The sequence below is a fragment of the Pseudonocardia humida genome, from assembly GCF_023898865.1.
Taxonomy (GTDB): Bacteria; Actinomycetota; Actinomycetes; order Mycobacteriales; family Pseudonocardiaceae; genus Pseudonocardia; species Pseudonocardia humida.
This window is the reverse complement of record NZ_JAGSOV010000015.1, coordinates 1-55548: the sequence shown is the minus strand read 5'-3', so window position 1 is coordinate 55548 and position 55548 is coordinate 1. Positions and strand designations below refer to the sequence as shown.

60 protein-coding genes and 1 pseudogene (1 of these 61 only partly in view) are annotated in these 55548 nt (G+C 74.6%); 36 read left to right on the top strand and 25 right to left on the bottom strand.

Annotated features, from left to right (window positions below; translation table 11 throughout):
* The 6 genes from KDL28_RS06965 to KDL28_RS06940 all read left to right on the top strand — a co-directional run.
* Positions 1-534, top strand: the 3' portion of a protein-coding gene (locus KDL28_RS06965; protein WP_252436422.1) for an FAD binding domain-containing protein. The gene continues 342 nt to the left of window position 1, outside the view; only the last 534 of its 876 coding nucleotides appear in the window; its start codon lies off the left edge, out of view; its stop codon occupies positions 532-534.
* 2 nt (positions 535-536) lie between these two features.
* Positions 537-1031, top strand: coding sequence for a (2Fe-2S)-binding protein (locus KDL28_RS06960; protein ID WP_252436420.1), 495 nt, complete (start codon positions 537-539; stop codon positions 1029-1031).
* Between the two features lie 83 nt (positions 1032-1114).
* On the top strand, positions 1115-3454 hold the full coding sequence (locus tag KDL28_RS06955; protein WP_252436652.1) for an aerobic carbon-monoxide dehydrogenase large subunit: 2340 nt from the start codon (positions 1115-1117) through the stop codon (positions 3452-3454).
* Positions 3455-3461: 7 nt separating this feature from the next.
* Positions 3462-4586, top strand: coding sequence for an XdhC family protein (locus KDL28_RS06950; RefSeq protein ID WP_308215939.1), 1125 nt, complete (start codon positions 3462-3464; stop codon positions 4584-4586).
* Positions 4583-5464: an AAA family ATPase gene (locus KDL28_RS06945; RefSeq protein ID WP_252436419.1), complete on the top strand. Its 882-nt coding sequence runs from the start codon at positions 4583-4585 to the stop codon at positions 5462-5464. The genes KDL28_RS06950 and KDL28_RS06945 overlap by 4 nt, the downstream gene beginning before the upstream one ends.
* A 106-nt stretch (positions 5465-5570) precedes the next feature.
* Positions 5571-6749, top strand: coding sequence for a vWA domain-containing protein (locus KDL28_RS06940; protein ID WP_252436417.1), 1179 nt, complete (start codon positions 5571-5573; stop codon positions 6747-6749).
* A gap of 99 nt (positions 6750-6848) precedes the next feature.
* Here KDL28_RS06940 and KDL28_RS06935 read toward each other — a convergent pair whose 3' ends face one another.
* The 6 genes from KDL28_RS06935 to KDL28_RS06910 form a co-directional block, all read right to left on the bottom strand.
* Positions 6849-7031 (bottom strand): hypothetical protein, encoded by a 183-nt coding sequence (locus KDL28_RS06935; protein ID WP_252436416.1) that lies wholly within the window; start codon positions 7029-7031, stop codon positions 6849-6851.
* A gap of 58 nt (positions 7032-7089) precedes the next feature.
* Entirely contained in the window at positions 7090-7296 is a 207-nt protein-coding gene (locus KDL28_RS06930; RefSeq protein ID WP_252436414.1) for a hypothetical protein, read from the bottom strand.
* A 156-nt stretch (positions 7297-7452) separates the two neighbouring features.
* On the bottom strand, positions 7453-7755 hold the full coding sequence (locus KDL28_RS06925; RefSeq protein WP_252436412.1) for a hypothetical protein: 303 nt from the start codon (positions 7753-7755) through the stop codon (positions 7453-7455).
* 61 nt (positions 7756-7816) lie between these two features.
* The gene (locus KDL28_RS06920; protein WP_252436411.1) at positions 7817-7990 is read right to left on the bottom strand and encodes a hypothetical protein; all 174 of its coding nucleotides are present in this window, start codon (positions 7988-7990) and stop codon (positions 7817-7819) included.
* Positions 7991-8297: 307 nt separating this feature from the next.
* A complete protein-coding gene (locus KDL28_RS06915) occupies positions 8298-8537 on the bottom strand; it encodes an acyl-CoA carboxylase epsilon subunit (RefSeq protein ID WP_252436409.1) in 240 nt (79 codons plus the stop codon).
* Between the two features lie 24 nt (positions 8538-8561).
* Positions 8562-10205, bottom strand: coding sequence for an acyl-CoA carboxylase subunit beta (locus KDL28_RS06910; protein ID WP_252436408.1), 1644 nt, complete (start codon positions 10203-10205; stop codon positions 8562-8564).
* A 200-nt stretch (positions 10206-10405) separates the two neighbouring features.
* Between KDL28_RS06910 and KDL28_RS06905 the strand changes: the two genes are divergently transcribed.
* The 4 genes from KDL28_RS06905 to KDL28_RS06890 all read left to right on the top strand — a co-directional run bounded on the left by KDL28_RS06905 (position 10406) and on the right by KDL28_RS06890 (position 13936).
* Positions 10406-11224 carry a biotin--[acetyl-CoA-carboxylase] ligase gene (locus tag KDL28_RS06905; protein WP_252436406.1) on the top strand — a complete coding sequence of 273 codons (819 nt, stop codon included), beginning with the start codon at positions 10406-10408 and terminating at the stop codon, positions 11222-11224.
* Between the two features lie 29 nt (positions 11225-11253).
* Complete coding sequence (locus KDL28_RS06900; RefSeq protein ID WP_252436405.1) at positions 11254-11739, top strand: PH domain-containing protein; 486 nt, start codon at positions 11254-11256, stop codon at positions 11737-11739.
* The gene (locus tag KDL28_RS06895) at positions 11729-12685 is read left to right on the top strand and encodes a hydroxymethylglutaryl-CoA lyase (RefSeq protein WP_252436404.1); all 957 of its coding nucleotides are present in this window, start codon (positions 11729-11731) and stop codon (positions 12683-12685) included. The genes KDL28_RS06900 and KDL28_RS06895 overlap by 11 nt, the downstream gene beginning before the upstream one ends.
* A 78-nt stretch (positions 12686-12763) precedes the next feature.
* Positions 12764-13936, top strand: a complete 1173-nt coding sequence (locus KDL28_RS06890; protein ID WP_252436402.1) for an LLM class flavin-dependent oxidoreductase — start codon at positions 12764-12766, stop codon at positions 13934-13936.
* Between the two features lie 200 nt (positions 13937-14136).
* On the opposite strand, the gene KDL28_RS06885 is transcribed toward KDL28_RS06890, so the two are convergent.
* Positions 14137-14598: a MaoC family dehydratase gene (locus tag KDL28_RS06885; protein WP_252436401.1), complete on the bottom strand. Its 462-nt coding sequence runs from the start codon at positions 14596-14598 to the stop codon at positions 14137-14139.
* Positions 14599-14758: 160 nt separating this feature from the next.
* Positions 14759-15568 (bottom strand): histidinol-phosphatase, encoded by an 810-nt coding sequence (gene hisN / locus KDL28_RS06880; protein WP_252436399.1) that lies wholly within the window; start codon positions 15566-15568, stop codon positions 14759-14761.
* 45 nt (positions 15569-15613) lie between these two features.
* On the opposite strand from hisN, the gene KDL28_RS06875 reads away from it, so the two are divergent.
* Both KDL28_RS06875 and KDL28_RS06870 read left to right on the top strand, forming a co-directional pair.
* Positions 15614-16270 (top strand): response regulator transcription factor, encoded by a 657-nt coding sequence (locus KDL28_RS06875; RefSeq protein ID WP_252436398.1) that lies wholly within the window; start codon positions 15614-15616, stop codon positions 16268-16270.
* Positions 16271-16276: 6 nt separating this feature from the next.
* A complete protein-coding gene (locus KDL28_RS06870) occupies positions 16277-17548 on the top strand; it encodes an ATP-binding protein (RefSeq protein WP_252436396.1) in 1272 nt (423 codons plus the stop codon).
* A gap of 3 nt (positions 17549-17551) precedes the next feature.
* Here the strand turns inward: KDL28_RS06870 and KDL28_RS06865 are convergent, their stop codons facing one another.
* On the bottom strand, positions 17552-18076 hold the full coding sequence (locus tag KDL28_RS06865; RefSeq protein ID WP_252436395.1) for a GtrA family protein: 525 nt from the start codon (positions 18074-18076) through the stop codon (positions 17552-17554).
* 63 nt (positions 18077-18139) lie between these two features.
* On the opposite strand from KDL28_RS06865, the gene KDL28_RS06860 reads away from it, so the two are divergent.
* Positions 18140-19342: a 5-(carboxyamino)imidazole ribonucleotide synthase gene (locus KDL28_RS06860; RefSeq protein ID WP_252436631.1), complete on the top strand. Its 1203-nt coding sequence runs from the start codon at positions 18140-18142 to the stop codon at positions 19340-19342.
* A gap of 19 nt (positions 19343-19361) precedes the next feature.
* On the top strand, positions 19362-19847 hold the full coding sequence (gene purE / locus KDL28_RS06855; protein WP_252436629.1) for a 5-(carboxyamino)imidazole ribonucleotide mutase: 486 nt from the start codon (positions 19362-19364) through the stop codon (positions 19845-19847).
* A 267-nt stretch (positions 19848-20114) separates the two neighbouring features.
* On the opposite strand, the gene KDL28_RS06850 is transcribed toward purE, so the two are convergent.
* Positions 20115-20987: a LysR family transcriptional regulator gene (locus KDL28_RS06850; protein ID WP_252436393.1), complete on the bottom strand. Its 873-nt coding sequence runs from the start codon at positions 20985-20987 to the stop codon at positions 20115-20117.
* Between the two features lie 78 nt (positions 20988-21065).
* Here KDL28_RS06850 and KDL28_RS06845 point away from each other — a divergent pair, with 78 nt between their 5' ends.
* A complete protein-coding gene (locus KDL28_RS06845; protein ID WP_252436391.1) occupies positions 21066-21968 on the top strand; it encodes an EamA family transporter in 903 nt (300 codons plus the stop codon).
* Between the two features lie 36 nt (positions 21969-22004).
* Here KDL28_RS06845 and KDL28_RS06840 read toward each other — a convergent pair whose 3' ends face one another.
* Entirely contained in the window at positions 22005-22709 is a 705-nt protein-coding gene (locus KDL28_RS06840; RefSeq protein WP_252436390.1) for a TetR family transcriptional regulator, read from the bottom strand.
* Between the two features lie 59 nt (positions 22710-22768).
* Between KDL28_RS06840 and KDL28_RS06835 the strand changes: the two genes are divergently transcribed.
* Complete coding sequence (locus KDL28_RS06835; protein ID WP_252436388.1) at positions 22769-23926, top strand: acyl-CoA dehydrogenase; 1158 nt, start codon at positions 22769-22771, stop codon at positions 23924-23926.
* A gap of 136 nt (positions 23927-24062) precedes the next feature.
* On the opposite strand, the gene KDL28_RS06830 is transcribed toward KDL28_RS06835, so the two are convergent.
* The 3 genes from KDL28_RS06830 to KDL28_RS41370 all read right to left on the bottom strand — a co-directional run bounded on the left by KDL28_RS06830 (position 24063) and on the right by KDL28_RS41370 (position 27659).
* Positions 24063-25040: a methyltransferase gene (locus KDL28_RS06830; protein ID WP_252436627.1), complete on the bottom strand. Its 978-nt coding sequence runs from the start codon at positions 25038-25040 to the stop codon at positions 24063-24065.
* Positions 25041-25124: 84 nt separating this feature from the next.
* On the bottom strand, positions 25125-27167 hold the full coding sequence (locus KDL28_RS06825) for a serine/threonine-protein kinase (protein WP_252436387.1): 2043 nt from the start codon (positions 27165-27167) through the stop codon (positions 25125-25127).
* 270 nt (positions 27168-27437) lie between these two features.
* Positions 27438-27659, bottom strand: coding sequence for a hypothetical protein (locus KDL28_RS41370; RefSeq protein WP_308215938.1), 222 nt, complete (start codon positions 27657-27659; stop codon positions 27438-27440).
* Between KDL28_RS41370 and KDL28_RS42065 the strand changes: the two are divergent.
* Positions 27592-28104, top strand: a pseudogene (locus tag KDL28_RS42065) (toll/interleukin-1 receptor domain-containing protein); the annotation flags it as partial. The gene KDL28_RS41370 and the pseudogene KDL28_RS42065 sit on opposite strands and share 68 nt — an antisense overlap.
* Positions 28105-28231: 127 nt before the next feature.
* Positions 28232-28462 carry a hypothetical protein gene (locus KDL28_RS06810; RefSeq protein ID WP_252436661.1) on the top strand — a complete coding sequence of 77 codons (231 nt, stop codon included), beginning with the start codon at positions 28232-28234 and terminating at the stop codon, positions 28460-28462.
* Between the two features lie 24 nt (positions 28463-28486).
* Here KDL28_RS06810 and KDL28_RS06805 read toward each other — a convergent pair whose 3' ends face one another.
* Positions 28487-29206 carry a TIGR03089 family protein gene (locus KDL28_RS06805; RefSeq protein ID WP_252436386.1) on the bottom strand — a complete coding sequence of 240 codons (720 nt, stop codon included), beginning with the start codon at positions 29204-29206 and terminating at the stop codon, positions 28487-28489.
* A gap of 25 nt (positions 29207-29231) precedes the next feature.
* Complete coding sequence (locus KDL28_RS06800; RefSeq protein WP_252436384.1) at positions 29232-30707, bottom strand: LCP family protein; 1476 nt, start codon at positions 30705-30707, stop codon at positions 29232-29234.
* A 310-nt stretch (positions 30708-31017) separates the two neighbouring features.
* On the opposite strand from KDL28_RS06800, the gene KDL28_RS06795 reads away from it, so the two are divergent.
* Both KDL28_RS06795 and KDL28_RS06790 read left to right on the top strand, forming a co-directional pair.
* Positions 31018-31857, top strand: a complete 840-nt coding sequence (locus KDL28_RS06795; protein WP_252436382.1) for a glycosyltransferase — start codon at positions 31018-31020, stop codon at positions 31855-31857.
* 52 nt (positions 31858-31909) lie between these two features.
* On the top strand, positions 31910-32875 hold the full coding sequence (locus KDL28_RS06790; RefSeq protein WP_252436381.1) for a tetratricopeptide repeat protein: 966 nt from the start codon (positions 31910-31912) through the stop codon (positions 32873-32875).
* A 110-nt stretch (positions 32876-32985) separates the two neighbouring features.
* On the opposite strand, the gene KDL28_RS06785 is transcribed toward KDL28_RS06790, so the two are convergent.
* Genes KDL28_RS06785 through KDL28_RS06770 form a run of 4 tightly spaced genes read right to left on the bottom strand, consistent with a single transcriptional unit; the run spans position 32986 to position 36956 of the window.
* Complete coding sequence (locus tag KDL28_RS06785; protein ID WP_252436380.1) at positions 32986-34071, bottom strand: ABC transporter ATP-binding protein; 1086 nt, start codon at positions 34069-34071, stop codon at positions 32986-32988.
* Entirely contained in the window at positions 34068-34898 is an 831-nt protein-coding gene (locus KDL28_RS06780; protein WP_252436378.1) for an ABC transporter permease, read from the bottom strand. The genes KDL28_RS06785 and KDL28_RS06780 overlap by 4 nt, the downstream gene beginning before the upstream one ends.
* Entirely contained in the window at positions 34886-35806 is a 921-nt protein-coding gene (locus KDL28_RS06775; protein WP_252436377.1) for an ABC transporter permease, read from the bottom strand. Before KDL28_RS06775 ends, KDL28_RS06780 begins: the two co-directional genes overlap by 13 nt.
* A gap of 7 nt (positions 35807-35813) precedes the next feature.
* On the bottom strand, positions 35814-36956 hold the full coding sequence (locus tag KDL28_RS06770) for an ABC transporter substrate-binding protein (protein ID WP_252436375.1): 1143 nt from the start codon (positions 36954-36956) through the stop codon (positions 35814-35816).
* Between the two features lie 198 nt (positions 36957-37154).
* Here KDL28_RS06770 and KDL28_RS06765 point away from each other — a divergent pair, with 198 nt between their 5' ends.
* Genes KDL28_RS06765 through KDL28_RS06755 form a run of 3 tightly spaced genes read left to right on the top strand, consistent with a single transcriptional unit; the run spans position 37155 to position 39955 of the window.
* Complete coding sequence (locus KDL28_RS06765; RefSeq protein WP_252436373.1) at positions 37155-37913, top strand: glycosyltransferase family 2 protein; 759 nt, start codon at positions 37155-37157, stop codon at positions 37911-37913.
* A 26-nt stretch (positions 37914-37939) separates the two neighbouring features.
* Complete coding sequence (gene manB, locus KDL28_RS06760) at positions 37940-39010, top strand: mannose-1-phosphate guanylyltransferase (protein ID WP_252436372.1); 1071 nt, start codon at positions 37940-37942, stop codon at positions 39008-39010.
* A gap of 18 nt (positions 39011-39028) precedes the next feature.
* Complete coding sequence (locus KDL28_RS06755; RefSeq protein ID WP_252436371.1) at positions 39029-39955, top strand: DNA-3-methyladenine glycosylase family protein; 927 nt, start codon at positions 39029-39031, stop codon at positions 39953-39955.
* Positions 39956-39959: 4 nt separating this feature from the next.
* Here the strand turns inward: KDL28_RS06755 and KDL28_RS06750 are convergent, their stop codons facing one another.
* Complete coding sequence (locus tag KDL28_RS06750; protein WP_252436369.1) at positions 39960-40319, bottom strand: hypothetical protein; 360 nt, start codon at positions 40317-40319, stop codon at positions 39960-39962.
* Positions 40320-40595: 276 nt separating this feature from the next.
* On the bottom strand, positions 40596-40883 hold the full coding sequence (locus KDL28_RS06745; protein WP_252436368.1) for a hypothetical protein: 288 nt from the start codon (positions 40881-40883) through the stop codon (positions 40596-40598).
* 436 nt (positions 40884-41319) lie between these two features.
* Between KDL28_RS06745 and cofD the strand changes: the two genes are divergently transcribed.
* From cofD to KDL28_RS06730, 3 genes are read left to right on the top strand one after another with little or no spacing between them, the layout of a single operon-like run.
* Positions 41320-42303 (top strand): 2-phospho-L-lactate transferase, encoded by a 984-nt coding sequence (cofD, locus tag KDL28_RS06740; protein WP_252436366.1) that lies wholly within the window; start codon positions 41320-41322, stop codon positions 42301-42303.
* Positions 42296-43693 carry a coenzyme F420-0:L-glutamate ligase gene (locus tag KDL28_RS06735; protein ID WP_372496902.1) on the top strand — a complete coding sequence of 466 codons (1398 nt, stop codon included), beginning with the start codon at positions 42296-42298 and terminating at the stop codon, positions 43691-43693. The genes cofD and KDL28_RS06735 overlap by 8 nt, the downstream gene beginning before the upstream one ends.
* Positions 43687-44247 carry an NUDIX hydrolase gene (locus KDL28_RS06730; protein WP_252436365.1) on the top strand — a complete coding sequence of 187 codons (561 nt, stop codon included), beginning with the start codon at positions 43687-43689 and terminating at the stop codon, positions 44245-44247. The genes KDL28_RS06735 and KDL28_RS06730 overlap by 7 nt, the downstream gene beginning before the upstream one ends.
* Here KDL28_RS06730 and KDL28_RS06725 read toward each other — a convergent pair.
* A complete protein-coding gene (locus tag KDL28_RS06725) occupies positions 44220-44942 on the bottom strand; it encodes a site-2 protease family protein (protein ID WP_252436364.1) in 723 nt (240 codons plus the stop codon). The two genes, KDL28_RS06730 and KDL28_RS06725, sit on opposite strands and share 28 nt — an antisense overlap.
* Positions 44943-45473: 531 nt before the next feature.
* Here KDL28_RS06725 and KDL28_RS06720 point away from each other — a divergent pair.
* Positions 45474-45728, top strand: a complete 255-nt coding sequence (locus KDL28_RS06720; RefSeq protein WP_252436624.1) for a WhiB family transcriptional regulator — start codon at positions 45474-45476, stop codon at positions 45726-45728.
* Positions 45729-45822: 94 nt separating this feature from the next.
* Here the strand turns inward: KDL28_RS06720 and KDL28_RS06715 are convergent, their stop codons facing one another.
* Positions 45823-46302, bottom strand: a complete 480-nt coding sequence (locus tag KDL28_RS06715; protein WP_252436363.1) for a metallopeptidase family protein — start codon at positions 46300-46302, stop codon at positions 45823-45825.
* A gap of 88 nt (positions 46303-46390) precedes the next feature.
* Between KDL28_RS06715 and KDL28_RS06710 the strand changes: the two genes are divergently transcribed.
* From KDL28_RS06710 to KDL28_RS06680, 7 genes are all read left to right on the top strand, one after another.
* Positions 46391-46747 carry a DUF3499 domain-containing protein gene (locus KDL28_RS06710; protein ID WP_252436361.1) on the top strand — a complete coding sequence of 119 codons (357 nt, stop codon included), beginning with the start codon at positions 46391-46393 and terminating at the stop codon, positions 46745-46747.
* A gap of 59 nt (positions 46748-46806) precedes the next feature.
* Positions 46807-48174 (top strand): phosphomannomutase/phosphoglucomutase, encoded by a 1368-nt coding sequence (locus KDL28_RS06705; RefSeq protein ID WP_252436360.1) that lies wholly within the window; start codon positions 46807-46809, stop codon positions 48172-48174.
* Between the two features lie 92 nt (positions 48175-48266).
* Positions 48267-48488: a Trm112 family protein gene (locus KDL28_RS06700; protein ID WP_252436359.1), complete on the top strand. Its 222-nt coding sequence runs from the start codon at positions 48267-48269 to the stop codon at positions 48486-48488.
* Complete coding sequence (locus KDL28_RS06695) at positions 48488-49585, top strand: SIS domain-containing protein (RefSeq protein WP_252436358.1); 1098 nt, start codon at positions 48488-48490, stop codon at positions 49583-49585. The genes KDL28_RS06700 and KDL28_RS06695 overlap by 1 nt, the downstream gene beginning before the upstream one ends.
* 50 nt (positions 49586-49635) lie before the next feature.
* On the top strand, positions 49636-50856 hold the full coding sequence (gene manA / locus KDL28_RS06690) for a mannose-6-phosphate isomerase, class I (protein WP_252436357.1): 1221 nt from the start codon (positions 49636-49638) through the stop codon (positions 50854-50856).
* Between the two features lie 91 nt (positions 50857-50947).
* On the top strand, positions 50948-51685 hold the full coding sequence (locus KDL28_RS06685; protein ID WP_252436622.1) for an SDR family NAD(P)-dependent oxidoreductase: 738 nt from the start codon (positions 50948-50950) through the stop codon (positions 51683-51685).
* A gap of 78 nt (positions 51686-51763) precedes the next feature.
* Entirely contained in the window at positions 51764-52687 is a 924-nt protein-coding gene (locus tag KDL28_RS06680; RefSeq protein ID WP_252436356.1) for a cation diffusion facilitator family transporter, read from the top strand.
* A 105-nt stretch (positions 52688-52792) separates the two neighbouring features.
* Here the strand turns inward: KDL28_RS06680 and KDL28_RS06675 are convergent, their stop codons facing one another.
* Positions 52793-54283: an amino acid permease gene (locus KDL28_RS06675; RefSeq protein WP_252436354.1), complete on the bottom strand. Its 1491-nt coding sequence runs from the start codon at positions 54281-54283 to the stop codon at positions 52793-52795.
* A 104-nt stretch (positions 54284-54387) separates the two neighbouring features.
* On the opposite strand from KDL28_RS06675, the gene KDL28_RS06670 reads away from it, so the two are divergent.
* Together KDL28_RS06670 and KDL28_RS06665 are read left to right on the top strand one after the other, a co-directional pair.
* Positions 54388-54723, top strand: coding sequence for an ArsR/SmtB family transcription factor (locus tag KDL28_RS06670; protein WP_252436353.1), 336 nt, complete (start codon positions 54388-54390; stop codon positions 54721-54723).
* Complete coding sequence (locus tag KDL28_RS06665) at positions 54720-55481, top strand: SRPBCC family protein (protein ID WP_252436352.1); 762 nt, start codon at positions 54720-54722, stop codon at positions 55479-55481. Before KDL28_RS06670 ends, KDL28_RS06665 begins: the two co-directional genes overlap by 4 nt.
* Positions 55482-55548 lie beyond the last annotated feature (67 nt).

The window sequence follows — 55548 nt, the reverse complement described above, 5'->3', positions numbered from 1 at the left end:
GGGTCGCTGTGCCAGGCCGACCCGTCCGAGGACCTGTCCGCGGCGTTCACCGCGCTGCACGCCGTCGCGGTGATCGAGGGCGAGTCCGGCCGGCGCGAGGTGCCGGCGCGGGAGTTCCACACCGGGCCCTACCAGACGGTCGTCGGCGACGCGGAGATCCTCGTCGAGGTCCGGGTCCCGATCCGCACGGGCAGCGGCAGCGCCTACGAGAAGGTCGAGCGCCGCGTCGGCGACTGGGCGGTCGCGGCCGGTGGGGCGGCGCTGTGGCTGGACGGCGACACCGTCGGCGAGGTCGGCATCGGGCTGACCGCGGTCGGCGCCGCGCACTTCTGCGCCCCGCAGGCCGAGGACTTCCTGCGCGGCGGCCCGGCCACCGAGGAGCGGTTCGCCGAGGCGGGCCGGATCGCCGCCGAGCACGTGCGGCCCACCGCCGACCAGCGCGGACCCGAGGACTACAAGCGCCACCTCGCCGGCGAGCTCACCACCAGGGCACTGCGCCGCGCCGCGGCCCGCGCCCGCGGATCGGAGGCCTGAGCATGCAGATCACCGTCACCGTCAACGGCGCCGCCCACACCCGCGAGGTCGAGCCCCGGCTGCTGCTGGTGCACTTCCTGCGCGACGAGCTGCGGCTCACCGGCACCCACTGGGGCTGCGACACCTCCAACTGCGGGGTGTGCGTGGTCCAGCTCGACGGGCAGCCGGTCAAGTCGTGCACCGTGCTGGCCGTCATGGCCGACGGGCGCGAGGTGCGCACCGTCGAGGGACTGGCCGGCGCGGCCGGGCTCGACCCGGTCCAGCAGGGCTTCAGCGACAAGCACGGCCTGCAGTGCGGGTTCTGCACGCCCGGGATGATGATGACCTGCCGCGCGCTGCTCGACCGCAACCCCGACCCGTCCGACACCGAGATCCGTGTCGCGATCTCCGGCCAGATCTGCCGGTGCACCGGCTACGAGAACATCGTCCGCTCCGTGCGGGCCGCCGCCGAGATGGAGCGCGCCGCGCGCGTCGAGGTCGAGGAGGTCCAGGCATGACCACCACCGACACCACCGGCGTCGACGCCCCGGGCACCGCCCCCACCGAGGTCGCCCCGACCCAGGTCTGCGCGTCCACGCCCATGGGCTACGGCTCGATGCGGCGCAAGGAGGACGCCCGGTTCATCCGCGGCCAGGGCCGCTACCTCGACGACATCGCGCTGCCCGGGATGCTGCACGGGGCGATCCTGCGCAGCCCGTTCGCGCACGCACGCATCGTCTCGATCGACACCAGCGCCGCCGAGGCGCACCCCAAGGTCAAGGCCGTGATCACCGGCGAGACGCTGGCCGGGCTCGGGCTGGCCTGGATGCCGACGCTCAGCCACGACGTGCAGGCCGTGCTGGCCACCGACAAGGTGCGCTTCCAGGGCCAGGAGGTGGCGTTCGTCGTCGCCGAGGACCGCTACGCCGCGCGCGACGCGCTCGGCCTGATCGAGGTCGACTACGAGCCCCTCGACGCCGTCATCGACGCGCGCACCGCGCTCGACGAGGGCGCCCCGGTCATCCGCGACGACCTCGACGGCCGCACCGACAACCACATCTTCGACTGGGAGGCCGGCGACGCCGCGGCCACCGACGACGTCTTCGCGCGCGCCGACGTCGTCGCCGAGTGCGACATGCTCTACCCGCGGGTGCACCCGGCGCCGATGGAGACCTGCGGCTCGATCGCCAGCATGGACCCGGTGACCGGCAAGCTCGTCGTCTACACCACGACGCAGGCCCCGCACGCCCACCGCACGGTGTACGCGCTGGTCGCGGGCCTGCCCGAGCACAAGATCCAGATCATCGCGCCGGACATCGGCGGCGGGTTCGGCAACAAGGTCGGCATCTACCCCGGCTACGTGTGCGCGGTCGTCGGCACGATCGTCACCGGCGTGCCGGTGAAGTGGGTGGAGGACCGCTCGGAGAACCTGATGGCGACCTCGTTCGCCCGCGACTACCACATGCGCGGCGAGATCGCGTCGACGAAGGACGGGAAGCTGCTCGGGGTGCGGGTGAAGGTGCTCGCCGACCACGGCGCCTTCAACGGCACCGCGCAGCCGTCCAAGATGCCGGCCGGGCTGTTCCACGTGTTCAGCGGCTCCTACGACATCGCCGCCGCGCACTGCCAGGTCACCGGCGTCTACACCAACAAGGCGCCCGGCGGGGTGGCCTACGCCTGCTCGTTCCGGATCACCGAGGCCGTGTACCTGATCGAACGGCTGGTCGACGTGCTGGCCCGCGACCAGGGCTGGGACCCGGCCGAGCTGCGGATGAAGAACCTGGTCCAGCCCGAGCAGTTCCCGTACACCACGGCGCTGGGCTGGGAGTACGACTCCGGCGACTACCCGAGGACCCTGCAGAAGGCCCTCGACATCGCCGGCTACGCCGAGCTGCGCCGCGAGCAGGCCGAGAAGCGCGAGCGCGGCGAGCTGATGGGGATCGGGATCTCGTTCTTCACCGAGGCCGTCGGCGCCGGGCCGCGCAAGACCATGGACATCCTCGGCCTGGGCATGGCCGACGGCGCCGAGCTGCGGGTGCACCCCACCGGCAAGGCGGTGCTGCGGCTGTCCTGCATGAGCCAGGGCCAGGGCCACTCCACGACCTTCGCCCAGATCGTGGCGCAGGAGCTGGGCATCTCCCCCGACGACATCGAGGTCGTCCAGGGCGACACCGACCAGACCCCGTTCGGGCTGGGCACCTACGCGTCGCGGTCCACCCCGGTGTCCGGGGCCGCCACCGTGATGGTGGCCCGCAAGGTCCGGGAGCGGGCGAAGATCGTCGCCGCGGCGATGCTGGAGGTCTCGCCGGACGACCTGGAGTGGGAGAAGGGCCGCTTCCAGGTGGCCGGCGACCCGTCGGCGTCCGCGGCGATCGCCGACATCGCCATGGCCGCCCACTCCGACCTGGAGCTGCCCGACGGTGTCGAGGGCCACCTGGACGCCACCTGCGTCTACAACCCGCCCAACCTGACCTACCCGTGCGGGGCCTACATCTGCGTCGTCGACGTGGACGCGGGCACCGGGCAGGTGAAGGTGCGCCGGTTCATCGCCGTCGACGACTGCGGGGTGCGGATCAACCCGATGATCGTCGAGGGGCAGGTGCACGGCGGCCTCGCCGACGGCGTCGGCATGGCGCTGATGCAGCTCATGGCGTTCGACTCCGACGGCAACCACCTCGGCGCGTCGTTCATGGACTACCTGCTGCCCACCGCGATGGAGTGCCCGTCGTGGGAGCTGGGGGAGACCGTCACTCCCTCGCCGCACCACCCGATCGGGGCCAAGGGCGTCGGGGAGTCGGCCACCGTGGGGTCGCCGCCCGCGGTGGTGAACGCGGTGCTCGACGCCATCGGCGTCCGGCACGCCGACATGCCGCTCACCCCGGCGCACGTGTGGCGGGCGATGCGGGGCGACCCGATCCGCACCGACCTGGCCATCGACTGACGGGCGGATGACGATGGCCGACGGCAGGTTGCTCGACCGGGCCAGCCGGCTGCGCACGGGCCGCACGCCGTTCGTGCTGGCCACGGTGGTCCGCGCGGAGCGGCCCACCAGCGCCCGTCCGGGCGACCAGGCGCTGGTGCTGGCCGACGGCACGATCGAGGGCTTCGTCGGGGGCTCCTGCGCGGAGTCGACGACCCGCGCCGAGTCGCTGCGCGTGCTGACCTCCGGGGAGGCCGGCCTCCTGCGGATCACCCCGGGCGGCGCGGGCTCGACGCCCGCGGCACCCGGGGTGCGGGTGGTGGACAACCCGTGCCTGTCCGGCGGGGCGCTGGAGATCTTCCTGGAGCCGGTGCTGCCGCCCGCCCTGGTGCTGGTCTGCGGGCGGTCGCCGGTGGCGCGGGCACTGGTGCGCCTCGGCGGGGCGCTCGACCACGACGTCCGGGTGGTCGACGACCCGGCGGCGCCGCTGCCCGCCGACACCGCCGCCGTCGGGGGGGGGGCGCGCCGCCCCCCCCCCGGGGGGGTGGGGTCCCCCCCGCCTGCCGCCGGCGGGGCCGACCCCGCCGCCGTCGTCGTGGCCTCGCACGGCCACGACGAGGAGGAGGTGCTGGCCGCCGCGCTGGCCGCGGGCGTGCCCTACATCGCCCTGGTCGCCAGCCCCGCCCGCGCCGCCGGGGTGCTCGGCGCGGTGGCGGCCCGCGGGGCGGCCGACGTCGAGCGGGTGCACGCCCCGGCCGGGCTCGACATCGGCGCCCGCACGCCGAACGAGATCGCCGTGTCGATCTACGCGCAGATCGTGGCCGCCCGCTCCACCGACCCCCTCCCGCAGGTTCGGGAAGGCCACCTTCATGAACCTCGGGTTCAGGAAGGCCACCTTCAGGTCCACACAGGCCAGGAAGGCCACCTTCCTGACCCGCCGGTTCAGCAAGGTGGCCTTCCTGAACCGGGCGGGCCGCTACCCGGGGCGATGCCGCGGCCGCGGCAGGCGCCGGCGGTCGACCCGGTGTGCGGGATGGAGGTAGTGGCGGCCGAGCCGACGCCGTCGGTCGCTGTCGGCGACCGGTCGGTGTGGTTCTGCGGGTCCGGCTGCCGCGACGCCTACCTGGCCGACCCGGACCGGTACCCGAGGTGACCGGACTCCCCGCCGACGTCGACGCCCTGCGCGCCGGCCTCGACGCCACCGGCTACCTGACCGACGACTCCCTGGCCACCGCCCTGTTCCTGGCGGTGCGGATGGGCCAGCCGATCCTGCTGGAGGGCGAGCCCGGCGTCGGCAAGACCCAGGCGGCCAAGGCGCTGGCCGACCTGCTCGACACCCCGCTGCTGCGGCTGCAGTGCTACGAGGGCATCACCGCCGCCGAGGCGCTCTACGAGTGGAACTACCCGCGCCAGCTGCTGTCGATCCGGCTCGCCGAGTCGCGCGGCGAGCAGCTGCGCGACACCGACCTGTTCACCGCCGAGCACCTGCTGGCCCGCCCGTTGCTCGCCGCGATCGACCACCCCGGCCCCCGGCCCGCGGTGCTGCTCATCGACGAGATCGACCGGGCCGACGACGAGTTCGAGGCGTTCCTGTTCGAGCTGCTCGCCGAGTCCGCGGTCACGATCCCGGAGCTGGGGACGCGGCGGGCGATCGTGCCGCCCGTCGCGGTGCTCACCTCCAACCGCACCCGCGACCTGCACGACGCCCTCAAGCGCCGCTGCCTCTACCACTGGATCGGCTACCCCGACCCCGACCGCGTCGCCGAGATCGTCCGGCGCCGGGTGCCGGGGGCGGCGCAGTGGCTGGCCGGTCGGGTGGCCGGGGCGGTGCAGCGGCTGCGCGGCCTCGACCTGCTCAAGCCCCCCGGCGTGGCCGAAGCGATCAGCTGGACCACGGCGCTGCACGTGCTCGGCGTGGCGGAGCTGGACGCCGCCGCCGCCGAACGCACGCTCGGCACGGTGCTCAAGTACGACGAGGACGCGGTGACGGCCCGGGAGCGCGGCCTGGACGCCCTCGTCGCACCCCGATGACCCACCCCACCCATCCCAGCACCGCGCCTCGCGCCCGCCGCTTGCCCCCGTTCCTGAACCAGGAGCGGGGGGACGGGGCGGCGGGGACGTGGGGGTGAGGGTGGGCATGGGGGCGGACCTGCCGGGGGTGGCGGCGGGGTTCGTGGACCGGTGCCGGGCCGCGGGGCTGCCGGTGGGCCCGGACGGGGCGCAGCGGTTCGCGGGGGCGGTGGTGGCGGTGGCGCCGGGGACGGCGGCGCGGCTGCTGTCGTGCGCGCGGGCCACGCTCGTCTCGGACCCGGCGCAGCTGCCCCTGCTCGACGCGGTGTTCGCCGAGGTCTTCGGCGGCCTCACCGACGACGTCCGGCGCGGCGACCCGACCGCGCCGCCGACCGAGGACGGGAAGCCGGACGACGGGGCAGGCCCGGGGCGCCGGGTCGGGGGTGCGGCCGGGGGTGGGGCGCCCCGGGGCGCCCCGGGCGGTCGCGGGAAGGGGCCGGCGCGGGAGGTCGGGATGCCGGTGGCGGCGTCGGGCGCCGAGCGGCTGGCCGACCGCGACTTCGACGCCCTCGGTCCCGACGAGCTCGCGCTGCTCGCAGTGGCGATGCGCCGGTTCCGGCTGGCGACGCCGCCGCGGCGGTCGCGGCGGACCCGCCGGGCCGCCCACGGGCAGCACGTCGACCTGCGGCGGACACTGCGGGCGGCGCGGCGCACGGGCGGGGATCCGGTGCGGCTGGCCCGCCGGGCGCGGCGGAGCGTCCCGCGGCGGCTGGTCGTGCTGTGCGACATCTCGGGGTCGATGGAGCCGTGGGCCCGGGCGCTGCTGCAGCTGCTCTACTGCGCCACGGGGGCGCAGCGCGCGGAGGTGTTCACGTTCGCCACCCGGCTCACCCGGTTGACCAGGGTGATGGCCCGCACCAGTCCGGCGGTGGCGCTGGAGCGCGCGGCCCGGCTGGCGCCGGACTGGTCGGGCGGGACCAGGATCGGGGAGGCGCTCGGGCGCTTCCTCGACCTGCACGGCGGGGGCATGGCCCGCGGCGCGGTGGTCCTGGTCGTCAGCGACGGCTGGGAGACCGGCGACCCCGCCGAGCTCGCCCGCCAGATGGCCCGGCTGCGCAGGCGGGCGCACCGGATCGTGTGGGCGAACCCCCGCACCAGGCACGCCGGATACCGCCCGCTGGTGGGCGGGATGGCGGCGGCGTGGCCGTACTGCGACGCGGTCGTCAGCGCGCACCGCCTGGATGCGCTCGACGAGTTGGTGGCCGCATTGCGCGGGGCCGGTCGCGATTCGCGCCCGGCGGGGTGATCGGCACCGTTTCCGACCGGGTCCGGAGCCCTCCGGACCGGCCGCACCACGGCGCCCGTGCGGACGGCGCGGCGCGCGGCGGACTGAGGATCGTGCAGGTCAGGGGGTGCCGGCGGGGCGGAACGGCCGACCGGTCGGCCGCAACCGCAGGTGGGAGCGCGCGGACCGCAGCTCCGTGCGCGAGCGGCGGGTGCGGCTGTGCCGCATTTCCGCCACGACCGCGTACAGAATCGTGCCCACGACGATGGCCGCAACCAGGCCGAACAGCAGCACCTCGCTCATGGATAGCGTATTCCCGCAATCCCGCCGAACTATTCCGTGACGCCGCGTCGGCGGCTGGTCACGGCCGGTCTCTGAATCGTGGTGCGGTGGGGTCGGGGGCGTCCGCCGGGCCCGGCTCGGGCCGCGCCGGGCCGCGCCTGCGGTGCCGGCCGCCCCCGCCCACCCAGTGCAGGGCGCGGGCCACGACCATCGCCACCAGCAACGGGCTCAGCGCGACCAGGAACACGCCGGCCACCGAGAGTGCCGTCGAGAGCGCTGCGGCCATCTCGTCCCCTCCCCGTCCCGGCGCACGACCGGGATCCCGCGCGGGTGCGCGGCGTCGGTGCCTGCGTGCTTCGAGCCGCCGGGTGCCGCGGCAGATACGGACCGCCGCTCCGGGGACGCGAACGGCCCGGTGGTCGCGACCACCGGGCCGTTCGGATCAGCAGCCGCCCCCGCCCCCGCCTCCGCCGCCTCCGCCGTCGCCACCGCCGCCGGAGAAGCCGCCGCCGAAGGAGCCGCCGCCGGAGTCGCCGGACCAGCCGTGGCCGTCGCCGCCCCACCCGCCGCCCGACGAACCGCCGTGGTGGTGGGAGTGGTGCCCGCCGGGGGCGCCACCCAGGAATCCGCCGTAGGAGGAGCCGTTGCGGAGCCCGCCGTTTCCGCGGTACCGCTCGCGGCGGGCCATCGCGATCCCGGACACGGCGACCAGTGCGATCAGCGTGATCACCACGATCATTCCCATTGCTTCCATCGTTTCCCCCCGGTTCGAGACGTCGTGGATGCTGCTTTCCGGGCCGCGCGGTTCAGTCGCCGCGGCCGGCCGGCAGGAGCTCCGGCCCGTCGTTCTTCAGGGTCGTCCCGCGCAGGTCCCAGCGGGAACGGCGCATCCGGTTGTGGCGGATCTCCGCCACCGTCGCGTACAGCACCGCCGCGATGATGATGGCCGGAATGGCCACGATGAGGAAAACGATGTTCATGACATTCCCCCGTTCCGTCTTTCCTTGCTCCGATGTCCTGTGCTGCCGAGTATTGCGTGGATCACAGTGCGGTAGCCAGGATCTTGGGAAGGACTTGAGGAAACGGGCGGCCTACAGCTCGACGCCGTCGCGCCCGTCCTCGTCCACGTCCGCCCGGCCGACGGCCACGGCGAGCACGACGAGCAGCAGGAGCCCCAGTTGCACGGTCAGGAGGAGGTCTGCGCTGCTCATGACGTCGAGTGTGGCCCCGGTCACGTCGGGGGCGCCAGCGGGTTGAGGGTGACTTGAGGTCGCCTTGCGGCTGTGGTCAGCGAGGCCAGGTGGAGGTGCGCCAGGCGTTCGGGCCCACCGCGAGCGGTGCGCGCAGCCGGGCGGCGGGGTCGGCCCACGTGCTCGCCGGCCCGGCGGGCGCCGCCCGGTCGTCGCCCGCCGAGGCCGCCACCGCGGCCAGCACCGCCGTCAGCGCGGCCACCTCGACGTCGTCGGGCTCCCCGCGAACCACCCGGAACAGCGCGCGGCGCTCCTGCGGGGACGGATCCTCACTCATCGCGCCTCCTCGGTGGGGTCGTGGTCAGAGCGGGATGTTGCCGTGCTTGCGGGCCGGGGCCTGGTCGCGCTTGGTCGCCAGCAGGCGCAGCGCCCGGCCGAGCTGGCCGCGGGTGTGCGAGGGCGGGATGACGCCGTCGATGTAGCCGCGGTCGGCCGCGATGTAGGGGTTGGCCAGCGTGTCCTCGTACTCCTGCTGGAGCTGGGCGCGCTTCTCGGCGAGCTCGTCGCCGGCCAGCCCGGCCAGCTCCTTGCGGTAGAGGATGCTCACCGCGCCCGCTGCCCCGGTGACCGCGATCTGCGCCGTCGGCCAGGCCAGGTTGACGTCGGCGCCCAGGTGCTTGGAGCCCATGACGTCGTAGGCGCCGCCGTAGGCCTTGCGGGTGATGACGGTGAGCTTCGGGACGGTGGCCTCGGCGTAGGCGTAGATCAGCTTGGCGCCGCGCCGGATGATCCCGTTCCACTCCTGCTCGGTGCCCGGCAGGAAGCCCGGCACGTCGACGAACGTCACCACCGGCACGTTGAACGCGTCGCAGGTGCGCACGAACCGGGCGGCCTTCTCCGAGGCGTCGATGTCGAGGCAGCCGGCGAACTGGGTGGGCTGGTTGGCCACGATCCCGACCGACCGGCCCTCGATGCGCCCGAACCCGACCACGATGTTCGGCGCGAACAGCTCGTGCACCTCCAGGAACTCGCCCTCGTCGAGCACCCGCTCGATCACCCCGCGGATGTCGTAGGGGGTGTTCGGGGAGTCCGGGACGATCGTGTCGAGCTCGAGGTCGGTGTCGGTGAGCGAGTCGGCGATGGTGCCGGCCACCGGCTCCGGCGCCGGGAACGACGGCGGCTCGGTGAGGTTGTTCGACGGCAGGAAGCCCAGCAGCTCCTTGACGTAGCCGATCGCGTCGGCCTCGTCGTCGGCCAGGTAGTGCGCCACCCCGGACCTGGTGTTGTGCGCGCGGCCGCCCCCGAGGTCCTCGAAGTCGACCTCCTCGCCGGTGACGGTCTTGATGATGTCGGGGCCGGTGATGAACATGTGGCTGGTGCCGTCGACCATCACGGTGAAGTCGGTGATCGCCGGGGAGTACACCGCGCCGCCCGCGCACGGGCCCATCACCAGCGAGATCTGCGGGATCACGCCGGAGGCCCGCACGTTGCGGTAGAAGATCTCGCCGTAGAGCCCGAGCGCGACCACGCCCTCCTGGATGCGCGCGCCGCCGCCGTCGTTGATCCCGATGACCGGGCAGCCGATCTTGGTGGCCAGGTCCATCACCTTGACGATCTTCTCGCCGTATACCTCGCCCAGCGAACCGCCGAACACCGTGGCGTCCTGGCTGAACACCGCGACCGGGCGGCCGTCGACGGTGCCCGTGCCGGTGACGACGCCGTCGCCGAAGGGGCGCTTGGCCTCCATCCCGAAGTTCGTCGACCGGTGCCGCACCAGCGCGTCCAGCTCGACGAACGAGCCGGGGTCGAGCAGCTGGTCGATCCGCTCGCGGGCGGTCTGGCGGCCCTTGGCGTGCTGGCGCTCGACCGCCGTCTCGCTGCCCGCGTGCACCGCCGCCTCGACGCGCGCGTGCAGGTCGGCCAGCTTGCCCGCCGTCGTGTGGATGTCGGGCTCGCCCCCGGCGGCACCGGCGGGGTCGGCGAGCGGCTCGGTCGCGGCACTCATGGCGGCACCCTAACCGGGTGGTGGCGTCGGGACGCTCCGGAAGCGGCCCGCGTCACTCGTCGCGGCCCGGACGGTGCCCACCAGCGGCGGAACGGCCCGCCCCGGCGTCCGGCGACGGCACCCGGCCGTCCGTCGCGCGCACCCGCGCAACCACCGTCGTCCGCGGTCACCGGTCGAGCCCCGCCGGTAGCGTCCCGACCATGGACCGGACCGACCAGTCGCTGGACGTCGACGCCCTGCGGGCGGCCGTGGTCGGCCCGTGGGCGACGCTCGACGTGGTGGAGCGCACCGGCTCGACCAACGCCGACCTCCTCGCCGCCGCGGCCGCGGGCGCCCCCGACCGCGCGGTGCTGACCGCCGACCACCAGGACTCCGGACGCGGCAGGCTGACCCGCAGCTGGGCGGCCCCGGCCGGCACCGGCATCGCGGTCAGCGTCCTGCTGCGCCCGCAGGGCGTGCCGCCGTCCCGGTTCGGGTGGCTGCCGCTGCTGGCCGGGCTGGCCGTGCTGGACACGGTCCGCGACCTCGGCGTGGCGACCGCCGGGCTCAAGTGGCCCAACGACTGCCTCGTCGGCGCCGAGCAGCGCAAGGTCGCCGGCATCCTGGCCGAGGTCGCAGGCCACGTCAGCCCGGCCGTCGTGCTCGGCATCGGGCTCAACGTCACCGACGTCCCGCCCCACACCCCGACGGCCACCAGCCTCGCCGCGGAGGGCTGCGCAGCCGGCCGGACCGACGTGCTGGTCACGCTGCTGCGGCGGCTGGCGGAGCGGGAGTCCGAGTGGCGCGAGGCCCGCGGCGACCCCGACGCCCACCGGCTGCGCTCGGACTACCGGGCCGGCTGCCTCAGCCTGGGCTCCGAGGTCCGGGTGGAGCTGCCGGCCGCGGCGTCGATCGTCGGCATCGCCGAGGACGTCGACCGCGACGGTCGCCTGCTGCTGCTCGACGCGGCGGGGCACCGCCGGGCCGTGGCCGCGGGCGACGTCGTGCACGTCCGACCCGCCGACCGCACCGGGGGCTGAGCACCCGGCGCGCTCGGTAGGTTGGGCCCGTGGCGTACCCCGATGGCCTCCTCGTCGACGGCGAGCAGGTCGTCATGCACAAGCACCCGCACTGGAAGCTGCTCATCGTCCCGGTGCTGGTGCTGCTGGTCGTGGTCGGTCTGGGCAGCTTCCTGGCCTCGCTGGTCAGCATCCAGCCGTGGGCGCCGTGGGCGTGGCTCGGCCTGGGCGCGCTGGCACTGGTGCTGGTCGTCTGGCTGACCGTGGTCCCGGTGATCCGGTGGCGCACCACCCACTTCGTGATCACCACTCGCCGGGTGCTCATCCGCGAGGGCGTGCTCACCCGCCACGGCATCGACATCCCGATGAGCCGCATCAGCAGCGTGCAGTTCCGGCACACGCTGCTCGAGCGCCTGCTGGGCTGCGGCACGCTGATCATCGAGTCGGCGTCGGAGGAACCGTTGGAGTTCGACGACGTGCCCGACGTCGAGCGCGTGCACTCGATGCTCTACGCGGAGGTGGCGGATGAATCGTGAGACCGTGCCGGAACCGGCCCTGCCGATGGTGGTCCCCGCGGGCGGCCTGCCGGAGCGCGTGACGATCTACGAGGTGGGCGCGCGCGACGGGCTGCAGAACGAGTCCGGGACGGTGCCGGTCGGGGTGAAGGTCGAGTTCCTCGACCGGCTGGCCGCAGCCGGCCTGCGCGTCCTGGAGGCGACCAGCTTCGTGCACCCGAGGTGGGTGCCCCAGCTCGCGGACGCCACCGAGCTGCTCGCCGCGCTCCACCGCGCCGACGGCGTCGACTACCCGGTGCTGGTGCCCAACGAGCGGGGCCTCGACCGCGCCCTGCACGCCGGCGTCGCGCACGTGGCGATCTTCGCCAGCGCCACCGAGACGTTCGCGCGGCGCAACCTCAACCGCAGCCTCGACGAGCAGTTCGCCATGTTCGAGCCGGTCGTCCGGCGGGCGGTCGAGGAGGGCCTGCGGGTGCGCGGGTACGTGTCGATGTGCTTCGGCGACCCGTGGGAGGGCGCCGTCGCGCCCGCGCAGGTCGCGGCGGCCTCCCGACGGCTCGTGGAGATGGGCTGCGAGCAGATCTCCCTCGGCGACACCATCGGCGTCGGCACCCCCGGCCACGTCGACGCCGTGCTGGACGCCTGCGCGACCGACGGGACCGGCGTCGACCGGCTCGCCGTGCACTTCCACGACACCTACGGCCAGGCGCTGTCCAACACCCTGGCCGCGCTGCGCCGCGGCGTCACCACCGTCGACGCCAGCGCGGGCGGGCTGGGCGGCTGCCCGTACGCCGAGTCGGCCACCGGCAACCTGGCCACCGAGGACCTCGTCTGGATGCTCGACGGGCTCGGCATCGAGCACGGGGTGCACCTGCCGACGCTGGTCGACACCAGCGTCTGGATGGCCCAGATGTTGGGCCGTCCGTCGCCATCGCGGGTAGTCCGGGCGTTGGCCGACCCTGCCTGATCAGTCAGGGGGCCGTGACCGGGGCCACGGCGGCGCTTAGCGTCGAGCTGATCCGTCAGCGACGACAGGAGCACCCCCGTGGCCCGACTGCGTTTCGGCATCTTCCTCGCCCCGTTCCACCCAGCGGGGGAGAACCCGACCACCGCCCTGCAGCGCGACCTGCGCCTGGTCGAGCACCTCGACGAGCTCGGCTACGACGAGGCCTGGATCGGTGAGCACCACTCGGCGGGTTCGGAGATCATCGCCTCGCCGGAGATCTTCATCGCCGCGGCCGCCGAGCGGACCCGGCACATCAGGCTCGGCACCGGCGTGACGTCGCTGAGCTACCACAACCCGCTGTGGGTGGCCGAGCGGATGGTGCTGCTCGACCACCTCACCCGCGGCCGGGTGATGCTCGGCGTCGGCCCGGGCTCGCTGCCCACCGACTCGGCGATGATCGGCCTCAACCCCACCGACACCCGCGAGCTGCTCGAGGAGAACCTCGACATCGTCATGCGCCTGCTGCGCGGCGACGAGCCGGTCAACGCCGAGACCCGCACCCACAAGCTGATCGACGCCCGGCTGCACCTGCGGCCGTACTCCGACCCGCTGTTCGACGTGGCCGTGGCCGCCGTCGCCTCGCCCACCGGTCCCCGCCTCGCCGGCCGGCACGGCCTGGGCCTGCTGTCCATCGGGGCCACCCTGACCAAGGAGGGCTTCGACGCGCTGGCCCACCACTGGGGCGTGATGGAGGAGCGCGCCGCGACCTTCGGCACCACCGTCGACCGCGCGAAGTGGCGGCTGGTCGGGCTGATGCACGTCGCCGAGACCCGCGAGCAGGCCTACAAGGAGGTCGAGCACGGCATCGAGCAGTGGTTCCGCTACTTCCAGAAGGTCGCCGCGTTCCCGCAGATGGCCGTGGAGGGCGGCGACGTCAAGGAGATGATCGACTTCGTCAACGAGGCCGGCATCGGCGCGATCGGCACCGTCGAGGACGCCGCCGCCCAGGTGCAGCGCCTCGTCGACCAGTCCAACGGCGGGTTCGGCGCGATGCTGCTGCTCGCCCACGAATGGGCCAACCCCCAGGCCACCCGCCGCTCCTACGAGCTCATCGCCCAGCACGTCATGCCCCGGTTCCAGGGCCAGGCCCAGGCGACCCTGGACGCGAAGGCCCGGGCGAGCGAGGTGCGCTCGGGGCACGCCGACCAGCAGAACGCCGCGGTGGCGCACATGACCGAGAAGTACCAGAAGGAGCTGGCGGACAAGGGCTGACGGGCTGGGGCGTTCGGCGCGGTCGGGGTTCGCCGGTGCTACGTGGCGGATTCGGCGGCGTCGTCCGGGTGGTTGGGCGGGCCTCGCGCGCGAGATGTACCTGAGGCACCTCTTCCGGCCGGTCGAGGTGCACCACGTACATCTCGCGCATGTCGATCACCTCCGCCCGCCCTTCAGCGGGCCCCGGCACCCCGGCCCCGTCAGCCCGACGCAGCCCCACCCCCGTCCCGCGTCCCGAACATCCCGGTGAACGTGCTCCGGAACACCTCCTGCTCCCCCCGCCGCAGGTGCGCCCGCAGCCGCACCAAGCCCACCCCGGGCCGCGTCCGCGAGCGCCGCGCTTCGAGCACCTCCATCGTCGCCACCAGTTCGTCGCCGGCGAAGACGGGGGCGGGCCAGGCGATCTCCTCGCCGCCGGGGGAGCCGAGGGAGGTGGCCCCGTTCAGCACCCCGTCCGCGTAGGCCCGCATCCACAGGCCGACGGTGAACCACCCCGACGCCGCCAACCCACCGAAGATCGACTCCTTGGCGGCCTCCTCGTCGACGTGGAAGGGCTGCGGGTCGAAGCGGCGGGCGAAGGCGAGCATCTCCTCGCGGTCGACCACGGTCGTCCCGAGCTGGAACACGCGCCCGGGGGTGAAGTCCTCGAAGGCCAGTTGCACCCCCCGATCCTCGCCCGCCACCCGCGCCTCCGACCACCCCGCCCCACCGACTCGGCGACCACCAGCTCCGCGCCCCGATGTCAGGAAAGCCACCTTCAGGACACGAGGCGTCCTGAACGTGGCTTTCCTGACATCGGGGGAGGGGAGGGGCGGAGGTGGGTCAGGGGTGGGTGCCGATGAGGGCGAGGGCGGGGTCGTGGAGGAGGCCGTTGGTGGCGATGCCGTCGCCCTCGGCGAACGTGCCGGTCCCGGACAGCCCGGTCATCCGCCCGCCCGCCTCGGCGACGATCGGCACCAGCGCGGCCAGGTCCCACGGGTTGACGATCGCGTCGACGGCGACGTCGAGCACGCCTTCGGCGACCAGGCAGTGCTGCCAGAAGTCGCCGAAGGCGCGGGTCTCCCAGCAGGCGTCGACCAGGGCCAGCCAGCGGTCCATGCGGCCCTGCTGGCCGAAGACGCGCAGGTCGGTGGTGGACAGGTAGGCGTCGTCCAGCTCGCGGACGCCGGAGACGGTGATCGGGCGGGGGTCGGCGCCGGGGGCGTCGCTGGTCCAGGCGCCGAGGCCGCGCGCGCCCCACCAGCGCCTGCCGAGGGCGGGGGCGCTGGCCACCCCGACGACCGGGTCGCCGTCGACGGTCAGCGCGATGAGGGTGGCCCAGGCGGGCATGGCGCGGGAGAAGTTCTTGGTGCCGTCGATCGGGTCGAGCACCCAGCCGCGCCCGTCGAAGGACAGGTCGCCGCCCTCCTCCTCGCCGAGCACGGCGTCGTCGGGGCGGTTCTCGGTGATCAGCGCGCGCAGGGCGGTCTCGGCGGCGGTGTCGGCGTCGGTGACGGGAGTGCGGTCGGGTTTGCGGTCGACGCGCAGGTCGGCGGCGCGGAACCGGGGGAGGGTGACGGCGTCGGCGGCGTCGGCGAGTGCGAGGGCCAGCTCGAGGTCGGCCTTCAGGTCCTGACGGTGATCGGCGTCCACCGCGGCAGCATCCCAGTGATCAGCGGCCGTGCGTACTGTGGCGAGGTGACCACCGTCCTGCTGGCGGAGGACGACGCCGCCATCGCCGAACCGCTGTCCCGGGCCCTGCAGCGGGAGGGCTATGCGGTCGACGTCGCCGAGGACGGGCTCGGCGCGCTGGACCGGGTCCGCTCCGGCCACGTCGACCTGCTCGTCCTCGACCTCGGCCTGCCCGGGATGGACGGGCTGGAGGTGTGCCGGCGGGTCCGGCTCGACCACCCCGACCTGCCCGTCCTGATGCTCACCGCGCGCACCGACGAGGTCGACTTCGTCGTCGGTCTCGACGCGGGCGCCGACGACTACGTGGGCAAGCCGTTCCGGCTGGCCGAGCTGCTGGCCAGGGTGCGGGCGCTGCTGCGCAGGCTGACGCCGGAGTCGGTCGAGGTGGGCGGGGTGCGGATGGAGCTGTCGGGCAGGCGCGTCCTGGTCGACGGGGCCGAGGTCGGGCTGGCCAACAAGGAGTTCGAGCTGCTCAAGGTGCTGCTGATGCGGGCGGGGCAGGTCGTCACCCGGGAGGAGATCCTCCGCGAGGTGTGGAACGACCCGGACATGAAGACGTCCAAGACGCTGGACATGCACATGTCCTGGCTGCGTCGCAAGATCGGCGGCGAGCGGCGGATCGCGACCGTGCGCGGCGTCGGCTTCCGCTTCAACCACGACTGACCCGGCGTGCGCCGCAGGATCCTGCAGTCGACGCTGCTGGTCGTCGCGCTGACCGCGCTCGTGCTGGGCGGGCCGCTGGCCATCACCACGTGGCGGCTCGTGGAGGACTTCCACCGCGCCGACCTGACGTCGCGGCTGGAGCAGCTGGGCGAGCGGCTGGACGGCTCGGCGACGCTCGACCAGATCGACCAGACCGCGATCGACCTGTCGGTGCCGCCCGGCGGGCAGCTGACGCTGGAGCCGTCGGGGCAGCCCCGGCAGGTCTTCGGCGCCGACCCGGGCCCCGATCCGGTCGCCGAGGCGCTGCCGTTCGGGCCGGGTGGCTCGCTCACCATGGCGGAGCCGCGCTACGTCATGCGGGCCGAGCAGCTGCAGGTCACGGCGGTCGTGCTGCTGCTGGTCGTGCTCTCGATCGGGACCGGGACGGTGGTCGCCACGGTCACCGCGCAGCGCCTGGCCGAGCCGTTGCGCGACGTGGCCGACCGGGCCGCCCGGTTGGGCGCCGGCGACTTCCGGGCGACGCCGCACCGGCACGGCATCCCCGAGCTGGACCGCGTCTCCGACGTGCTCGACACCTCGGCGGTGGCGCTGGCCGACCTCGTCCAGCGCGAGCGCACGCTCGTCGGCGACGTGTCCCACCAGCTGCGCAGCCGGTTGACGGCGCTGCAGCTGCGGCTGGACGAGCTGGCCACGCACCCCGACCCGAGCGCGCGCCGGGAGGCGCTCGCCGCGCTGGAGCAGACCGAGCGCCTGGCCGCCGTGCTCGACGAGCTGCTGGAGGCGGCCCGGGTGGCCCGCGCGGCCGGGGCCGAGCTGCAGGACCTCAAGGAGGCGCTCAGCGCCGTGGCCGACGAGTGGCGCCCGGCGCTGCGGGCGGCCGGGCGGGCGCTGCGGGTGCGGCTGCCGGCGGGCCTGCTGGCCAGGGTGACGCCCGCCCGGTTGCGCGAGGCGGTCGGCGCGCTGGTGGACAACGCGATCCAGCACGGCGGCGGGACGGTGACGCTGAGCGCCCGCTCGACGGAGAACAGCCTGCTGGTCGAGGTGAGCGACACCGGTCACGGCGTCCCGGAGGAGCTGGTGCCGCACGTCTTCGACCGCGGTGTCTCGGTGGGCTCGTCGACCGGCCTGGGCCTGGCGCTGGCCCGCGCGCTCGTCGAGGCCGACGGGGGGCGCCTGGAGCTGTCCCGGGCCCGCCCGGCGATGTTCACGATCTTCCTGCCGGCCGCCCGTGCGGACGACGTGATGGGCGCGCCCCGCACGCCCGCGACTCCCCGCTGAGGGTCAGAGGCGGGGTTCGGCGCCCGCGGAGACCTGGCGGCGCACGCCCTCGTCGGGGAAGACGAAGCGGCGGAAGGCCCACCAGCGGAACGCCATGCCGGCGAGCACGCCGAGTATCTGGCCGCTGACGAAGTCGGCGATCTCCTGGGTGAGCAGGCTCACCTCGGGCACGCGCAGGAGCAGCAGGTAGCGGGAGACCGCCAGGGGGGCGGTGTAGACGGCGACGCCGATGCCGCTGACGATGAAGAACAGCGCGGCCTCGTGGTGGCGCTCGCGCCCGCCCCGCGTGCGGAACGACCACTCCCGGTTGAGCACGTAGGACACGATCGTCGCCACCAGCACTGCGATGATCTTCGCGGTGATCGGCTTCTCCGCCAGCACAGTGGCCTTGAGCACCAGGAACACCGCCGTGTCGATGATCCACGTGGTGCCACCGACCAGCGCGAACTTCAGCAGCTCGCGGTGCTTGACGGCAACGCTCCGGTACGGCTGCGGGATGGCGGCCAGCACGGTTTCGACCACGGACACCTGCTCGATCGTGCCAGACCGGATCGGTGCCCGCCCCGCAGGTAGGCTCTGCCCATCGTGGACGTGCCCGGAACCAGCCAGCTCCCCGTCGTCGGGATGATCGGGGCGGGACAGCTCGCGCGGATGACGCAGCAGTCCGCCATCGCGCTCGGCCAGTCACTGCGGGTACTGGCCACTGGGCCGGGCGACCCCGCCGCTCTGGTCTGTTCGGACGTCCGCATCGGCAGCCCGGATGACGCTGTCGCCTTGCGCTCGTTCGCCGCCGGGTGCTCCGCGGTCACCCTCGACCACGAGCAGGTGCCGCAGGAGCGGCTGCGCGCGCTCGTCGACGCCGGGGTCGCGGTGCACCCGCGGCCCGACGCCCTGCTGCACGCCCAGGACAAGCTGGTCATGCGCGAGCGGCTGGCCGGGCTCGGGCTGGCGGTCCCGGAGTTCGCCGCCGTGCGCGAGCCGGCCGACGTCGAGCGGTTCGCCGCCGAGCACGGGCTGCCGGTCGTCCTCAAGGCGGTGCGCGGCGGCTACGACGGGCGCGGCGTCTGGATGCTCGACGCCCTCGACGCCGACCTGGTCGCCCGGCTGCTCGACGCGGGGACGCCGCTGATGGTCGAGCGCGCGGTGCCGATGCGCCGGGAGCTGGCCGCGCTGGTCGCCCGTTCGCCGTTCGGGCAGGCCGCGGCCTGGCCGGTGGTGGAGACGGTGCAGGAGCGCGGGCAGTGCGTGCAGGTGCTGGCCCCGGCGCCGGGGCTGTCCGAGGACTCGGCGATCGAGGCCCAGCACCTGGCCCTGCGCGTCGCGGCCGAGCTGGACGTCACCGGGCTGCTGGCCGTCGAGCTGTTCGAGGGCACCGCGGGCGAGCTGGTCGTCAACGAGCTGGCGATGCGCCCGCACAACTCCGGGCACTGGACGATCGAGGGCTCGCGCACCTCGCAGTTCGAGCAGCACCTGCGCGCCGTGCTCGACTACCCGCTGGGCGCCACCGCGCCCACGGCGCCCGCGGTCGTCATGGCGAACGTGCTGGGCGCCGCGCAGGCCCCGGCGATGAGCACCGACGAGCGGCTGCACCACCTGTTCGCGCGCTTCCCGGACGCGAAGGTGCACCTCTACGGCAAGGCCGAGCGGCCCGACCGCAAGGTCGGCCACGTGACGTTCCTCGGCGACGACATGGCCGCCGTCCGCGCCCGCGCCGCGCTGGCCGCCGAGTGGCTGGCCAGTGCGACCTGGGCCGACGGCTGGTCCGAGCACCTCGGGGAGGCGGCGCGTGCCTGAGTCCACCGTCGGCGTGATCATGGGCAGCGACTCGGACTGGCCGGTGATGTCCGCGGCCGCCGAGGCGCTCGCCGAGTTCGACGTGCCGCACGAGGTCGGCGTCTACTCCGCGCACCGCACCCCGCAACGGATGCTCGACTACGCCACGGGTGCTGTGCGGCGCGGCCTCAAGGTGATCATCGCCGGGGCCGGGGGCGCCGCCCACCTGCCCGGCATGGTCGCCGCAGCCACCCCGCTGCCGGTGATCGGCGTCCCGGTTCCGCTGGCCCGCCTGGACGGGCTGGACTCGCTGCTGTCGATCGTGCAGATGCCGGCCGGGGTGCCGGTCGCCACGGTCGCGGTCGGCGGCGCGCGCAACGCCGGGCTGCTCGCCGTGCGGATCCTGGCCGCCGGCGACCCCGACCTGCTACGCCGAATGGTTGGGTTCCAGGCCGAGCTGGAGCGATCCGTGCTGGTCAAGGATGCGGCGCTGCGCGAGCGCGTGGAGCCGCCGGAGAACCGCTGAAAACACGTGGCGAGATGCGGTCGCGCAGTCGTAGTGTGGCCGTACACGTGAGAGGAGGTGGTCCAAAGTTGATTAGCCATTGGACATGTGAGGTGGCTGTCCGCTAGCACCACAGGACTAGTCTCCGACCGTTTGTGGAAGCCGGCGTGGTGCCGGCGAATCCCAGGCAGTCACCCGTGATCCCCGGGCCCGAGCCCGTCCAGCTCGGCGTACGCATGCTTCGGTGCGGCCCGGGGATCACGCATGTCCGGACCCGGCCGGGTCCCGTCAGTGCGGGATCTCCAGCACGTCGAGGAACGCCCGGGTCGCGGGCGTCGGGTTGAAGTCGCTCCAGACCACGAACTCGACCCTCCCGGGCCCGTCGACGACCGGCATCGTGGCCAGCCCGTCCCGGTCGCGGGCGAAGGCGGCCGGCAGCAGCGCGACGGCGAGGCCCCGGCCGACGATCCGGGCCACCAGGTCGGCCGTGGGCACCTCGAAGGCGACGTCGCGGACCAGCCCGGCGGCGGCGAAGGCCCGGTCGCTCTGCGCCCGGCCGGGGGTCCGGGCCGGGAAGTCGACGAAGGTCTCCTCGGCCAGGCACTCCAGGTCCACCGCCGTGCGCCCGGCGAGCGGGTGCCCCGTCGCGACGACGGCCACGAGCCGTTCGCGGACGAGCTCGTGTGCGCGCACGCCCCGGGGCCGGTCGGTCTCGGGCAGCCCGAGCACGGCGAGGTCGAGACCGCCCTCGCGGACCTGCGCCGCGAGCTCGTCGCTGGCCCCGACGCGCAGCGCGATGCGCACCCGCGGGTGCCGCGCCCGGAAGCGCTGCAGCGCCTCCGGGAGGTCGACGCCGGTCGTGGCCGGGATGACGCCGACGGCGAACCGCCCGCGCACCTCACCGACCGCGGCGGCGGCGTCGGCCCCGGCGCGCTCGGCGGCGTCGAGGCACTGCCGGGCGGCCGGCAGGAACGCCTCCCCGGCCGCGGTGAGCTCGACGCGGCGGCTGGTGCGGGCGAACAGCCGCACCCCCAGCTCGCGCTCCAGGCTCGCGATCTGGTGGCTCAGCGACGACTGGACCACGAAGCACCGCTCGGCGGCGCGGGTGAAGCCGCCGGTCTCGGCGACCGCCAGCACGTACCGCAGCTGCTGGAGCTCCATCGATCGATCGTCCTCATCGATCGACGGCATGGCAAGGATGTGTTGGACGCATCGATGGTCCGCGGTGAGGCTCGAACCATGAGCACAGCGACCTCGTCGCCGCGGACCGCGGTCGGCGGACGGGCGGCGATGACCGCCGCGACGGCCCTCGCCCCGGCCGTGTGGGGCACCACCTACCTGGTCACCACCGAACTGCTGCCCGCCGAGCACCCGCTGTTCGCCGCGCTCCTGCGGGCGCTGCCCGCCGGGATCGTCGCGCTGGCGCTGACCCGCGCGCTGCCGCGCGGTGCCTGGTGGGGGCGGACCGCGGCGCTCGGCGCGCTGAACGTCGGCGCGTTCTTCCCGCTGCTGCTGCTCACCGCCGAGCGCCTGCCGGGCGGCGTCGCCGCGACCCTCGGCGCCGTGCAGCCGATCCTGGTCGTCGGCCTGGCCGGCGCGGTGCTGCACGAGCGCATCTCGGCCTGGCGGCTGGGCTGGGGCGTCACCGGCGTGGTCGGGGTCGGGCTCGTGGTCCTCGGCCCGTCCGCCGCGTTCGACGCCGTCGGGCTCGCCGCGGGTCTGGGCGGCGCGGCCGCCATGGCCACGGGCACGACCCTCGCCAAGCGCTGGGGGCGCCCGCCCGGCGTCGGACCGATGGCCTTCGCCGGGTGGCAGCTGACGGCCGGTGGCCTGGTCCTGCTCCCGCTCGCGCTGCTGGTCGAAGGGGTCCCGGCGCACGTCGACGCTCCGGCGGTCGCCGGTTACCTGTGGCTGGGCAGCGTCGGCGGGCTGATCGCCTACACGCTGTGGTTCCGCGGGATCGGGGCGCTCCCGGTCACCGCGACCGCCCTGCTGGGCCTGCTCTCGCCGCTGGTCGCCGCGGCCCTCGGGGCGCTGGTGCTCGGCGAGACCTTCAGCGCCGTCCAGCTGGCCGGGTTCGCCCTGGCCCTGGCCGCGCTGCTGGCCGGCCAGCTCGACCCCGGCGGCGGCCGCCGCGCGTGAGGCTCGCCCGGACGGCGCATCGGCTGCCGAGCCCGATCAGGGGAGCCGGGAGCGCTCCAGCCGGTCGGCCGCGGCCTCCAGGCGCTGGGCGACGGCGTGCAGCGGGTCGGCCCGGCGGACGGGCTCGCCGGGCAGCAGCGCGGCCACCTCGCGGAACCGCTCCCGGCAGGAGCGCCCGCCGTCGTCCGGCGCCCCCGCGGCCAGCCACTCGCGCAGCGCCAGGTTGTGCGCCGCCACGACGGCCGCCGCCGTCACCGCGGCCCGCATGTCGCCATCGGGCGAGCCGGCGAAGCGCTGCCGGAGGTTGCGGGTGAACAGCCTGCGGTAGTGGTCGACGCTGGCCGACTCGCGGTCGCGCAGCGCGGCGACCTGGTGGGTCACCCGGTAGCGGCGCAGCGAGAGCGCCGGGTCGGCGGTGTAGAGCTCGAAGACCGTCTCGCCCGCCCGCATGACGAGCGCCGTCGTCGGCTCGCCGGCGTGCGCGGTGGCGAAGACCTCGGCGACCCGGGCCAGCGCGCCCTCGTGGTCGGGCGAGATGGCGTCCTCCTTGCTGCGGAAGTACCGGAAGAAGGTGCGCCGCCCGACGCCCGCCGCGCCCGCGATGTCGTCGACGGTCGTGTCCTCGTAGCCCCGCTCGTCGAACAGCCGCGCCGCCGCGGCGACCAGCTCGCGGCGCACCTCGGCCCGCCCCTGCGCGGAGCTCCCGCGGCGCGTCCGGGTGGCCGGCATGGCGTCGGTCATGGCACGGAGGGTAGCAGCGCGCCTTGCTAATGGCACGGAGTGCCGTTACCGTGGGTCGGGTGGATCCCGCATTCGATACCTACCGGCTGAGCGACGAGCACGAGGCGCTCCGCGACGCCGTGCGCGCGCTGGCGGAGAAGGAGATCGCACCGCACGCAGCCGACGTCGACGAGCGGGTCCGCTTCCCGACCGAGGCGCACGAGGCCCTGGTCAAGGCCGGTTTCCAGGCTGTGATCATCCCCGAGGAGTACGGCGGTCAGGGCGCCGACGAGCTGGCCGGCTGCATCGTGATCGAGGAGGTCGCCCGGGTCTGCACGTCGTCGTCGCTGATCCCCGCGGTCAACGGCCTGGGCATGACCCCGATCCTGCTGTCGGCGTCCGACGAGCTGAAGAAGCGGGTCCTGCCCTCGATCGCGACCGGCGAGGCCATGATCAGCTACGCGCTCTCCGAGCGCGAGGCGGGCTCGGACGCCGCCGCGATGAAGACCCGCGCCCGCCGCGACGGCGACGACTGGGTGCTGAACGGCACCAAGTGCTGGATCACCAACGCGGGCGAGTCGACCTGGTACACCGTCATGGCGGTCACCGACCCCGGGAAGGGCGCCAACGGCATCTCCGCGTTCGTCGTCCACCGCGACGACCCCGGCTTCGAGGTCGGCCCGAAGGAGCGCAAGCTCGGCATCGCGGGCTCGCCCACCCGCGAGATCTACTTCTCCGACTGCCGCATGCCCGCCGACCGGATCATCGGCGCCGAGGGCACCGGCTTCAAGACCGCCCTGCGCACCCTCGACCACACCCGCCCCACCATCGGCGCCCAGGCCGTCGGCATCGCCCAGGGCGCGCTGGACATCGCCGTCGCCTACGCCAAGGAGCGCAAGCAGTTCGGCAAGCACCTCGCCGAGTTCCAGGGCCTGCAGTTCATGCTGGCCGACATGGCGATGAAGGTCGAAGCCGCCCGCCAGCTGGTCTACGTGGCCGCCTCGCGCGCCGAGCGCGGCGAGCCGAACCTCGGCTTCATCTCCAGCGCCGCCAAGTGCCTGGCCTCCGACACCGCCATGAGCGTCACCACCGACGCGGTGCAGCTGCTGGGCGGCGCGGGGTACACGAAGGACTTCCCGGTGGAGCGGATGATGCGCGACGCCAAGATCACCCAGATCTACGAGGGGACCAACCAGATCCAGCGGTTGGTGATGGCGCGGGCCCTGCTCAAGGGCTAGCCCCCGCTCCCCAGCCCTCCGACCGGAGGGGGTGCTGAGCACCGCGCGCACCGTGTGGTCACCGCGCACACGTCAGGACATGCGCGCGGTGGAGGCCAGGTGTGCGCGGTGCGGAACGGTGTGCGCGGTGGCAGCGCTACCGCGTCGCGTCCCGCACCGTGAACTCCAGCGCCGTCCGCCCGTCCGACGCCGGGCCCGAGGCCCGCAGGACGAGTCCGCAGTCGGCGGCCAGGGCGGCCAGCTCGTCGACGGTGCGTTCCCGGCCGCCGAAGTACACCAGCATGGACAGGTCGATCGCGGTGTTCGCGCCCCGCCCCCGCACCGGCTCGATCACCACGACCGTGCCGTCGGGGGCGGCGGCCCGCCGGCATCCGGTGAGGATCGTGCGGGCGTGGTCGTCGTCCCAGTCGTGCAGGATGTCGGACAGCAGGTAGGCGTCGGCGCCCGCGGGCAGGGGGTCGAAGAAGCTGCCGGGCACGGCGCCCGCCCGGTCGTCGAGCCCGGCGGCGGCGAACCGCTCGGCGGCGGCGGCCGCAGTCGGGGGCAGGTCCACGACCCGCCCACGCAGGCCCGGGTGGGCCCGCAGGATCTCGACGAGGAGCCCCCCGTCGCCCCCGCCGACGTCGACGACCTCGGTGAAGCGGCCCCAGTCGAAGCGCCGGGCGATCTGCGGCGCCTGCTCCCGGAACCGCCAGTTCATCTGGGCGTCGAAGGAGCGCCGCAGCTCCGGTGCGGCGTCGAGGTCGGCCCAGAAGTCGCGGCCGTAGCGCCGCGGGTAGGCGGCGGCACCGGTGGTGATCACCTCGAGCAGGTCGACGAAGGCGAGCTCGGCCCGCCCGCCCGCGCTGTCGATGTCGAGCAGCGGCTTGACGCCCTCCGGGGCGTCCTGGCCCATCTGGGCGCCGAGAGCGGTCGGCCGGTAGCGGCCGGACCCCGCGTCGCGGTCGAAGACGCCGACCGCGACCAGGTGGTCGAGCAGGCAGCGCAGGGCCGGGGGCGCGGTGCCGGTCTCGGTGGCGAGGTGCTCCGCCGTCGCTCCCGCGCTCCCGGCGAGCTCCACCAGGTCGAGCGTCGCGGCGACGCGGATGGCCATCGGGGTGGCGAGATCGGCCATCGCTCGGATCGAGGGCGCGGCGGCTGGGTCCACCGCCCGAACATAACCACCGGGGTGCCCGGTCACGACGCGATCACCGCCGAATCAGCCCGCCATCCGCGTCCGGAGGTCCCACGTGCGGACGGTGGCGTCGGTGCTGCCGGAGACGAGGACCGGGCCATCCGCGAGCTCGGTGGCCATCGCGACGACCACGCTGCCGGTGTGGCCGGTGATCGGGTCGCCGATCGGGGCCCCGGTCGCCGGGTCCCACAGCCGCAGCGCGCGGTCGTCGCCGGTCGAGACGATCGCCGGGCGACCGTCGACGGTGATCACCGCCAGCCCGCGGACCGGCCCGGTGTGGCCGGTCAGCGGGTCGCCGATCGGGGTGCCGGTGGCGAGGTCCCAGCGGCGCACGGTCGCGTCCTCGCCGCCGGAGACGGCCACCGGCCGGCCGTCGACCTCGGCGACCGCCAGCGCGAGGACGGGGCCCGTGTGGCCGGTCATCGGCTCGCCGATCGGGGTGCCGGCCGTCGGGTCGCCGACGCGGACGGTGCGGTCCTGCGACACCGAGACGACGACGGTGCGGTCGCCGAGGCGGGCCGTGGCGAGCGCGTTCACCCGGGAGGTGTGGCCGGCGAGCGGGGTGCCGACCGGGTCGCCGGTGGCCGCGTCGGCCAGCCGCACGATCCCGTCGGTGCCGCCGAAGACGATCACCCGACGGCCGTCGACGTCGTCGAGGGCGACGTCGAGGACTTCGCCGCCGCCGCTGCGGACGGGCTTGCCGACCTGTAGCCCGGTGCTCGGGTCCCAGGTGCGGACGGCGCCGTCCTCGCCCGCGGTGAGCACCACCGGCCGCCCGGCGACCTCGCCGCCGGCCATCGCCGTCACGCCGGCGCGCTGCTCGGTGATCGGCTCGGCCACCTGGGCGCCGGTCTCGGCGTCCCACACCCGCAGGGTGGCGTCCGAACTGCCCGAGACGAGCGCGGCGCGGCCGTCGACCCGGGTCGCGACCACCCCGAAGACGGCCGCCGAGTGGCCGCTCAGCACCCGTTCGGCCGGGTGCGCGCCGGGGGCCGGGGGCGCGGCGGGGGAGGACGCGGCGGCGGGGGCGTGCGGCGTGCCGGTGGCCGTGGACGCGCCGTCGGAGATGACGACGGCGAGCACGGCAGCGGCGGCGACGACGACGGTCGCGGACAGCGCCACGGCGACCGGCCGCAGCCGGGACGGCCGGTCGGGGCCGGTGGGCGTGGGGGCGGTCAGCGGGGCGGTCGGCATCGACCGGTGCTGCGGGACCACCGGGGCCGGGGCCGCGGTCAGCGCCGCGCGGGCGGCGGAGGCGAGGTCGGTGGCCGTCGGGAAGCGCCGGCCGGGGTCCTTGGCCAGCACCCGCGCGACGACGCCGTCCATGGCGGCGGGCACGCCGGGGCGCGCCGAGGGCCGCGGCGGCGGCGTGTGCTGGTGGGCGTGCACCAGGCCGACCAGGCTGGGCGCGCTGAACGGCGGCTCCCCGGTGAGCGCCTCGTGCAGCAGGCAGCCCAGGGCGTAGACGTCGCCGCGGTGGTCGCCGTCGCCGTCGAACCGCTCGGGCGCCAGGTAGGCCGGGGTGCCGATGACCGCGCCGATCGACGACGACAGCAGGGTGCCGTCCACCGACCTGGCCACCCCGAAGTCGATCAGGTAGGCGTGCTCGGACCCGTCGCCGGTCAGCAGCACGTTCGACGGCTTGACGTCGCGGTGCACGAGCCCGGCGCGGTGGGCGGCGGCCAGCCCGTGGGCGACCTGCTCGACGATCCGCACGGCCCGCTCGGGGGCGAGCGGGCCGTCGCGGCCGATCAGCGTGCCGAGGTCGGTGCCCTCGACCAGCGGCATGTCGATGAACAGCCGACCCCCCACCTCGCCGAAGTCGTGGATCGGGATCACGTTCGGCGAGTGCAGCCGGGCCACCAGCGCGGACTCCCGGCGGAACCGGCGCTCGAAGCCGGTGTCGCCGCGCAGCCAGGGACCCAGCAGCTTGAGCGCGACCTCCCGGTCCTTGCGGGTGTCCACGGCCCGCCACACCTCGGCCATGCCGCCCTGCCCGACCAGCGAGACGAGGCGGTACGGGCCCAGCACCGTTCCGCTCGCAGCGCTCCCGCCCCGGCTCGGCACGGCTGTGATCCTAGGGCCGGGCCGCGAGCGGGTTCTGCGCCGAACGGACGCCGTCGGGGCCCGGCCCCGGGCCGGGTGCCGGTTCGTCCGGCGGGCTGCGGCACCTCGGCGATGTATCGTTCCGCGCCCCCCGGACGAGGGAGGGGGCGACTCCGGCCGGACGCGGCGGGTTTCGACGGACGGAGCGGGCATGACGATCACGGGCCTCATCAGCATGCTCGTGGTCGGTGCGATCATCGGCTCCCTCGGTCGGCTGGTGGTACCGGCTCGTCAGCCGATCCCGGTGCGGCTCACGGTGCTCGTCGGCGTGCTCGCCGCCTTCGTCGCCACGTTCATCGTGCGGGCGCTCGGGATCGCGTCGGCGACCTCGGGCATCGACTGGCTCGAACTGCTGGTCCAGGTCCTGACGGCGGCGATCGGGGTCGTGGCGGTGGCGAACCTCCACGCCCGGCGGGGTGTGGAGGTCCGCCGAACCCCCCGCTCGCCGGACACGTCCGCCACGCTGACCACCCGGACCGCGGAGCCGCCCCGCCCGCGGCGGGCGGCGGCCACCTCGCCCCGGCCGCGCCCGTCGCCCTCACGGATCTTCGTGAGCTACCGCCGCTCGGACAGCCGCCACGCCGCGCGCGGCGTCTCGGACCGGCTGCGCGCCCACTTCGGCCGGCGGGAGGTGTTCATGGACGTGGACTCCCTCGACGCGGGTGTCGACTCCGCCGAGGGCGTCCTCGATGCGATCCGGGCGAGCGCCGTCGTGCTCGTCCTGATCGGCGAGAAGTGGCTCACCGCGCAGGACGAGCGGGGCCTGCCCCGGCTCGAGGACCCGGTCGACAACGTGCGGATCGAGATCGAGCAGGCACTCCGCCTGCGCAAGCCGGTGGTGCCCGTCCTGCTCGACCGGGCCGACATGCCGCGCCCGGGCGACCTGCCTGCCCCGCTCGCGGCGCTGAGCCGGGTGAACGGCATCCGGCTCGACCACGTGTCCTGGGACGCCGACATCGACGTCCTGGTCGGCACGATCGCGCGGCTGCGCCAACGGCCGACCGCCCGGATCCGAGGAGTCCTTTGTGGACAACACACCGGGACGTCGCGGACCGCTGCGGGGGCCGTCCGAGTCCGTCCGGCCCTACCTCGCCGCCCTGACCGCCGTCGTGAGCCTGGGCTGGACCGCGTGGGTGCCGACGACCTGGCTCGACTGGGTCGCGGTGCTCGGCCTCACGCCCGCCGGCGTCGGCGGTGTGCTGCTCGGGGACCGCCTCGGCCTGTGGCTGAAGGACCGCGGGTTCGGGCGGCAGTAGTCGCCGCGCCACCGGCCGCGGACCTCAGCCCAGCCGGACCGTCGTCCGCTCGCTCTGCGCCTTGCGCTCCAGCCCGGCCTCGTCCGGGTTGCGCACCTGCACCAGCGAGGCGCCCGCGGCCAGCACCGCCAGCAGGCCGGTGACCAGGCCCTCGCCCGACCACTCCAGCGTCGACAGCACGCGCGACCCGGCCACCAGGCGGTGCGCCTCCGCGGCGGCGCGGGCGCCGGCGAGCAGCTCGGACACCGACTGCCCGTCCAGGGCGGGCGCCTCGGCCGGGAGCGGCTGCCACGGGACGAAGTCGTCGGGCTGCAGCCGGACCTCGGTGGCGAAGTCGAGCACGCCGACGGGCAGGCCCGGGATGCCCTTGCCGAAGGCGTCCAGCGAGAGCGCGACGACGCCGCCGGGCGGGTCGTCGGCCAGGGCCAGGTCGACGCGGTCGGCGTCGCAGAGGACCCACTCGGCCGCGCCCGGCTCGGTGACCACCTCCGCGCCACACCACCACGCGGCCAGCAGGACCGCGGCCGTCTGCCAGTGCGGGGGCAGCAGCAGCGCCACCTTCGTGCCCGGCTCGACGTCGCACTCCTCGCGGAGCAGGTTGGCCGCCTTGGCCGCCCAGTTGGCCGTGGTCACCGCGGACAGCTCGATGCGCTCGCCCGTCGCGTCGTCGTAGTACGTGATCAGCGGTCGGGCGGCGTCGGGCCCGGTGCGCAGCGGGTCGAGGAGAGCGGCGGTGAGGGTCACGGGTCCACCGTATTCAGTCCGGTGCTCAGTCCACGCAGCCCGGGCCCGCCGCGGTGACCCCGGCCCCGGCGGACGGCGTGGGGTCGGCCGCCGCGGCGGTGGCGGCGACGGTGCGGGCGTCGAAGTCGTCGCCGGCCACGACGAGCAGGTGCCCGCGGGGGACCTCGTCGGACCGCTCGGTCGCGATGTCGCCCAACTGCTCGGCGACGGCCTGGGCGGCGTCGGAGTCCGGGTCGGTGTAGCGCACGACCGACCGCTCGGTGGGCTCGGTGTTGTCGACGGTGCCGGGCAGGAAGCCGAGCGTGCGCAGGTGGGCGGCCACGTCGGTGGCCAGGCCCACGGTGTCCGAGCCGTTGCGCACATCGGTCACGTAGCGGGAGGCGATGACGTCCAGCGCGGCCGGGGCGACGGGCAGGGCGGGCGCGGTGAGCTCGGCGTCCAGGGCGGCGCTGCGCTCCTCGATGAACGTCGCCACCTCGTCCGGGTCGACCACGATCACGTCGCCGCGGTCGTTGGTCTCGGCGCCGCGCGTCGGGATGGTGACGAACTCCAGGTCGCCGCCCGCGAGGTCGGTCGCCTGCCGGGCGAACCCCAGCAGGTCCCAGCCGGCGTCGATCACCACCGACCGCTGCACGACGTCGATGAGCCCACCGAGCTTGCCGGGGTCGGTGAGCGTGCCGCCGGCCAGGATCTTGTCGGCCACCGCGGCCAGGAACGCCTGCTGGCGGCGGATCCGGGACAGGTCGCCCTGGGGCAGGCCGTGGCGCTGCCGCACGAACGCCAGCGCGTCGCGCCCGGAGATGGTCTGCGGCCCGGCCGGGAACCGGGCGCCGGAGAGGTGGTCGTCGACGGCGCGGTTGAGGCACACGTCGACGCCGCCGATCGCGGTGGTCAGGTTGTAGAAGCCGAGCAGGTTGATCTCGGCGTAGTGGTCGACGACGACGCCGGTGAGGTCCTCCACGGACTCGATCAGCGACCGCCTGCCCGCCTCGCTGGACTCCAGGTCGATCCGGGTCCGGTCGGTGACGCCCTCGCGGACCAGGTCCTGGGCGGTCATGGCCTTCGTCGCCGGGTAGGCGGCGTTGATCTTGTCCTGGCGGTAGCCGGGGATGCGGACGTAGCTGTCGCGCGGGATGGAGAACGCGACCGCGGCGCCGCCGCCCTCCGGCACGTGCAGCAGGATGATCGTGTCGGAGTTGAGCACGCCGGTGTCGGCGCCGCTGTTGAGCTCGCGCAGCACCTCCGGCGGCAGCGGGTTGCCCTGCGCGTCGGTGCGGCTGTCCACGCCGACCAGCAGGATGTTCTGGTCGCCGCCGTCGCCCTCGCCGACGGCGGACGTCGTGGTGATGCCGGCGGTGACGTCGCGGTAGAAGCCCCACGCGACGCCGGTGACCGCGAAGATGAGCACCGACAGCACCACGGTCGCGATGCGCAGGCGGTGGACGATGCGGCCGGTGTCGAAGCGCCGCGGCCCGGCCCCGCTCACGGACCGCTCGGCCACGGGGCGACGGTAGCCGTCGGGTCGGGAGAAGGACGTCCCGGCGCGCCTGCGCGCGGCCAGCTCGGCGCGGATCGCGGTCGCGTCCCGGCGCTCGCCCGGGTCACCGGACGCGCCCTGCACCGGGCGTGTGCGCGGGTCGGGACGGACGGGCGAGCCACGTCCGTCCACCTCGTACCTCCACTGACCGCCGTTACCGGGTCGGCCTAGGGTGCAGCAGCACGCACCCGCGGTCGGTCAGCGTCCGTGGCGTGTCGCGGGTGACAGCCGTCGCCGCGGACCGTGCACCCAGCGTGACCGCGACCAGGGTGAGGTGAGCCGCCAGTTGCCCGAGCAGCTGTCCCTCCTGCTGCCGGTGTGGGCCGGTGACGACCCCGACCACCTCGGCGAGGCGTTCCGCTCCACCGTCACGGAGCAGACCCGTCCGCCTGACCAGGTCGTCATCGTGCGTGACGGCCCCGTGCCCGAGGCGCTCGCCCAGCGGCTCAAGGAGCTGGTCGCGGAGAGCCCGGTGCCCGTCGACCTGGTCGAGCTGGACCGCAACGTCGGGCTGGGCATGGCGCTCGACGCCGGGCTCGCCCGCTGCCGCCACGACGTCGTGGCCCGGATGGACGCCGACGACATCAGCGTGCCGCACCGGTTCGCGGTGCAGGTGCCGATCATCGAGGCGGGCGCCGACATCGTCGGGTCCGGGCTGCTGGAGTTCGACGAGCACTCCGAGGACATCGTCGGCACCCGCACTCCGCCGACCCGCCCTGAGGACATCCGCACCCGCGCCCGGGTGGCCTCCCCGTTCAACCACCCGACAGTGGTCTACCGCCGGTCGATGGTGCGGGGGGTCGGCGGCTACACGGACTTCGCGCTCATGGAGGACTACCTCCTGTGGGCCAAGATGATCCTGGCGGGCGCGAAGGTCGCGAACGTGGCCGAACCGCTGGTCAAGTACCGGGTGGGGGCGGGCGCCTACGCCCGCCGCGGCGGCTGGCGCCAGCTGCGCGCCGAGCTGGCGCTGCAGCGGCGCCTGCGCAGGCTGCGGTTCACCACCCGCGGCCAGTGCCTGCGCAACGTCGCCGTGCGTGGCGGATACCGGCTCGTCCCCGAGCGGATTCGCCGGATCGCGTACAGAATGGTCATCGCGACCTACCGCAGGTGACGGGGGGCGCCCGGGGCGGACGAACCCACCCCCCGACGAAAGCGGGCTGACGATGACCACCCCCGTTCCGACCCCCGGTCCGGAGCACGCCGAGCCCGCGCCCGCCGCCCCGGTGTCCGTCGCCGAGGCCCCCGCCGTCCCCGTCGCGGAGGTGGACGACCCCATCACCGAACCGAGCCCGCTGCCGCTGTCCGAGCCGCTCTCGGCCGAGGGCGCCGCGCTGATCGACACCGGCCGCGCCGTCGACGCCGTCGAGGTGCTGCGCCAGGCCGTCGCGACCGGGGAGCCGTCCGCCACCGACCTGCTGGTCCGCGCCTACCTCGACAGCGGGGCATGGCAGCCCCTGGTCGACTGGCTCGTCCCGATGGTCGAGCAGGGCGAGCTCCGCTTCGCCGGTCGGCTGGGCGTCGCGCTGGCCGCCATCGGCGACCACGAACGCGCCGAGGCCGCCTTCCGCATGGCCGTGTCCGACGGCCAGGTCAGCGCGTCCAACGACCTGGCGATCCTGCTGCGCGACCAGAACCGCATGGGCGAGGTGGTGCAGGTGCTCACCTGGGCCGCCCAGCAGGGCGACTCGCAGGCCGGGGCCAACCTCGTGCAGCTCTACCTGGAGTCCGGCGACACCCTGGCCGCCATCGAGGCCGCCGAGGCCTACGCCGACGAGACCCGCCCCGACACGATCGTCTCGCTGGCCGACGTGCGGGCCGTCCAGGGGCGCCACGACGAGGCCGAGGCCTACTACCGGCGCGCGTGTGAGCTGGGCGGGCTGCGCGCGCACACCGCCTACGGGCAGTTCCTGCTGTCCGCCCGGGGCGACGCGGTCGGCGCGGAGGCGGAGTTCCGGGAGGCGCAGCGCCACTCCGAGCCCAACTGGGCCTCCACGCTGGGCCACTTCCTGGTGGAGGCCGGCCGCCGCGAGGAGGCGCGCTGGTACCTGCAGCACGCGGCCGACTCCGGCGACGCCGACGCCATGGGCACGCTCATCGAGCTCGACGGCGGCGACCCCACCGACGACTGACCCCGTCGAGAACGAACTTGTCGTCGGAGTCGTCGTGTTGGACCGGTCCAAACGACAACAGGTTCGTTCTCGACGGGGAGGGGGCGGGGGGCGGGGGGCGGGGGGCGGGGTCAGGCGATGGCGAGGACGGGGGTGGGGCGGACGGTGACGCGGACGGGGGTGCCCGGGGTCAGCTCGGTCGCCTGGTGGCTGGCCACCTGGGCCAGCACCACCGAGTCGTCGTGCAACCGCACCTGCACGCGCCCCAGCGAGCCGAGGTAGGTCGGGGCGATCACCCGACCGTTGCCCTGCTCGTCGGGAGCGACCTCGATCGACTCCGGTCGCACCAGCACCGTCACCGAGCCGCTGGTCGCCGAGCCCTCCAGCAGCGGAACGGCGGTGCCCAGCACCTGTGCGCGGCCGTCCGTGGCGGTGCCGGGGATGCGGTTGGTCAGGCCGACGAACTCGGCGACGAACGCCGTGCGCGGCCGCTCGTACAGCTCGGCGGGCGGCGCGATCTGCTGGAGCTGCCCGGCCGACATCACGCCGACCCGGTCGGCCATCGCCAGCGCCTCCTCCTGGTCGTGGGTGACGAACAGGGTGGTGGTGCCGACCTCGCGCTGGACGCGGCGGATCTCGTCGCGCAGCTGGGCGCGGACCTTGGCGTCCAGCGCGGACAGCGGCTCGTCGAGCAGCAGCACCTGCGGGGCGATGGCCAGCGCCCTGGCCAGCGCGACGCGCTGCTGCTGGCCGCCGGAGAGCTGGTGGGGGTAGCGGGTGGCGTGGGTGCCCAGGCCGACCAGCTCCAGCAGCTCGTCGGCGCGACGGCGGCGGGCCGCCGCGGCCGTCCTGCGCAGGCGCAGGCCGTAGCCCACGTTGTCGCGCGCGGTCATGTTCGGGAACAGGCTGTAGGCCTGGAAGACCATCCCCATGTTGCGCCGGTGGGCGCTCACCCGGGTGGTGTCCTTGCCGTCGACCATCACCGTGCCGGAGTCGAGCTCCTCCAGCCCGGCCAGCGCGCGCAGGGCGGTGGTCTTGCCGCAGCCCGACGGCCCGAGCAGGGCGACGAGCTCGCCGGGCTCCAGGTCGAGCGACAGGCCGTCGAGCGCGTGCACGGAGCCGTAGCTGCGGCGCAGGTCGACCAGCCGCACCTCGACGCCGCCGCCCGGCGCGGGCGGCTCCGACGTGGTCGTCGGGGAGTCGGTCCGCGAGGTCATGAACGGGCCTCCTGGGGGGCCGGGACGGCGGTGGTGTCGTCCTCCTGCGCGTCGCGGCGCCGGGGCTCCAGGTAGGCCACCACCACCAGCAGGACGAACGCGAACAGCAGCGCGGCGACCGAGACCGCGACGGCGATCCCGGCGTTGCGCTTGCCCAGCAGGTTGATGACCACCTGCACGGTGTCGAAGTTGAGCAGCGACGCGATGGTGAACTCGCCCAGCACCAGCGCGATCGACACCACCGAGGCCGAGATCAGCGCGCCGCGGATGTTCGGGATGATCACCCTGACCAGCACCTGGAACCACGACGAGCCCAGGCTGCGCGCGGCCTCGGACAGCGTCACGATGTCGATCGCGCCCAGGCCGCCGTCGATGGCCCGGTAGGCGTAGGGCAGCACCAGGACGACGTAGACGAAGGTCAGGGTGAGCGCCGAGTCGCCGACCAGGTAGGTCACCCAGGCGTAGATCGGGGCCACGCCCACCACCAGCACGATCGCCGGGATCGTCAGCGGCAGCAGGCAGATGAACTCCACGACCCGGCGCATCGCGGGCACCCGCAGGTGCACCCAGGTCATCGTGGGCACCAGCAGCACCAGCATCCCGACGACGGTCAGCGCGGCCAGCTCGACCGAGGCGACGATGGAGCCGACCAGGTCGTCGTCCTCGCCGATGCCGCGCCAGGCGTCCAGCGAGCGGGTGCCGCCCGCGCCGCGGGTGGAGAACTCCACCATCGCCAGCAGCGGCAGCAGCAGGTAGATCGCGACGACCACCAGCACCAGCCAACGCAGGACCCACCGGCTGCCGCGGGTCCGGGTCACCGCAGCCATTTCGACGTCCTCCGCTGCAGCAGCGCGTACAGCGTCATGACCACCGCGACCACGATCACCATCCCGAGGGCCAGCGCCTTGCCCACGTTGGCCTGCCCGAGGACGACCTCGCTGGTCAGTGCGCTGCGGATCTGCAGCGGCACGAGCGGGCTGCCCTGGCTGATCAGGGCGGCGGCGGTGGCGTAGGCGGAGAAGGCGTTGGCGAACAGCAGCAGCGCCGCACCGGCGAAGCCGGGCGCCAGGATCGGCCCGCCGACGTGGCGCCAGTAGGCCCAGCCGGAGCCGCCGAGGCTGTCCGACGCCTCCCGCCACTGCGGCTTGAGGCCCTCCAGCGCGGGCAGGAACACGATCAGCATCAGCGGGATCTGGAAGTAGGTGTAGACCACGGCCAGCCCGGCGAAGCCGTAGATCCAGCCGCCGCCCGAGAGCGGGTCGATGCCGAGGGTGTCGGCCAGCAGCAGGGTGACGAACCCGTTGAAGCCGAACGTGGCCAGGAACGCGAAGGCCAGCATGACCCCGCCGAACTGGGCCAGCACGCCGCTGGCCGCGACCACGCAGCGGCGCAGCAGCCCGTCGGGCCTGCCCTCGGCCACCGCCCACGCCAGCAGCGCGCCGAAGACGGCCCCGAGCACGGCGGTGACCAGCGACAGCCCGATCGACACCAGGAACGAGTCGAGGTAGGCCGGGCCGCTGACCACGGCCTGGATGTTGGACAGCGTGAACCGCCCCAGGTCGTCCTGGAAGGCGCCGGTGACCACGATGTAGGTGGGCCACAGCAGGAACACCGTGACGAACGCCAGGAACGGCAGCACCCCGAGGTAGGCGGTGAGCCGACGACCGGCCCCGCGCCGGGTGGCGGAGCCGGTCGGTCGGGTCCGAGCCGGCGCGGGCGCCAGCATGTCGGTCATCGGCTGGTCAGCCGACGGCCTGCTGCCAGTTGGCCTTCAGGTACTCCTGGGCCTTGGTCTGCTGCTCCTCGGTGAGCACCACCGCCTCGCCGGTGGCCGGCGGCAGCGCGGCGAACGCGGCCTGGTCGATCGTGCCGTCGGCCGCCATCTTCTCGGCCAGCACGGGGCGGGCGAAGCCCTTGAGCCAGAGGTTCTGGCCCTCCGGGGAGTACAGGAACTCCTGCCAGAGCCGGGCCGCGGCCGGGTGCGGGGCGTCCTTGTTGATGGCCTGGATGTAGTAGGAGGCCACGACCGCGCCCTCCGGCACGACGACCTTCCAGTCGACCTTGCCGGCCAGCGCGGTGGTCTGGGCGGCGTTCGTGTAGTCCCAGTCGATGACGACCGGGGTCTGGCCGGACTCGATGGTGGCCGGGGTCGGGTCGACCGGCAGCAGGTTGCCGGCCGCCTTGAGCTGGCGGAAGAACTCCACGCCCGGGGCGATGTCGTCGGCCGAGCCGCCGTTGCTCAGCGCGGCCATCAGCACGCCGTTGAAGCCGGCCCCGGCCTGGGTCGGGTCGCCGTTGAGGGCCACCTTGCCGGCGTACTCGGGCTTGAGCAGGTCGGCGACGGTCGTCGGGGCCGGGACCTTGCCCGCGTCGTAGCCGATCGACATGTAGCCGGTGTAGTCGCTGACCCAGAGCCCGGTGGGCTCCTTGAGGTCGTCGCGGATGTCGTCGAAGGCCTCGACCTTGTACGGCGCGAACATGTCGGTGTTCGCCAGCGCGACGGCGCTGCCCAGGTCGAACACGTCCGGCGCGCGGTCCTGGCCGCTGAGCTGCTTGGCCGCGTCGATCTCCTGCTGGCTGTTCGCGTCGGGCTGCTGGGAGTCGACCTCGATGCCGTACTTGCTCTCGAACGTCGAGATCAGCTCGCCGTAGTTGGCCCAGTCGGGCGGCAGCGCGATGACGTTGAGGGTGCCCTCGTCCTTGGCCGCGGCGATCAGCGCGTCCATGCCGCCCGCCTCGGCGGCGGAGGTGGCGGTGGCCGCGGCGGGCGCGTCGCCGGACCCGCCACCGGACGCCGGTGGCGGTGGGGCGGGCGTGCCGCAGGCCGCGATGACGAGCAGCGGGATGACGGCCATGGCCATGGCCGTCTTGCGCAGGGTTCCCACGGTTCCTCCCTCAACTGATGAGCGCAGTCTCGCCCGCCGAACGGTCGTTGACCATGGCTCGACCGGTTGCGGTGTGGTCTCGGAGTCGTGAACCGCGGGGACGGCGCCTCGGGGGAACGCCCGTCGACACCCGGTTCCGCGGGGCGCGACCGGACGCGCCCGGAGGGTGCCCGCCCGACATGCCCTAGGGTGCCCGAAGTGCGCGGGGACCCGATCACGAGCTACGGCGACGACCTCGTCGTCGTGACGGTGCTGCGCCCGTGGCCCGATCCGCCGGCGCTCGACCGGCTCATCCGGTCGGTGCCCGCGGCGACCGCCCGACCGGCGCGGGTCGTCGTGGCGGACAGCGGCACGGGGGCGACCGTGACGGCGCCCGCCGTCGAGGTGCTGCGGCTCGGCGAGGACGTCGGGCGGGCCGCGGCGGTCAACCGGGCCGTCGCCGGGCTCGACCCCGCCGTCGGCTGGGTGGCGCTGGCCGCGCCGGAGGTCGAGTGGGCGCCCGGCGCGCTGGACGCGCTGCTCGCGGCCGTGGTGCCGCGCGCCGGGGCCGTCGGGCCCGCGCTGGTCGACCCGTCGGGTCGGCCGGTCGGCGGGGGCGGCGACGTGCCGAGCGCGGGGCGGGTGCTGCTCGGGCGGGAATCCGCGACCCCGCCGACGGGTGGCGTGGTCGGCTGGCTGCCGGCGTCGTGCCTGCTGCTGCGCCGGACCGCGCTCGACTCGGTGGACGGCTTCGACCCCCGCTACGTCGACGCGTTCGACGACGTCGACCTGGGCGCCAGACTGGCCAGAGCCGGGTGGCTGACCCTGCGGGTGCCGGCGGCCGTGGCCACGGTCCACCCTTCGGAGCACGGCTCCCCGGAACACCCGGTGGCCGCGCGACGACGTTACGTGCACGACCGGAGTCCCGCGGTGGCGCGGGCGCTGCTGGGGCTCGCCGGGCGCGGGCCGCGCAGCTGACGAGGAACGTTCGGGGAGGACCTTTGTTGGACGACGTCGAGGCCGTGGTGCTGGTGGGTGGGAAGGGCACCCGCCTGCGCCCGCTGACCCTGTCCGCGCCCAAGCCGATGCTGCCGACCGCCGGAGTGCCGTTCCTGGCCCACCTGCTGTCGCGGATCCGGTCCGCAGGTGTCCGCCGGGTCGTGCTCGGGACCTCCTACCTGGCCGAGACGTTCTCCGACTACTTCGGCGACGGCTCCCGGTTCGACATGGAGATCGAGTACGTGGTGGAGGACCAGCCGCTGGGCACCGGCGGCGGCATCCGCAACGTGGCCAAGCACCTGACCACCGACGACGTCCTGGTGTTCAACGGCGACGTGCTCGCCGGCACCGACCTGAACGCCGTCGTGAGGACCCACCGCGACACCTCGGCCGACGTCACCCTGCACCTGGTGAAGGTGCAGGACCCGCGCGCGTACGGCTGCGTGCCGACCGACGCGTCGGGGCAGGTGCTGGAGTTCCTGGAGAAGACCGAGGACCCGCCGACCGACCAGATCAACGCCGGGTGCTACGTCTTCCGCCGCTCGGTGATCGACTCGATCCCGGAGGGCAGGCCGGTGTCGGTCGAGCGCGAGACGTTCCCGGGGCTGCTGGCCGCGGGGGCGCGGGTGTCCGGGCACGTCGACAACGCCTACTGGCGCGACATGGGCACCCCCGCCGACCTCGTGCACGGCTCGGCCGACCTGGTCCGCGGCGTGGCCCCGTCCGACGCGCTGCCCGGCGGCACCGGCGAGGCGCTCGTCCTGGCCGACGCCGTCGTCGACCCGGAGGCGTTCGTGTTCGGCGGCACCACGGTCGGGCGCGGCGTGCGGATCGGCGCCGGGGCGCGGGTCGAGGGCGCGATGCTGTTCGACGGCGCCGTGATCGGCGAGGGCGCCGTGGTGGAGCACTCCGTCATCGGCGCCGGGGCGCGCGTCGAGGACGGCGCGCTGGTCAACGACACCGTGGTGGGCGACCGTGCCGTCATCGGCGCGCACTGCGAGCTGCGCGAGGGCGTGCGGGTGTGGCCCGATGTGGTGCTGCCGCCGCACGGGGTGCGATTCTCACCTGATGTCTGACCGTCCCCCGACGCACCGGTGAGCGCGCCTGCGCCCACGGCGGGCGCGGTGCGGGAGTGGCGCCCGGACTACGCCCTCGACATCCCGGCCCTGCTGGCGCCGCTGCGCCGCGGGGCGGGCGACCCGACCCTGCGCCTCGGCGACAGCGGCGCGTGGCGCACGACGACCACCGCCGACGGCCCGGCCACGCTGCGGTTGCAGCGCCGGGGCGACGGCACGGTCGTCGCGACGGCGTGGGGGCCGGGCGCCGACCGGGTGCTCGACGGGGTGCCCGCGCTGCTCGGGGCGGGCGACCGCCCCGAGGAGTTCGTCGCCCACCACCCGCTGGTCGCCGACGCCCAGCACCGCAGGCCCGGCCTGCGGCTGGGGTCGACCGGGCGGGTGTGGGACGTGCTGGTGGCCGCGGTGCTGGAGCAGAAGGTCACCGGCACCGAGGCGCACCGGTCGTGGCGCGAGCTGGCCCGCCGCTTCGGCGAGCCCGCCCCCGGCCCGGCGCCCGAGGGCATGCGCGTGCCCCCCACCCCGGCCCAGCTGCGCGCCATCCCCGACTGGGAGTGGCACCGCGCCGGCGTCGACAACGCCCGCGGCCGGGCGCTGCGCGCCTGCGCGACGGTCGCCCACCGCCTGGAGCGGGCCTGCGAGCTGGGCGGCGCCCCGGGCCGGGAGCTGCTGCGGCTGGTGCCCGGCATCGGGGTGTGGACCGCCGCCGAGGTCGCCCAGCGCGCCTGGGGGGACCCGGACGCGGTCAGCGTCGGCGACTTCCACATCCCGTCGGTGGTCGGCTGGGCGCTGCTGGGCCGCAAGCTCGACGACGCCGGGATGCTGGAGGTGCTGGCGCCCTACCGGCCCCAGCGCCACCGGGCCGTGCGCTACATCGAGGCGTCGGGGTTCCGGCGCCCCCGGTTCGGGCCGCGCTTCTCCCCGCGCGACTACCGCGCCATGTGACCGGTCAGCGGACCTGGTAGCCGTAGTCGAACGCGCGGTCCTCGGCGTTGCATGTCGCTGCGCTGCCGAATGGGTTGACCCGCATCCAGGGCCCGTACCGGTTGTGGTCGGGCAGGTTGTTCCGGTCGCAGCGGACGGAAGCCCGGTACTGCCCGGAACCGCTGTTGCACAGCACGTTGACCCCGGTGCTGAAGGGCACCGTCGAGCAGCGGTCGGGCGACGAGACGGCGGACGTCGCGCCGGGCAGCGGGCTGGACCCGTCGACGGGTGCCGCGGCGGCGGCGCCGGCGCCCCCGAGGACGGCGGCACCGGCGAGCAGGGCCGCGGCGGCTGCCCGCCCGGCGATCGTGCGGAACCGTGTCATCTTCCTCCTGGGGCAGATCGCCGTCGTCGAGTGCTGGTGCATACGTCCGGTCGCCTGCGCGGCGACCGGACGGAGCGGTCGGGGGCATCGCCATGGGGCGGTGCGACCGGGGCTCCCCGCCCTGAGCGCCGAGCGGGGAGCCCGGTCGGGAACCACGGGCGGAGGGTCGCGGTCCGCTGCCGTGGTCCCGGTGAGGCGGTCGTGGTCGACCGCCGGTGGGTGCGTCCGCCCGGTCGCCTCCGCGGCGACCGGACGGAGCGGTCGGTGGGTGCGCGGTCAGCGCGTGTGGTAGCCCCGGCTGAACGACCTGTCGCCGGAGTCGCAGGCGGCGACCGAGAAGGCGCCGGGGCGCACCCAGGCGCCGTAGCGGTTGTAGTCGGGCCGGTTGTTCTCGTCGCAGCGCGTGACGGCGCGCACCTGGCCGGTGCCGCCCCGGCAGATGGCCAGCGCACCCGTGTAGTCCGTGTGCAGCGAGCAGTTGCCGGGGTAGCGCATGGGGGAAGCCCCGGTCGGGGCGGCCTGCGCCGAGGTGACCCCGCCGAACGTGGCCGCCGTGACCAACACCGCGCCCACGCCGAGGCGCCGGCCGGCGTTCGGGAACCGGGTCGTCGCAAGAACCTTCAGGGTCGTGTCGTATCCGATGTGGAATGGGGGGAGCGCAGGCGTCCGTGGTCTCCCGCGACGAGGCTGCGTGCGTGGCGGTCGAGGCCGCGGTACCAGGCCGAGAGCAGCTCCCGTGGCCAGGACGGTCGAGACACCGATGCGGCGGGCGGTGGTGGGGAATCGTGCCATCGCCGCCTCGATCCTTCCCACAGCCATTGCGGAATGGGGCGAGCGTAGGAAGTCGCGCTTTCCGTCCATACGGGTTTCGGGGCGAGTTAGGGTGGAACCGGCCCGGATTTAGGGATGTGGCTCCGTTCGGAAGCGGGTACGCCGTCGGACGGGCCCTCCGGCCGGCCTGTTCGCCTCGCCCGTCGGGGGCCCGACGTAGGCTCGTGCCGTGAAGGTCACAGTGCTGGTCGGCGGGGTCGGCGGGGCCCGGTTCCTGCTCGGGGTGAAGGCGGCGCTCGGCCTGCCCGCGGTCGGGCCAGGGGAGAGCGAGCACGAGATCACCGCGGTGGTCAACGTCGGCGACGACATCTGGCTGCACGGGCTGCGCATCTGCCCCGACCTCGACACCTGCATGTACACCCTCGGCGGCGGCATCGACTCCGAGCGCGGGTGGGGCCGCTCGGGGGAGACGTGGGCCGTGCGCGACGAGCTGGCCGCCTACGGCGCCGACCCGTCCTGGTTCGGCCTCGGCGACCGGGACACCGCGACCCACCTGGTCCGCACCCGGATGCTGCGGGCGGGCTACAAGCTCTCCGACGTGACGACGGCGCTGTGCCACCGCTGGCGCCCCGGCGTGGCCCTGCTGCCCACCACCGACGACCGCGTCGAGACCCACGTCGTCATCGACGACCCGGAGACCGGCCCGCAGGCCCGCAAGGCGATCCACTTCCAGGAGTGGTGGATCCGGCACAAGGCCGAGCCGCGCCCGCACGGGTTCGTGTCGGTGGGCGCCGACGACGCCGCCGTGCTGCCCGCCGCGCAGGAGGCGATCACCGGGGCCGACGCGGTGCTCATCGCGCCGTCCAACCCGGTGGTGAGCATCGGCTCCACGCTCGACGTGCCCGGCGTGCGCCAGGCGCTCGCCGCGGCGCGCGGGAAGGTCGTGGGCCTGTCGCCGATCGTGGGCGGGCGCCCGCTGCGCGGGATGGCCGACGCCTGCCTCGCCGCGATCGGCGTGGAGACCACCGCGCAGGCCGTCGGGCGGCACTTCGGCGCCCGGTCCGACGGCGGGCTGCTCGACGGCTGGCTCGTGCACGAGGGCGACACCGCCGACGTGGCCGGCGTCGACGTGCGCGCGGTGCCGCTGCTGATGACCGACGTGGACGCGACCGCGGAGATGGCCCGGCGGGCCCTGGAGCTGGCCGGTGTCTGAGCGCACCACCGCACGCACCCCCGGGCAGCCCTCCGCGCGCCCCACCCACGAGGGCGACCACGCCTCCCCGGACGCGATCGCGGTCGTCCCGGTGCGCGGGCTGCCCGAGTTCCGCCCGGGCGACGACCTGGCCGCCGCGCTGGCCGCGTCGGCGCCGTGGCTCACCGACGGCGACGTCGTGGTGGTGACCTCGAAGGTGTTCTCCAAGGTCGAGGGCAGGCTGGTGTCCGCGCCGACCGACCCGGACGCGCGCGACGCGGTGCGCCGCCAGCTGGTCGACCAGGAGACCGAGCGCGTGCTGGCCCGCCGGGGTCGCACGCTCATCGTGGCGGGCAAGCTGGGCATCGTGCAGGCCGCGGCGGGCGTGGACGGCTCCAACGTCCGCCCCGACGAGCTGGCCCTGCTGCCCGCCGACCCGGACGCCAGCGCCGCCCGGCTCCGCGCCGACCTGCACCGCCTGCTGGGCGTGACGGTGGGCGTCGTCGTCACCGACACCATGGGCCGCTCGTGGCGCGTCGGGCAGACCGACGTCGCCATCGGCTCGGCCGGGGTGACCGTGCTGCACCGCTACGAGGGCCAGACCGACCCGCAGGGCAACCCCCTGCTGGTCACCGAGGTCGCCATGGCCGACGAGCTGGCCGCGGCGGCCGACCTGGTGAAGGGCAAGCTGGGCGGGCTGCCGGTGGCGGTGGTGCGCGGCGCGGCGCCCGTCGACGACGGGTCGACCGCGCGCGAGCTGGTCCGCCCGCTCGACGAGGACATGTTCTGGCTGGGCACCGACGAGGCGATCGGGCGGGGCAGGCGCGAGGCCGTGCTCCTGCGGCGCAGCACCCGCGACTTCGCCGACGAGCCGGTCGACCACGCGGCGCTGCGCCGCGCCGTGGGCGTCGCGCTGACCGCGCCCGCGCCGCACCACAGCACCCCGTTCCGGTTCGGCTGGGTGCGCGACCCGCAGCGGCGCACCGCCCTGCTGGACGCGCTGGCCGCGCGCTGGCGCGAGCACCTGGAGGCCGACGGGCGCCCCGCCGAGGAGGTCGAACGCCGCCTGCGCCGGGGCGACCTGCTGCGCCGGGCCCCGGAGCTGGTGCTGGCCTTCCGCACCGGCGACGGCATGCACACCTACCGCGACGACGCGCGCCGCGTCGGCGAGCGGACGATGTTCACCGTGGCCGGTGGGGCCGCGGTGCAGTCGTTCCTGGTCGCGCTGGCCGCCGAGGGCCTGGCCTCGTGCTGGGTCGGCTCGACGATCTTCGCCGCGGACGTGGTGCGCCGCGAGCTCGACCTCCCGCCCGACTGGCAACCCCTCGGGGCGGTGGCCGTCGGGGTGCCCGCGCAACCGCTCGCGCCCCGCCCGCCGCGCGATCCCGCCGAGGGCCTGGTCGAGTGGTAGCCGCGGCGACGGCGGCCGCGGAGCTGGCCGCCTGGACCCCCGACCGGCCCGCGCAGGACGCGCTGCGCCACGCCCTGCTGGCCTTCCTCGACGCCCGCCCCGACGCCTGCCTGCGCTCGTGCGCGCCCGGCCACCTCACCGCCTCGGCGCTGGTCCTGGACGCGGCGGGGGAGCGCACCCTGCTCACGCTGCACCCGCGGGCGGGGCTGTGGCTGCAGCTGGGCGGGCACTGCGAGCCCGGCGACGCGAGCCTGCGGGCGGCGGCGCTGCGCGAGGCCACCGAGGAGTCCGGGATCGACGGGCTGAGCATCTCCGAGCACCCCGTGCACATCGACGTGCACCCGATCACCTGCTCGCTCGGCGTGCCGACGCGCCACCTCGACGTGCAGTACCTGGTGCGCGCACCGGCGGGTGCGGTGGAGCGGATCAGCGACGAGTCCGACGACCTGCGCTGGTGGCGGCTGGACGGGCTGCCGCTGGGCGACGCGGCGCTGATCGAGCTGGCCGCGGCGGCGGCGTTCGGGGCTCAGCGCCAGAACATCAGCTCGCCGTAGCCGTACCCGGCCAGCTCCGCGGAGCCGCCGAGCCAGCCGAACACCGCCCAGCCGAGGTCGAAGAACACCGCCGCGACGCCCGGGACGCCGATGAGCAGCGCGAACAGCGCGAGCGGCGCCCACGGGCGCACCTGCGCGGCCAGCCGGACGGCGCCCGGGGGCAGGTAGGGCTCCAGGGCGCCGAAGCCGTCGAGGCCGGGCACGGGCAGGATGTTCAGCACGAACGCGAGCACCTGGACGAGCGCGAGGCACGACAGCGCCACCACGAGCCCCACCGGCATCGGGACGAGTGCCACGGCGAGGCAGAGCAGCACGCCGATGACGAGGTTGGTCAGCGGTCCGGCCAGCGAGACCAGTGACCGCCTGGCGCGGGACCGGACGAGTCCGTGGTTGATCCAGACGGCGCCGCCGGGCAGCGGGATGCCACCCAGCAGGAGGAACAGCACCGGCAGCACGAAGGACAGCGTCACGTCCGTGTAGCGCCGGATGTCGAGTGTGAGGTAGCCCTTCTCGCGCACGGTCCAGTCACCCGATCGGTAGGCGACAACGGCGTGCCCGAACTCGTGCAGGCACAGCGACACCGACCAGCCGCCCAGCACGAGCAGCACCACCCCCGTGGTGAGCAGCGGCGATGACCCGGAAGCCAGCAGGGCCGGCGTTCCCAGCGCGGCGAGCACACCACCAACGAGTGTCACCGAGACGAGGAGCAAGAACCATGGGCTGATCCGATTCGGTACGACGGCCACCTGGCCATTGTGCTGAACGGGCGACCGATGGGGTGGAGCCCGTCACTCGGACGGCAGCTACGGCTTGCCAAGGACAGCCTCACGGCGCTGTACTTACATCACTGTCATTCGGACTCTGCTCCACTGGTCCAGGCAGTCATTCGCCGGGTGTGGGGAGGTGGGCGAGTGAAGTTGACCACTGCTGTGCCGGAGCTGGTCGGGATGTCGCAGGGGGTGCGGATCCCGGCCGTGGACGGCCTGGTGGACGGTGTCCAGGCGGACACGGGCCTCGCTCGCGCGGGGCACCACGAACTGATCGGAGGGGACGGGATGTCGGGCGATGCGGACCGGGAGTTGCCGGTTCGTGATTCGTCGAGCGGCGCACCGATGCCGATCGGGGACGATCTGACGATCGACACCGGCGTCGACACCGGCATCGACGCCGCGGTCGACGAGGGCGGCGAATTCGGGGTGGCGCCGTCGGCGGTCCCGCAGTTCGACCTGCTCGGGTCGTTCGCCGCGGCGGACGACGACGAGGAGCCCGACTGGCAGGAGCGCGCCCTGTGCGCGCAGACCGACCCGGAGGCGTTCTTCCCCGAGAAGGGCGGCTCCACGCGGGAGGCCAAGCGCATCTGCTCGGGGTGCGACGTGCGGGCCGAGTGCCTGGACTACGCGCTCGCCCACGACGAGCGCTTCGGCATCTGGGGCGGGCTGTCCGAGCGGGAGCGCCGCAGGCTGCGCCGCGCCGCGATCTGAACCCGGGAACACTGCGGACCCCGTCGCCGACGGGGTCCGCAGTGTTGTCCGGCGACGTCGTTGTCCGCCGTGTTGTGCCGGCGGCGTCCGGGACCTACTCGGCGCCGCCGTCGACGGCGTCGGGCTCGATGTTGAGGTACTCCGCCACCTGCTCGACGAGCACCTCGTGCAGCAGGTCGGCCAGGTCCTCGCCGCCGCGCGCCCGCGCCTCCAGCGGGCGCCGGTACAGCACGATCCGCGCCCGCGACGGCATGCCGTCCGGGTCGACGCCCGCGGGCACCAGCCGGGCCAGCGGCACGCCGATGTCGGCGAGCACGCCCTGGCCCCAGACGACGTCGTCGGGGGAGGTCTCGTCGACCTCGGGCACCTCGTCGACGGCGAGGTCGAGCTCGGCCAGCTCCGAGCCCCACCGCAGCTCGATCGGCTCCAGGGCCTCCAGCACCAGCGCGTCGAACTTCTCGGCGCGGGTGCGGGAGGCGGGAGTGCTGGCCGGGTAGATGAGTCCGCGCAGGCCACGGCCACGTCGGTCGCGCCGGCGGGGCGAGCGGCGGCGGCTGCGTCGGGCGGTCGTCACCGGCCGATCCTACGGCCCCGCCGGGCCGGGCAGGCGCATCCGCGCGTCGCGCTGAACCTTGTCGGGCCCAGGCGCTATGGTCGGCGGCGTGTTGAGTGTGCGGCGCTGTTCGCGGTCGGGGTGCACCGAGCCCGCGGTGGCCACGCTCACCTACGTCTACGCCGACTCGACGGCGGTCGTGGGTCCGCTGGCCACCCAAGCCGAGCCGCACTCCTACGACCTGTGCAACGCCCACGCCCACCGCCTCACCGCCCCCCGCGGCTGGGAGGTCGTGCGCTTCGAGGGCGAGTTCGCCCCGCCGCAGCCCATCAACGACGACCTCACGGCGCTGGCCGAGGCCGTGCGCGAGGCCGGCCGGGCCGACCGCCCCACCCCGCCCGTGCCCACCAACGGCACCGGCCGCCGGGGGCACCTGCGGGTGCTGCCCGGCCCCGTCGACGACTGACCCCGCCGACCGGGCGGGGTGCGCGGAGCCGTCGGGCCGGCCCGCTAGGGTTCCATTCCGTGACGGACCTGTCGGCGATCGTGAAGGCCTACGACATCCGCGGTGTCGTCGGCGACCAGTTGGACGTGCCGACGGTGCGCGACCTGGGCGCCGCGACGGCCCGCCTCCTGCTCTCGGACGGCCCGGTCGACCGCATCGTCATCGGCTACGACATGCGCGACAGCTCCCCCGACCTGGCCGCCGCGTTCGCCGAGGGCGTCACCGGGCAGGGGGTCGACGTCGAGAACATCGGCCTGGCCAGCACCGACATGCTCTACTTCGCCTCCGGCCGCGGCGACGTGCCCGGGGCGATGTTCACCGCGAGCCACAACCCGGCCCAGTACAACGGCATCAAGCTGTGCCGCTCCGGGGCGCGCCCGATCGGGCAGGACACCGGGCTCGCCGCCATCCGCTCCGCGGCCGAGGCCGGCGTCCCGGCCGGCCCCGGCGGCGGCCGGATCACCAGCTCCGACCAGCTCACGGCCTACGCCGGCTACCTGCGCGAGCTGGTCGACCTGAGCGGGGTCCGCCCGCTGAAGGTCGTCGTCGACGCCGGCAACGGCATGGGCGGCTACACGGTGCCCGCCGTGCTCGGCGAGGCCGCCGAGCTGCCGATCGACGTCGTGCCCATGTACTTCGAGCTCGACGGCAGCTTCCCCAACCACGAGGCCAACCCGCTCGACCCGGCCAACCTGGTCGACCTGCAGAAGCGCGTGGTCGAGGAGGGGGCCGACATCGGCCTGGCCTTCGACGGCGACGCCGACCGCTGCTTCGTCGTCGACGAGCGCGGCGAGCCGGTCAGCCCGAGCGCGATCACCGGGCTGGTCGCGGTGCGCGAGCTGGCCAAGTCACCGGGCTCAGCGGTGATCCACAACCTGATCACATCGCAGGCCGTGCCGGAGATCGTCCGCGAGCACGGCGGCACCCCGGTCCGCACCCGCGTGGGCCACTCGTTCATCAAGCAGACGATGGCCGAGACCGACGCCGTGTTCGGCGGCGAGCACTCCGCCCACTACTACTTCCGCGACTTCTGGCGCGCCGACTCCGGCATGCTGGCCGCGCTGCACGTGCTGGCCGCGCTGGGCGAGCAGCCCGGCCCGCTTTCGGCGCTGATGGGCGCCTACAGCCGCTACGCCGCCTCCGGCGAGATCAACTCGACGGTCGCCGACCAGGCCGAGCGGGTCGCCGCCATCCGGGCGGCCTACGCAGGCCGCGACGGCGTCGGGTTCGACGAGCTCGACGGCCTCACGGTGACACTGCCCGACGGCTCCTGGTTCAACCTGCGGGCCTCCAACACCGAGCCGCTGCTGCGGCTCAACGTGGAGGCGGCCGACGCGGCGGCGGTGGCCGCGCTGCGCGACGAGGTGCTCGCGATCGTGCGGGCTTGAGCGATCGAGGTCCGATCGGGGGCCCTGATCGTGCGCACGACCGGCCCGGTCCTGGCAGCATCGCGGATACCCCCCGTACGGAGGAGGAGAAAGTGGCCGTACAGCTCGACCCCCAGCTGATGGACATCCTGGCCTGCCCCTCGGACGACCACGCCCCGCTGCGCCCCGGCACGCCCGACGACCCCGACGCCGACGTGCTCACCTGCACGTCGTGCGGGCGCGGGTTCCCCGTGCAGGACGGCATCCCCGTGCTGCTGCTGGACGAGGCCACCCCACCCACGTCGGGGCCCGACGCGCCGGCCCCCGGCGACTGATGGTCGTCGACGACGCACTGCTGACCGACCCGCGGGCGCTGGCCGCGGTCGACACCGGCGGCGTGCTGCGGTCCGCGGCCACGGCGGGCGCCCAGGTGCGCTCCGCCGTCGACGGGGCGATCGAGGCCGGGATCGGCGAGCTCGCCGGGCACCGGCCGCGCGCGGTGGTGCTGCTGCGCCGCCCCGGCGCCTCCCGCGCCGCGACCGACCTGCTCACCGCGCTGCTCGGCCCGGCCGTCCCGGTGCCGGTGGTGCCGGTCGACCGGGTCCCCAGCTGGATCGGGCCGCTGGACGTGGTGGTCGCCCACACCGCCGACGCCACCGACGCCGAGCTCGCCGAGGGCGTCGGGCTGGCCGTGCGGCGCGGCGCCGAGGTGCTGCTGTCGGCGCCGGGCGACGGGCCGGTGGCCTCGGCCGGGGCGGGGCGGGTGCGGCTCGTGGAGCCGCGCATCCCGATCCCCCCGGGTCTCGACCTGCCGCGCGCCCTGAGCGTCGGCCTGGTCGCGCTGAGCGCGCTCGACCTGATCGACATCCCGCTGCAGGGCGGGCTGTCGCCGCTGGCCGACCACCTCGACGCGGAGGCCGAGCGCAACCAGCCCGGCCACGAGCCGTTCCTGAACCCGGCCAAGTCGATGGCGCTGCGGCTGGCCGAGCACACCCCGCTGTTCTGGGGCACCGACCCGCTGGCCGCAGCCGTGGCCGGGCACGCCGTCGAGGCGCTGGCCGCGCAGGCCGGGGTCGTCGGGCACGCCGCCGACCTCGCGTCCGCGGTCACCGCCACCGGCCTGGTGCGCGCGATCGACCAGGGTGCGTCGGGCGGCGACATCTTCCGCGACCCGTTCGACGACCCGGCGGAGGGCCCGGCCGCGCCGCCCCCGCGGCTGGTCATGGTGGCCACCGGCGACGAGGACCCGAGCCAGGTCTCGCTGCGGCTGACCGGGCGCACGTGGCCCTCTGCCGACCTGGTGCACCCCGTGGAGGAGGTCCCCCGGGACGCGCGGCACGCGCCGCTGCTGCGCGCGGTCGTGCTGGCGTCGCGGTTCGTCGTGGCGTCGGTGTACCTGGGCCTGGCCACGCGCACCACCGAGCCGGCCTGATCGGGTCGGCCCGCCCAAGCCGAAGAAGACGCAGAGGAGTCCGAGCCGTCGTGGAGCTGCTGGAGAACGCGGTGCGCCCCTACGCATGGGGGTCGCGCACGGTGATCGCCGAGCTGCTGGGCGAGGAGGTGCCCTCGGCTCACCCGCAGGCCGAGCTGTGGCTGGGCGCGCACCCGGACGACCCGTCGCGGCTGGTCGGCGGCGACGGCGCCCGCACGTCGCTGCTCGACGCGCTGCACGCCGACCCGCGGCGGCTGCTCGGCGCCGACCGGGCCGACCGCTGGGGCGGCACGCTGCCGTTCCTGCTGAAGGTGCTGGCCGCCGAGGAGCCGCTGTCGCTGCAGGCGCACCCCAGCCTGGAGCAGGCCCGCACGGGGTTCGCCCGGGAGAACGCCGTCGGCGTCGACCGGCACGCCCCCGACCGCAACTACCGCGACGCCAACCACAAGCCGGAGCTGATCTGCGCGCTGACCGAGTTCCACGCGCTGGTCGGCTTCCGCGACCCGGCCGCAACGGTCCCGCTGCTGCGCGCGCTGGACGTGCCGGAGCTGGCCGGGCACGCCGAGCTGCTGGCCGCCCAGCCCGACGCCGACGGCCTGCGCGCCCTGTTCACCACCTGGATCACGCTGCCGCAGTCCGCGCTGGACGTGCTGGTCCCGGCGCTGCAGGCCGGGTGCGTGCGGCTGGCGGGCAACGACACCGAGTTCCACACCGAGGCCCGCACGGTGCTGGAGCTGTCCGAGCGCTACCCGGGCGACGCGGGCGTGCTGGCCGCGCTGCTGCTCAACCGGGTCACCCTGGCCGCTGGCGAGGCGCTGTTCCTGCCGGCCGGCAACCTGCACGCCTACCTGCACGGCGCCGGCATCGAGCTGATGGCCAACTCCGACAACGTGCTGCGCGGCGGGCTCACCCCCAAGCACGTCGACGTGCCGGAACTGCTGCGCGTCCTGGACTTCACCGCGGCCCCGCCCCCCGTGCTGACCGGGCGCCCGGACGGCGAGTGGATCCGCTACGACACCCCGATCGATGAGTTCCTGCTGCGCCGCTGGGAGGGCTCGAACACCTCGCGCGCCGCGGCGGTCGCGGTGCCCGACGGCGGGCCCCGCATCCTGCTCTGCGCGGCCGGGTCGGCGAGCGTCGCGGGGCCGGGCGGGCACCTGGAGATCAAGCGCGGCGGCTCGCTGTGGCTCGGGGCCGAGGACACCGGCATCACCCTCACCCCCGGCACCGAGCGCACCCAGGTCTTCCTGGCCAGCGACGCGCTGAGCTGAGCCTCGCGGGTATCGGTCGCGGCGCTCGGACGCCACGGCCGATGACCGCCAGCACCCGCCGCCGCCCGGCCCCAAGATCGTTGTCATGGCAATGGAATTGACGGGCAAGGTGGCGGTCGTGACCGGCGGGAGCCGGGGGATCGGGCGGGCGGTGACGACGCGGCTCGCCGAGGCCGGTGCGGAGGTCGTGCTGACCTTCCGCGCCGACGCGACGGCGGCCGTCGGCGTCGTCGACGAGATCCGGGCGAAGGGCGGGCGGGTGCTGGCGGTGCAGGCCGACAGCGCCGAAACCGGGGCGATGGACCACGTCGTCGAGCGCGCGGTCGGGCGCTCGGGCCGGCTGGACGTGCTGGTGAACAACGCGGCCGAGCTGGTCGTCGCCCCGCTGGAGGAGCTGGACGCGGCGGCGTTCGACCGCATCGTGGCGACCAACGTGCGCGCCCCGTTCCTGGCGGCTCGCGCGGCGGCCCGGCACATGGGGGAGGGCGGGCGGATCATCACCATCGGCAGCAACATGATCGGGCGCACCGTCTTCCCCGGGTTCGCCCTCTACTCGCTGAGCAAGACCGCGCTGGTCGGGATGACCAAGGGGCTCTCCCGCGACCTCGGGCCGCGGGGGATCACCGCGAACCTGGTCAACCCGGGTCCGATCGACACCGACCTGAACCCCTCGGACGGCCCGCAGTCGGCGACGATCGCCGGGTTCACGACCCTCGGCCGCTACGGCCGGCCGGAGGAGATCGCCGACATGGTCGTCCACCTGGCCGGACCGGGTGCCGCCTACGTCACCGGCGCCGCCATCGACGTCGACGGCGGCTTCACCGTCTGACCGCCGCCGCCATCCCGCGCCCGAGCGCACCACCCGCTAGGGTCGGCCGGTAGTGAAGGGCTCGGTCGAGGGGGCGCAGTGTCTGCAGGTGGGGGAACCCGAGCGATCGTGGCGGCGTTGGTGGCCAACGCCGGGATCGCGATCGCGAAGTTCATCGGCTTCCTGATCACCGGCGCGTCGTCGATGCTGGCCGAGGCGGTGCACTCGGTGGCCGACACGTCCAACCAGGGGCTGCTGCTGATCGGCGGCAAGCGGGCGAAGCGCGCGGCGACCAGCGAGCACCCGTTCGGCTACGGCCGCGACCGCTACTTCTACTCGTTCGTCGTCGCGCTGCTGCTGTTCAGCCTGGGCTCGGTCTTCGCGCTCTACGAGGGCATCCACAAGCTGGAGTCGCACGAGGAGCTGACCTCGCCGATCGTCGCGGTGGGCATCCTGGTGGTGGCGATCGGGCTGGAGACGTACTCGTTCCGCACCGCGATCGTCGAGTCGCGCCCGCTCAAGGGCTCGGGCACCTGGTGGCAGTTCATCCGCCAGTCCAAGCAGCCCGAGCTGCCGGTGGTGCTGCTGGAGGACCTGGGCGCCCTGGTCGGGCTGGTGCTGGCGCTGCTGGGCGTCGGGCTGTCGTGGATGACCGGCAACCCGATCTTCGACGCGTTCGGCACGATCGCGATCGGCCTGCTGCTCGGCGTCATCGCGATCATCCTGATCATCGAGATGAAGAGCCTGCTGATCGGCGAGGGCGCCATCGCGCCGGTGCTGGCGAAGATCAACGCGGCGCTGGAGCAGGATCCGGTCGAGCGGGTCATCCACATCCGCACCCAGTACATCGGCCCGGACGAGCTGCTGGTCGCGGCGAAGATCGCGCTCTCCCCCGGGCTCGCGGTGGAGGACGTCGCCCGCGGCATCGACCGGGCCGAGGCCCGGGTGCGCGAGGCCGTCCCGGAGGCCCGGCTGATCTACCTGGAGCCCGACCTCGACCGCTCGAAGGCCGTCACTCGCTAGCCCCCGGTCGGAGCCCGCCCGACGGAGCGGCCCCCACCGCCGGTCAGGCTGTGGGGGCCGCTCCCGTTCCGTCTCGGGCGCCGCGGGAGTGCGCGGGGCCCGCCGCTACCGGGGCCGGGAGGCCTCCTCGGCCTCGCGCGTGTAGTTCGGGTCGGTCTGCAGCCGGCTGCGGTGCGCGCCGTAGACGAAGTACACGACGACGCCGACGGCCATCCAGATCAGGAACCGCACCCACGTCGAGGCGGGCAGGTTGAGCATCAGGTAGAACGAGGCCAGCGCGGCCAGGATCGGTACCGCCGGGACGCCGGGCACCGTGAAGGCGCGTGGCAGGTCGGGGCGGGTCCGGCGCAGCACCAGCACGCCGATGGCGACCAGCACGAACGCGAACAGCGTGCCGATGTTGACCAGCTCGGCCAGCTCGCTGAGCGGGATCAGCGCCGCCATCACCGCCACCGCGGTGCCGGTGACCAGGGTCGTGCGTACCGGGGTGCCGGTGCGCCGGTTGACCCGGGAGAAGACCGGGGGCAGCAGCCGGTCTCGGCTCATCGCGAAGAACACCCGGCTCTGCCCGAGCATCAGGATCATCATGACGGTGGTCAGGCCGAACAGCGCGCCGACGGAGATGATCGTGGCGAACGCGGGCTGGCCGACCGAGCGGAACGCCTCGGCCAGCGGCGCGTCGACCTTGATGTCGGTGTACTTGACCATCCCGGTGACCACCAGCGACACCGCCACGTAGAGCGTCGTGCAGATGGCCAGCGAGGCGATGATGCCGATCGGCATGTCGCGCTGCGGCTTCCTGGTCTCCTCGGCCGCGGTCGCCACCACGTCGAAGCCGATGAAGGCGAAGAACACCAGCGCCGCGGCGGTGAAGATGCCGGCCACGCCGAACGCCCCGGAGGGCATGCCCAGGTCCTGCAGCAGCGACGGCGCCGCCTCGGCGCCGGGAGCGGGCGGCGAGCCGGCGGGCGGGATGAACGGCGACCAGTTGGCGGTGTCGATGAAGAACGCCCCGGCCACGATCACCAGCAGCACCACCCCCACCTTGATGATGACCATGATCAGGTTGATCGTGGACGAGACCTTGATCCCGAAGCAGATCACCGCGGTCAGCACCAGCACGATCAGCGCGGCGACCAGGTTGTGCCCGTCGCCGTATGCCCAGTCCGGGATGGTGACCCCGAGCTGGCCCATGACGTCGGCGAAGTACGTCGACCAGCCGACGGCCACGGTCGCGGCGCCGAGCGCGAGCTCCAGGACGAGGTCCCAGCCGATGATCCAGGCGATCAGCTCGCCGAGGCTGGCGTAGGAGAACGTGTAGGCCGAGCCGGCCACCGGGACGGTGCTCGCGAACTCGGCGTAGCACAGCGCGGCCAGCGCGCAGGCGAGCCCGGCGACCACGAACGAGATCGCCACCGCCGGCCCGGCCTTGACGGCCGCGGCCTCCCCGGTGAGCACGAAGATCCCGGTGCCGATGACCACGCCGACGCCGAACACGGTCAGGTCGATCGGGCCCAGCCGTTTGCGCAGTCGGTGCTCCGGTTCCTCGGTGTCGCGGATCGACTGCTCGATGCTCTTGGTGCGCCACACGTTCACCGGCCGGGCTCCTCACGCGCGGAAGTGGTGCCCGGAGATAGCTCTCGGTGGTCCACCCAAAACATTGCCTTGCGGTTATATAGCTCTGTAGGTATGTTCGGGGGGTGACGTTCGAGGTGCTCGCCGAACCGGTCCGCAGACGCATCCTCGACCTGCTGCGGGAGCGCCCGCGGCTGGTCGGCGAGCTGACCGCCGAGCTCGGGCTGAGCCAGCCCGGCACCTCCAAGCACCTGCGCGTGCTGCGCGAGGCGGGGCTGGTGCGGGTCAGGGCGCAGGCGCAACGGCGCTGGTACGAGCTCGACCCGGCGCCCCTGGCCGAGGTCGACGCCTGGCTGGCGCCCTACCGCTGGATGTGGGCCGACCGCTTCGACGCCCTCGAACGCCACCTCGACGCGGATGCCGCACAGGAAGCGGCGCAGGAGACGGAGGAGGAACGATGAGTCAGACCCTGGAGACCCGGGACGGGCGTTCCGTGCTGCGGATGCGACGCAGGCTGGCGCACCCGCCGGAGAAGGTCTGGAAGGCGCTGATCGAGCCCGAACGCCTCGCCGAGTGGTTCCCCTCGACGATGGACCCGGAGCTGCGCGTCGGCGGCCGGGTCGAGTTCGGCTTCGGCACCCCCGGGACGGTCACCGAGCTGGAGGAGGGCCGGGTGATCGCCTACACGTGGGACACCGACCACCTGCACTGGGAGGTCCGCCCCGACGGTGACGGCTCGCTGCTGCTGCTCACCCACACCTTCGACGACCGCCCCGGCGCGGCCAGCTTCGCCGCGGGCTGGCACACCTGCGTCGAGGGCATGGACCTGCTGCTGTCCGGGGGCTCGGCGGGCGACGTCGACGTCGACGACCGGGCCCTGCACGAGCAGTACGTCCGCGAGCTCGGCATCGACGTGCCCGACGTGCGGCAGGCGCCGGACGGGTGGCACGTGCGGCTGGAGCGCCAGCTCACCCGCCCCGGCGCCGAGGTCTGGGCAGACCTGCGCACCGCGTGGCCGGGCGCGGGCGCCGTCCTCGTCGCGGACGAGCCGAAGGCCCTGGAGCAGGAGGCCGGCGGCGGGCGCGTGCGCTGGGAGCTGGGCGAGGGCACCGGCCACGGCGCCCGGCTCACCGTCACCTGGACCGGCCCCGACCCGGCCGACCGCGACACCGCCGCCGACCGCGTCCCGGCCCTCGCCGCCCGTCTCTCCCGCCCCTGACCCACCCCCCACCCACCCGTCGAGAACGAACCTGTTGTCGGTTGGACCGGTCCAAAAGGGCGACGAG

Excerpts from the sequence above, each read along its gene's own strand:
- KDL28_RS06960 (WP_252436420.1), top strand. The coding sequence starts at position 537 with ATGCAGATCACCGTCACCGTCAACGGCGCCGCCCACACCCGCGAGGTC.
- KDL28_RS06955 (WP_252436652.1), top strand. The coding sequence starts at position 1,115 with ATGGGCTACGGCTCGATGCGGCGCAAGGAGGACGCCCGGTTCATCCGC.
- KDL28_RS06950 (WP_308215939.1), top strand. The coding sequence starts at position 3,462 with ATGACGATGGCCGACGGCAGGTTGCTCGACCGGGCCAGCCGGCTGCGC.
- KDL28_RS06940 (WP_252436417.1), top strand. The coding sequence starts at position 5,571 with ATGGGGGCGGACCTGCCGGGGGTGGCGGCGGGGTTCGTGGACCGGTGC.
- KDL28_RS06935 (WP_252436416.1), bottom strand. The coding sequence starts at position 7,031 with ATGAGCGAGGTGCTGCTGTTCGGCCTGGTTGCGGCCATCGTCGTGGGC.
- KDL28_RS06930 (WP_252436414.1), bottom strand. The coding sequence starts at position 7,296 with ATGGCCGCAGCGCTCTCGACGGCACTCTCGGTGGCCGGCGTGTTCCTG.
- KDL28_RS06925 (WP_252436412.1), bottom strand. The coding sequence starts at position 7,755 with ATGGGAATGATCGTGGTGATCACGCTGATCGCACTGGTCGCCGTGTCC.
- KDL28_RS06920 (WP_252436411.1), bottom strand. The coding sequence starts at position 7,990 with ATGAACATCGTTTTCCTCATCGTGGCCATTCCGGCCATCATCATCGCG.
- KDL28_RS06915 (WP_252436409.1), bottom strand. The coding sequence starts at position 8,537 with ATGAGTGAGGATCCGTCCCCGCAGGAGCGCCGCGCGCTGTTCCGGGTG.
- KDL28_RS06910 (WP_252436408.1), bottom strand. The coding sequence starts at position 10,205 with ATGAGTGCCGCGACCGAGCCGCTCGCCGACCCCGCCGGTGCCGCCGGG.
- KDL28_RS06905 (WP_252436406.1), top strand. The coding sequence starts at position 10,406 with ATGGACCGGACCGACCAGTCGCTGGACGTCGACGCCCTGCGGGCGGCC.
- KDL28_RS06895 (WP_252436404.1), top strand. The coding sequence starts at position 11,729 with ATGAATCGTGAGACCGTGCCGGAACCGGCCCTGCCGATGGTGGTCCCC.
- purE (WP_252436629.1), top strand. The coding sequence starts at position 19,362 with ATGGGCAGCGACTCGGACTGGCCGGTGATGTCCGCGGCCGCCGAGGCG.
- KDL28_RS06850 (WP_252436393.1), bottom strand. The coding sequence starts at position 20,987 with ATGGAGCTCCAGCAGCTGCGGTACGTGCTGGCGGTCGCCGAGACCGGC.
- KDL28_RS06845 (WP_252436391.1), top strand. The coding sequence starts at position 21,066 with ATGAGCACAGCGACCTCGTCGCCGCGGACCGCGGTCGGCGGACGGGCG.
- KDL28_RS06840 (WP_252436390.1), bottom strand. The coding sequence starts at position 22,709 with ATGACCGACGCCATGCCGGCCACCCGGACGCGCCGCGGGAGCTCCGCG.
- KDL28_RS06830 (WP_252436627.1), bottom strand. The coding sequence starts at position 25,040 with ATGGCCGATCTCGCCACCCCGATGGCCATCCGCGTCGCCGCGACGCTC.
- KDL28_RS06790 (WP_252436381.1), top strand. The coding sequence starts at position 31,910 with ATGACCACCCCCGTTCCGACCCCCGGTCCGGAGCACGCCGAGCCCGCG.
- KDL28_RS06785 (WP_252436380.1), bottom strand. The coding sequence starts at position 34,071 with ATGACCTCGCGGACCGACTCCCCGACGACCACGTCGGAGCCGCCCGCG.
- KDL28_RS06780 (WP_252436378.1), bottom strand. The coding sequence starts at position 34,898 with ATGGCTGCGGTGACCCGGACCCGCGGCAGCCGGTGGGTCCTGCGTTGG.
- KDL28_RS06775 (WP_252436377.1), bottom strand. The coding sequence starts at position 35,806 with ATGACCGACATGCTGGCGCCCGCGCCGGCTCGGACCCGACCGACCGGC.
- KDL28_RS06750 (WP_252436369.1), bottom strand. The coding sequence starts at position 40,319 with ATGACACGGTTCCGCACGATCGCCGGGCGGGCAGCCGCCGCGGCCCTG.
- KDL28_RS06695 (WP_252436358.1), top strand. The coding sequence starts at position 48,488 with ATGGTCGTCGACGACGCACTGCTGACCGACCCGCGGGCGCTGGCCGCG.
- KDL28_RS06685 (WP_252436622.1), top strand. The coding sequence starts at position 50,948 with ATGGAATTGACGGGCAAGGTGGCGGTCGTGACCGGCGGGAGCCGGGGG.
- KDL28_RS06665 (WP_252436352.1), top strand. The coding sequence starts at position 54,720 with ATGAGTCAGACCCTGGAGACCCGGGACGGGCGTTCCGTGCTGCGGATG.